The organism is Pedobacter terrae (assembly GCF_036946585.1).
GTDB lineage: Bacteria > Bacteroidota > Bacteroidia > Sphingobacteriales > Sphingobacteriaceae > Pedobacter > Pedobacter terrae_C.
Map to the genome: position 1 here is coordinate 57,672 of NZ_JAQIIV010000014.1, position 57,671 is coordinate 115,342.

The following is a 57,671-nucleotide window of genomic DNA, read 5'->3' on the forward strand; positions in this document are numbered from 1 at the left end:
TGAAGCGACCTGATCGAGCGTAGCTTGATCCAATAAATTGCTTACTGGTAAACTTTGGTAAGTGGCTAAACGGGTTAGTGGAATCATGGTGGTATCGCCATGGCCGCCAATTACAAATCCTTGTAAATCATTTGGGTTACAATTTAATGCTTGTGATAAATAGAATTTGAAACGTGAGCTGTCTAAAGTTCCACCCATACCAATAATACGGTTTTTAGGTAAGCCCAACAATTTTAAAGCCAGGTAGGTCATCGTATCCATCGGATTACTGATCACAATGAAAATGGCATCAGGAGAGAATTTTAAAATATTTTCGGCAACACCTCTAACAATACCCGCATTAATGCCAATTAATTCTTCGCGGGTCATTCCGGGTTTACGTGGGAGCCCAGATGTGATCACCACTACATCCGAACCAGCAGTTTTACTATAGTCGTTCGTTACCCCAGTAATTTTGGTGTCGAAGCCTAAAAGGGTTGCAGTCTGCATCATGTCGATTGCCTTACCTTCGGCAAAACCTTCTTTAATATCCAATAATACAAGTTCGCTCGCCAATTCTTTGCGGGCAATGTGATCTGCACAAGTGGCACCAACTGCGCCTGCGCCAACAACCGTTACTTTCATATAATTATATTTTAGTGGTTTGCTTTCGTTAAATACCTACCGAAGGTATAAATAAATATAAGTTTAAAAAATGCATTTTAAAACTTTATAATTTAATCGGGGTTTACTTAGTAAGTACTAAACAGCAATTTTTGTGTTCAGAAATTATGGAAAACAAACCCATTTCAAATATCGATTATAAAGCCTTTGAGGGTAAATGGTATTCTTTATATTCAATCCCGACTTTATTGGATAAACATTGGAAACAGACGACCGAAACCTACACTTTGGTTGATGATGATCATTTCGATGTATATACTACTTATCACAAGGATGGGAAACCTGAAGAAAAATCGATCACCTCAAAACTATTTTTTGACGGGGAAAAAGCTGATGGTGATATGAAAGCCCAGTTTCTATGGCCTTTTAAAATAGGCTATTGGATTATAGAACTGGCTGATGATTATAGTTATGTGGTTGTAGGGCATCCCGATGAAAAATACCTTTTTATTATGGCCCGTGAGCCAAAGATGGAAGCAGATTTACTAGTGCATATTATAGAAAGATGCAGGCAAAAGGGATACGAGGTAAGTGAGTTGGTGAGCCAGGAGCATTTTTAACAGTTTACAATTTGCAGTTTGCACGCTAAGAGCATATTTAAAGTTAAATTAAATTTATTCCGTATGTCAGTCTGAGCGGAGCCGAATACTATTTAATGGTATTAGGAAGAAATTCGACTACACTACCATTGACATAATCCATTAGTCCGTTCCGTCATTCTCGCGCACGCGGGAATCTTAATGCAAGCGCTTTAAGATTCCCAATCAACTTGAGAATGACGATTCCTCGATGGAATATTTCCTGTCAAAATCGGCTAATAAAATGTTTGTGATGCTGAGCGCAGCGAAGAATCTTATCATTGTTCTAAGTGCTAAAGATTTATTAATGTGTTATGGAAAGGAAGTGCAGAAGCGTTTGGGTTTATGCAGTCCCACCATTCGCTATAGGCCCGATGAAGAATCGGGCGCTGCCGCTGCTGTCGGGTTTAGGTGGCGCCGACTGTGCTACTATCTTTGGTAATTAAACCCCTGCCCGTTGCAGCTACTATTAGGACACATCTTAAGTTTTAAATGCCGCAAGTTTCCAGCCTTGATAGATATCTTCAAATTTATCCAATCCTCTTTTTATTATAATGGGTCCTGCTGGTTGGGATCTAACATTTCCTTTCCATCCCCCAAGTCTTGCGATAATCCAACTTGCCCAGGAGAGTTTGTCTTTTCGGTATGGATTAATCGTTTTCGGTGTTTTTGGCAGATGATTTTTCTCAATAGCTTCCAGACAATCAATTTCCTGTTGATCAAACACTTCCTTAAGCTCTTGACAGTCCTCTTTGCCATAGGCCAGATAAAGCTGCATCACCCTCAGTGCTGCATTTAATACCATCAAAAATAGTTTTCTAATTGCCCATCCTGTTTCCAACTGGCTCTCTTCTATCTGAAAACCTTGTTTTTTTAGTATGCGGAACAGTTGCTCGATATACCATCGCTGTGTATACCGATAAACTATCTTCAGGGCTTCCTCTAAGCTTAAGGTGGGCTGGTCTGTGAGCAGCCTCCAGCACACGCCATCTTTGGTGTCATTATTCTTTTCCCTTGCTTCTATAGCATATAGTTCTTTTTCTTCAGCTATCTCTTTGCCAACTCCGTTCCTTGGCTTTTTGATACTTACCTTTTGACACCTTACCTCCATTTCCACGACTCTTTTGGTTTTATCTTTGCGCAGGTCGGCCGGTAAGGTTAGTAGGTATCCGCCCAGAACTGGGGCGTTCCTCAATACCGAATGTAATTTGGAACCATCAGCCAGTCTTCGGTTATCCCTGCTCCGGATGATCAAACTGGTACGGGAATCTGGAACTAAACAGAACTGCTCATAGATATCGCCCTCTCTATCCTGGATAATGGTAACATGGGCTGCCTGTGATAAAACATCTTTGGTTTTCTTGCCCGCTTTAATCCATTTATAAGATTCCTTTTCTTCAATCGCTTCTGTTTTGTAAACCTTGGTGGTATTATTCGACTTGTCCCTGGTTCTGTGCCATAACTGGAGGTCGCAATAGCCCAATATGTCTTCACTACCGGCATCAAGTACCAAACTCACATGGGAAAGAAATCCTAACCTGTTTTATTCCCAACCAAACCGAGTCCACTTCCAGGTTTAATGTTATTGGCATTTTTGCTTAGACCGAAGGAACTGGTATCCTGAATTACCAATACATCTTTACCCATCGTGTTTTTAACACACCGCTGTATCATCTCTTTAATCAAAACGGACTCATTAACAGCCTCATTGCCCAGAAAACGATAAAAACCTCTCTGTTCTGCTTCATTTTTTGTAGCTGAATGAATGCTGGAGCTCCTGCTTTGAAGTAGGGATGAAGATATCAGCTCTGCTCGACGCTCTAATCGTTTATCTCCCAAAAGCCCATCAAAATCTGGTTTATGTCCTATGCGATCCATTCTGCAAAGATATTTTTTATTTGTGTCCTAATAGTAGCCGTTGCAGGCGGGCGATTGCAGTGAACATTCCGATCCTTCATCGGAATAAAACGGAAAGCGGGACTGAAATCCTCCATGAAAAACCGAACCCTACATTTCCAGAAAAAATAAATATTTCATTGAATAATTGCCTTTAAAAACGATAGCATCGTTTCGATATGGATGTAATCGTTAGGAAACGATGATAATCATCTTTCTATTTTAAACCTTACAGGTTTTAGAAACCTGTAAGGTCTGTCGGCCGATTTTGTTGATAAAATACTGACAACTTCAACCCTCAAAATCCTTATTTTTGAAAAACCGTTATTGTTTGATAACGGTTAATTCTTTGCCGCACAATATGTACTTAATTTTTGATACTGAAACCACGGGTCTGCCCCGCAATTACAATGCACCCATTACCGATACGGATAACTGGCCGCGTTGTATACAGATCGCCTGGCAGCTGCATGATGAGATGGGGAGATTGGTTGAACATCAGGATTATCTGGTTAAACCAGAGGGATTTAATATACCTTACGATGCCGAACGGATTCATGGAATCTCAACTGAACTAGCAGCAGAACAAGGTATTGGTTTTGACGAAATGTTGGCTAAGTTTAACGAGGTTTTAAACAAAGCTAAATTTATTGTCGGGCAAAATGTTGGTTTTGACGTGAACATTATGGGTTGCGAGTTTCACCGTTTTGGTGTGGCTAACCGCCTGGCTGAAATGCCCGTTTTGGATACCTGTACCGAAGTTACCGCACAACTTTTACAACTGCCTGGAGGTAGGGGCGGTAAATTTAAATTGCCAACCTTAACCGAATTACATTCCTATTTGTTTGGTGAACCCTTTAATGAAGCCCACAATGCTACTGCCGATGTGGAGGCAACCACGCGTTGTTTCCTGGAGCTGATTAAAAGAGAGGTTTTCAAAAAAGAAGAACTGCTTGTTGATGTAGAATATTTCCCTCGTTTTAGAGAGGTAAACCCTGGCTTAATTCAAGGCGTAGGATTAAGACATATTAATTTAAAGGCTGCATCTGATGAAATCCGCAAGCGCCAGCAAAAAACCGAAGGCAGCGGAATTTCTAAACAAACATTAGCCGATAACAAACAGGAACTTGCAGCCGCAACCTTTGTGCATTTGCATAACCATACGCAGTTTTCAGTATTACAGAGTACCATTAGCATTCCTGATCTGGTCAAAGCCGCAGCTGCACAGAAAATGCCTGCCGTTGCCATGACTGACCATGCCAACATGATGGGTGCTTTCCACTTTGTTAATAACGTACTGAATCATAATAAAGCTGCTGAAGCCAAAAACGCTGCAGCAATAGAAGCTGGCGAACGCCCTACTGAGGTAGTGATGACACCCATAGTTGGCGTAGAGTTTTTTGTGTGTGCAAACCATTTGGACCGTACAGCGAAAGACAATGGCTACCAGATGGTATTGCTGGCCAAAAATAAAAATGGCTATCATAACCTCGCCAAAATGTCGTCGATAGCCTATACCAAAGGATTTTATTACGTGCCGCGTATTGATAGGGAGGTAATAGCGCAATACAAGGAAGATATTATTGTTTTATCGGGTAACATGGGTGGTGAGATTTCGAGTAAGATCTTAAACATGGGCGAAAGCCAGGCAGAAGAGGCGCTGATCTGGTGGAAGGAAATGTTTGGCGACGATTTTTATCTGGAAGTGATGCGCCACAACCAGGAAGATGAAGACCGTGTAAACGAAACATTGATTGCTTTTGCCCGCAAACATGCCGTTAAACTGGTGGCCACCAATAATACTTACTATGTAAGTAAAAAAGATGCCAACGCACATGATATTTTACTCTGTGTTAAAGATGGCGAAAAGCAGGCTACACCGATAGGTCGCGGTCGTGGTTATCGTTATGGTTTACCTAACCAGGAATACTATTTTAAATCAGCTGATGAAATGAAGGCACTTTTTGCTGATCTGCCCGAAGCGATTTTAAATATTCAGGATATTCTGAACAAAATTGAGACCTATAAACTGGCCCGTGAGGTACTGTTACCTAAATTTGATATTCCTGAAGAATTTTTGGTAGCCGAAGATGAAATGGACGGCGGTAAACGTGGCGAGAATAAGTTTTTAAGGCATTTAACTTACGAAGGTGCAAAACGTCGTTATGGAACATTAACCGATGACGTAATTGAACGTCTGGATTTCGAATTGGCCACTATCGAAAAAACAGGTTATCCGGGTTACTTTTTGATTGTACAGGATTTTATTGCTGAGGCGCGTAACCTTGATGTATCAGTAGGGCCAGGTAGGGGGTCAGCTGCAGGTTCAGCGGTGGCTTATTGCCTGGGGATTACCAATATCGATCCGATTAAATACGATCTCCTTTTTGAGCGTTTTCTCAATCCCGATCGTGTATCCATGCCCGATATCGATATCGACTTTGATGATGAGGGGCGTGGCCGTGTAATGGAGTATGTAATTAATAAGTATGGTGCCAATCAGGTAGCGCAGATTATTACTTATGGTACCATGGCCGCTAAATCGTCTATCCGCGATACGGCACGTGTATTGGATTTGCCATTATTTGAGGCCGATAAAATTGCCAAGCTGATTCCGAATATGAAGCTGGCTAAAATATTTAACCTCGACGAGAAAAGTTTAAAAGATGCTTTACGCCCTGATGAATATGAGAAAGTTGTAGAACTGAAAAACCTGGGCAGCCAGAAAGATTTAAGCGCAGAAACTATTCAGCAGGCACAGGTTTTAGAAGGATCGTTACGGAATACGGGTATTCACGCCTGCGGTGTGATTATTACGCCGAGCGATATTACCAATTTCGTTCCCGTATCAGTAGCCAAAGATTCTGATTTATATGTTACCCAGTTTGATAACTCGGTTGTGGAAAGCGCCGGTTTATTAAAAATGGACTTTCTGGGGTTAAAAACCTTAACCCTGATTAAGGATACGGTAAAACTGGTTAAGAAAAGGCATGGTATTGACCTCAATCCCGATAATTTCCCGATTGATGATGTGATGACTTATGAGCTTTTCCAACGCGGAGAAACTATTGGTATTTTCCAGTACGAGAGTCCGGGTATGCAGAAATACATGAAAGAGCTTAAACCAACGGTTTTTGATGACTTAATTGCCATGAACGCTTTGTACCGCCCGGGACCAATGGAATACATCCCAAGTTTCGTTCGCCGTAAAAATGGCGAGGAAGAAATTAAGTACGATTTGGATGCTTGCGAGGAATATTTGAAGGAAACTTACGGAATTACGGTTTACCAGGAACAGGTAATGCTTTTATCGCAAAAGCTGGCTGGCTTTACCAAGGGTGAGGCGGACGTTTTACGTAAGGCCATGGGTAAAAAACAAAAAGACGTTTTGGATAAAATGAAACCAAAGTTTGTGAAACAAGCTTCGGAAAAAGGCCATGATGCTACCGTTTTAGAAAAAATATGGAAGGATTGGGAGGCATTTGCATCCTATGCCTTTAACAAATCGCACTCTACCTGTTATGCATGGATTGCTTACCAAACGGCTTATTTGAAAGCACATTATCCGGCTGAATACATGGCTGCGGTACTATCCAATAACATGAGCGATATTAAGCAGGTGGCATTCTTTATGGAAGAGTGTCGCCAGATGAGTGTTACCGTATTAGGCCCGGATGTGAACGAATCTGACCTGAAATTCTCAGTTAATGCCAAAGGCGAAGTCCGTTTTGGGATGTCGGCAGTAAAAGGAGTGGGTGAGAAGGCGGTGGAGAGTATCATTGAAGAACGCTCAGCCAACGGACCTTATGCCAGCGTGTACGATTTTGCCAAGCGTTCTAATACACGTATTGTAAATAAAAAAGCTTACGAGAGTTTTGTATATAGTGGGGCTTTTGATGCATTTGGCGGACACAGGGCGCAGTATTTTTATATCGGCCCGAACGATAAAATGAATGGCATTGAAAAGATTATTAAATATGCTAATGATTTTCAAAACAATGAAAGCACTTCTCAGGCTTCGCTCTTCGGTGGATCAAAAGCTGATTTGATTTTAGAGCCTAGTTTGCCTGTTTCACCAGAATGGGCGTTAATGGACCGTTTGAAATATGAAAAAGATGCGATCGGGATTTTCCTTTCCGGTCACCCTTTGGATAACTATAAACTCGAACTCGATAAATTTTGTACCAACAGTGTCCGGCAGCTCAGTATCATCAATAAGGTGCGCATGGGCGATAGCAACGAAGAGGTTTTGGCCGAATTCGAAAAATTGAAAAACCGTGAGCTTTGTGTAGGTGGACTGGTGGTAACGGCATCGCAACGGATTACCAAAACGGGTAAACCTTTCGGAACTTTTGTTTTTGAAGATTATGATGATGCCTGTGAAATGGCTTTGTTTGGCGAAGATTTTTTAAAGTTTAAGTCGTTTTTAACCGAAGGGTATTTCTTGCAGATTAGGGGAAGGGTAGGCGAACGTTTCGGAAAAGCCGGCGATTGGGAATTTAAGATAACAGCTATTAACCTCATGTCAGAGCTGCGTGATAAGTTAGCAAAGAGTTTAACTATCCAGGTGCCTATTGAGCGGGTTAACGAGCAGTTAATGAGAGAAATTGAGGCTATATTAGCAGACAATAAGGCAAATTCCGAGCAGCAAAACTGTCAACTTAACTTTGCTGTTTTTGATAGCGAAAAGCAGATTATGCTCGATCTGCCTTCTAAAAATTTAAAGATAAACCCCAATAATAAGTTCTTAGAACAATTAATGGGGATGAATGTTGTAAACTATAAATTGAATTAGCGTCCTGCGTTTGGCGTTAAGCGTTTTGGATGATCTTTACGCTCCACGCTAGCCACTAAGCGCTCAACACATTTACTAAAATAATGTCAAATTGGCATTACAGAATTGGTGGCATTACAATTGAATACATATATTTGAACATAAAAAAAATTAATTATGGCATTAGAAATCACAGATGCAAACTTCGAGGAGCTTGTATTAAAATCAGATAAACCCGTATTAGTAGATTTTTGGGCAGAATGGTGTGGCCCTTGTCGCATGGTTGGTCCAGTTGTAGAAGAGATCGCTAAAGAATATGATGGGAAAGCGGTAGTTGGAAAAGTAAATGTTGATAACAACCCTCAAATTTCAATGCAGTTCGGTATCCGTAATATTCCTGCGTTATTATACTTTAAAGGTGGCGAAGTGGTTGACAAACAAGTTGGCGCTGTTCCAAAATCGGTATTAGCAGAGAAGTTAAACAAGCAATTGGCTTAGTTTAAGCTTAAAGCAAAAAGATCAAAGCTGAAAGGCTTGTAACATATTTAAAACCCAGGTTCATATTAAGAATTTGGGTTTTTTATTGCCGGCATAATTTCGTTTCTTTAATAAAAAAACTAACCATCATGTCTATTCACCTATTTAATAATAAAACTTTATCCATTTTATTGGCTGGACTGGCCATAAACTGTGCTAATATTGCTCGTGTATCGGCGCAAAATCCGGTTGAAACTAATCCTCCTTCCGCTGATTATAAGCCAGCTTTTGCCGGGCAGACCCGTATTGCAGGTGTGAAAACCAAAACCCCATTGGATATTACAGTCATCAATGAGAAGTTGGAAAACCCGTGGGCAATTTCGGTACTTCCTGATGGCCGGTTTTTAATTACCCAAAAACAGGGAACCATGGTGATTTTAAATGCTAATGGGGAACTAAGCAAAAAGATTACTGGTTTACCAAAAGTAGATCCATCTGGTCAGGGAGGTTTATTGGATGTAACTTTAGATCCCAACTTTTCTAAAAATCGGATGATTTATTGGGCTTACTCAGAGCCACAGGAAAAAGGCGTTTTATTAGCCATCGCCAAAGGTAAATTGGCCGCAAACGAAACTACGATCGAAAACCAGACCATTATTTACCGTGCCACGCCAGCTTATTCTGGTAAACTTCAGTACGGATCAAGAATTGTTTTCGATAAAAATGGAAACTTATTTGTGAGTACGGGCGAACGTTCTGGTAACGATATCAGAATACAGGCACAGTATTTAAATTCTTCATTAGGTAAAATTTTACACCTCACGCCAGAGGGAAAAGCAGTGGCAAACGGTCCATTTGCAGGTAAAGCAGATGCCCGACCTGAAATTTATGCTTACGGCCTCCGCAATCCTGACGGCTTAGCCATAAATCCATTAACGGGAGATTTATGGGAAGCAGAATTTGGGCCTAAAGGTGGCGATGAGGTAAACATCATTAAGCCAGGAAAAAATTATGGCTGGCCGATTATTACCTACGGAACAGAATACAGTGGTAAAAAAGTTGGCGAAGGCATTACACAGAAAGAAGGGATGGAACAACCGGTTTATTATTGGAACCCAAGTATATCACCTGGTTGTATCACTTTTTATAACAGCAACAGTATAGCCGAATGGAAAGGCAATTTATTTGTTGGCGGTTTAGGTGGTTCGCACATTATCCGTTTGGTGGTAAAAGATAATAAAATTGTTGGCGAAGAGCGTTTATTGGAAGGCAAAGGCGAACGTTTCCGCGATATGGCAGAAGGAAAAGATGGAGCACTTTATTCAGTAACCGATAATGGACATTTGTACAGAATAGCCAAGAAGTAATATTTATATACTGTTTGGTGAGCCACCAAACAAGGAATTTGATTATTAGACCTCGCAGGTTTCACAGGCCTGCGAGGTTTTTTTATATTTCGAAATAATTGCTTGGTTTTGATAATTACTAAATTGGTCGTTACCCTGAATTTATTTCAGGATCTTTTTTGTTAAATGAATGCTTAAATGATTTCAGTGTGAATAATAGACTCTACATTGGAGATTCTATGTTTTATACATTTTCCTGGTTAAGGAAATTTGGGGTTAAGTTTTTCATCGCATTTTCAGTCCCGCTGTTCGTTTTGTAGTACCCGCACGAGGCCGGTAGCTACCACTATCATCGGGTTTATTTACCAAGGATAGTAACACAATCTTTGCAACCTAAAACCCGACCGTAGCGAGATGCCGATTTTCAATCGGCAGACGCGGGGGCAGGGATGCATAAGCCTCTAAGTACTGCAATTGCTTTCCAAATCACAGGAAATATAATGTATATCAGAACTTTGCTCATTAATCAATATATTTTCGCCATCAAACCCTGATCAGTTTTTACAATTATTTTCTAAATCTTTTATTAGCTTTACGATATGCAGGCTGTAAACTATGAGATCGAAACAAGTTATGGTAATTTAGAATTGCTCGCCCAGCAAGTGGTAGAAGGTTTTATTACAGGCCTACATAAGAGTCCTTTCCATGGCTTTTCGGTTGAGTTTGCCGAACACCGTCAGTACAATAATGGCGATAACGTTAAAAATATAGATTGGAAACTATATGCCAAAACAGATAAACTTTACAGCAAACGTTTCGAAGAAGAAACCAATTTGCGTTGTCAGTTTGTGATTGATGTTTCCTCATCCATGTACTTTCCCGAGCCTAAAAACAATAAACTGAAATTCTCTATACAGGCTGCAGCGTCTTTAATGTACCTGTTAAAGAAACAACGCGATGCTTTTGGACTAAGCCTATTTACCGATGAGATCTTATTCAATTCTCCTGCAAAATCCACAACGGTACATCAGAAATATTTATTTACCCAATTGGAAGAACTGCTACAGAAACCTAAGATAAATGCACATACCAATTTAAGTGAGGCGCTGCACCAGGTGGCAGAACTGATCCATAAGCGTTCGTTGGTGATCATCTTTAGCGACTTGTTTAACACGCAGACCAATACCGATAAAACCGATCAGTTTTTTGACGCCTTGCAACACCTGAAATTTAATAAACATGAGGTGGTGGTTTTTAATGTGGTTGATAAAACAAAAGAATTAGATTTTAATTTTGAAAACCGTCCGTACCAGTTTATTGATATGGAAACCGGCGAAACCATTAAAGTACATACCAATCAGGTAAAGGAGAACTATGTAACCGCGGTTTCTACTTATCGACAAGAGATTGCGCTAAAATGTGCTCAATATAAAATAGACTTAATTGATGCTGATATGAATGAGGGTTTTTATCCAATCCTTCAGTCTTATTTAATCAAAAGGCAAAAATTGGGTTAAAATTTTGTTACAAAACAAGACGGTTTAGGTGCTGTTTTATTAATGATTTAAATTTTAAGCTTCCTGATATGTTACAAAAAGGCGATACTGCACCAGATTTCGAATTAAATGCTACCCCCGATCAGAAAATAAAACTTCAGGATTTTAAGGGTAAGAATGTTATACTGGCTTTTTACCCTGCAGATTGGAGCCCGGTATGCAGCGACCAGATGGCACTTTATAACGAAATGCTAAAATATTTTAATAAATATGATGCGCAGATTTTTGGTGTTTCTGTTGATAGCGTTTGGTGCCACCTGGCCTTTGAAGAAAATAGAAAATTACATTTCCCGCTACTGGCTGATTTTGAACCAAAGGGTGCAGTATCTAAGGCTTATGGAATATATGATGATGAAGTTGGCGAAAGCAAAAGGGCACTGTTTGTTATTGATAAAGAAGGTAAAATTGCATGGAGTTATTTGTCGCCTGTAGCCGTTAACCCTGGTGCAGATGGTATTTTGGATGCACTGGAAGAATTAAGCAAGAAATAAAGAGATGAGTACATTAAAACCTGAAATAAGCAGTGTTGATCATATTCAGGGCACTGATTCTGCAAGTATTACCATTGTTGAATTTGGCGATTATCAGTGTCCATATTGCGGAGATGCCTACCCGATTATGAAAGAAATTGAGGAAACATTTGGCCATCAGATCAGATTTGTTTTTCGTCATTTTCCTTTGGCAAATGCGCATGAATTTGCTTTTCCGGCTGCTATTGCTGCAGAAGCTGCGGGTTTACAAAGTAAATTCTGGGAAATGCACGATGCACTTTACGAAAATCAATACCGCTTAGATGGTGAGCTATTTAATGAATTGGCCGAAACTATTGGTTTGGATTTAGAGCGATTTCAACAAGATAGTGCTTCAGAAGAGATCAAACGAAAAATAGAAGATGATTTTGACAGCGGCGTAAGAAGTGGTGTAAATGGAACCCCTTCATTTTATATAAATGGAACTAAATTCGATGGTGGTGCAACAGATCTTTACCAAATGCTTAAAGAAAGCGCTGAATGATTTTAGAGAAGTCAAGTTTTCAAAACTTGACTTCTCTTTTTACAGAAAATCAACTTCTTTCTGTTTTGAAAAATAGCTGCGAACACTTGATTTTGATCTGGTAAAACCAAAATTTAATAATTATAAAAATTAAAGTTTGTGGCACCTTAATTGGCTTTTCATAAAAATTAGATTGTAGGATTTTACTTAGGCTCAATTAACATTTATGCGAATTAACTAACATTTGAACTTTTTGCCTTAATGAGATCGTCATGCTGAACTTATTTTACAAGTAAGGAGAGTGTTTTCAATTGTCTTGTAGCTACTACGTGGTCAGCATCTTTTTTGCTAGATAGACCCTGAAATAAATTACCTTCGGTGAGCTCGCTAAGGCTCAGTTCATGGTGATGATTATGGCTAAAATATCTATAGGAAACCTTCAAATATAAATCTAAATGGAGTATTATTGACTAATTTTAACAAAAAACCTCATGTATTTTGCAATACATGAGGTATCAGATAAGGGTAACCGGAAAACTAAAAAACTAATTATGAGTTTTTAGAATTTAACAAAATTGAAATCGCTTCGTGTTTTGTTATATCAAAGGTGCACTTCATTTATGAAGTTTTAGTGAAGAAACTTCATCCAGCTATTGCAGCTTTAATGATATTACTTTGATATAAAGTCTTTTCAAGGTCAGATTGGTTCTTTTTGTTTTTAGTGTAAAACAATACATCAGCTTCTATTATTTATTAGCTAGATAGAATCCATCATTTAAAAATATTTTCATGGGTAAAAATGTTGCAGAACAATTGGTTGAAATGCTGGTTGAGTTTGGCGTAAAAAGAATTTATGCCGTTACTGGAGACAGTTTAAATTATTTTAACGACGCAGTAAGAAGAAATGGCAAGATAAAGTGGATCCACGTACGCAATGAAGAGGTTGGTGCTTTTGCTGCTGCAGCCGAAGCAGAGCTTGACGGGATTGCCTGTTGTGCAGGTAGCTGCGGCCCGGGTCATGTGCACCTGATTAACGGTCTCTACGATGCGCACCGTAGCCATGTCCCGGTAATTGCCATTGCTTCAACCATTCCTACAGGCGAATTTGGAATGGACTTTTTTCAGGAAACAAACACCATAAAATTATTTGACGATTGTAGTTATTACAACCAGGTAGCCACTACGGCCGAGCAGGCACCCAGGATGTTTCAAACGGCTGTTCAACATGCCATTCATAAAAAAGGGGTTGCCGTTTTCGGTTTGCCTGGCGATGTAGCCCAACTGGATGCGGTGGAAAGTGTTACTTCTATGCAATTATTCACCAATAAGCCGATAATCCGTCCTTCTGATCAGGAGTTGAAAGATTTATCAGACCTGCTTGATGGCGAAAAGAAAATTATGATCTACTGTGGGATAGGTGCCGCAGAAGCGCATGATGAGGTGGTAGAATTAGCAGCTAAACTCAAAGCACCAGTGGGATTTTCTTTCAGAGGAAAAATGGGCATACAATATAATAATCCTTATGAGGTAGGGATGACAGGACTTTTAGGACAGCCATCTGGATATCATGCCATGCACGAGGCCGATGTGGTGCTTTTATTGGGGACCGATTTTCCTTATGTAAATTTTATGCCTGTTAAGAACAAAATTGTACAAATTGATGAAAAACCGGAGCGTTTGGGCAGAAGGGCTAAATTGACCATGGGTTTATGCGGAAACGTTAGCGATTCGATAAAGGCGTTATTACCGCTGCTGACAGAAGGAAAGGACGACGATTTCTTAAAATCTCAATTAGAATTTTATCAGAAAGTTAAGGAAAGGCAGCAGGTTTATGTTAAAGATCAGGGTGAGGAAAATAAAATCCAACCCGAATTTGTAGCTGAAACTATAAATCGTTTAGCGGCTGATGATGCTATTTTTACGGTAGACACTGGAATGTGCTGCGTTTGGGGAGCACGTTTTATAGATGGAACGGGTAAACGCAAAATGCTGGGTTCTTTTAACCATGGCTCTATGGCGAATGCGATGCCAATGGCCATTGGTGCAGCATTGGCACACCCTGAACAACAAGTAATTGCACTGTGTGGTGATGGTGGCTTATCCATGCTGTTGGGCGATTTGGCTACCATTAAACAATATAACCTGCCAATAAAACTGATTGTATTTAACAACAGGGCTTTAGGTATGGTGAAACTGGAAATGGAGGTTGATGGTTTGCCTGATAATGAAACAGATATGATCAATCCAGATTTTGCCCTGGTAGCACAGGCCATGGGATTTAAAGGAATGACGGTAACCAAACCTGAAGAAGTAGAAACAGCGATTAGTTATGCATTGAATGAAAATGGTCCTGTTTTGTTAAATATCATGACCAATCCGAATGCTTTGGCAATGCCACCAAAAATAGAATGGGAACAAATAAAAGGCATGACAGAATCGATGGCAAAACTGATGCTGGGTGGAAAAATGAGCGAGGTTCTGGATACGATAAAATCGAATTATAAACATTTGGGAGAGGTATTATAAACGAAGAAAACGTCATCTCGAGCGGAGTGCAACGTAGTCGAGAGATCTGCCTAGATAGATCTCTCCCCGCCTGTACGGGCAGGCATTCCACTGCGTTTCAGTCGAGAGGACGGATTCCTTTGAGTATTGAACTGCTATAAATTACCCCTTAATTCCTGTTCGCGTTCCAAAGATTCGAAAAGTGCTTTGAAGTTACCTGCGCCAAAGCTTTGTGCACCTTTACGTTGAATAATCTCGAAGAAAAGGGTAGGGCGGTCTTCAACTGGTTTGGTAAAAATCTGTAAAAGATAACCCTCCTCATCACAATCAACTAAAATGCCCAGGCTCTCCAATAAAGATATTTCTTCATCAATTTTACCTACGCGTTGTGGCATCATATCATAATACGCTTCTGGTGGAGCACTTAAAAATTCCACACCGCGTGATTTTAATTCTTTAACCGTTTTAACAATGTCTTTTGTGGCTACGGCAATATGCTGAACACCTTCGCCCTCATAATATTCCAGGTATTCTTCAATCTGCGATTTCTTTTTACCTTCTGCAGGCTCATTGATCGGAAATTTTGAATAGCCGTTTCCATTACTCATTACTTTACTCATCAAGGCAGAATATTCTGTATTAATCTGCTTGTCATCAAAAGATAGAATATTTACGAAACCCATTACATCCTCATACCATTGTACGGCTTCATTCATGCGGTTCCAACCCACATTTCCCACACAGTGATCAATGTATAGAAGACCGGCATCAGCAGGCTGATAATCGCTTTCCCACACACGGTAACCTGGCATAAAAGTTCCGTTATAATTTTTACGTTCAATGAACATGTGTACGGTTTCGCCATAAGTGTAAATACCACTCATTTTAACCTCGCCATATTCATCTGTTAAGGTTTTTGGCTCCATATATGGTTTCGCGCCACGTTTTGTAGTTTCTTCAAAGGCGCTGTATGCATCATCTACCCAAAGCGCTAATACTTTCACGCCATCGCCATGCTTTTTAACATGCTCTGCTATTGGATGATCAGATTTTAGCGCTGTAGTTAAGATCAGCCTGATTTTACCCTGTTGCAATACATAAGATGCACGATCGCGTACGCCAGTTTCTGGTCCGGCATAAGCCAAGCTTTGAAAACCAAATGCCGTTTTATAGTAATGAGCAGCTTGCTTGGCATTACCCACGTAAAATTCGACATAATCTGTTCCATTAATAGGCAGAAAATCTGGTGCTTTTGATATTTTTTCTGCGAATGTTTGTGTCTCCATTTGTTTGTTATTTAAGTCCGATGTCGGAGGTCCGAAGTCGGATATGATATGTTGTTGTTAAATGTTATAAAGTTGAATGTTGTAAAGTTTAAATGTTTGATAATTGCTCAAATCTATTCCTTTGCACTTTATCCTCGGTCTATGTTCCTACTGAATATTTCTAGGCCACCTTATCTTCTGACCCCAGTCTCCGGACTTCTGACTATTGCTATGCACTTTATCTTCTGACCTCTGTCTTCCTGGCTTCTGACTATTTAAATGCACTTTATCTTCGGGCCTCGGTCTCCGGACTTCTGACTCATTTATTCTACGTTAATTTGCCAGCTTTTATGATAGTTTTCGTCTTCAATATCGAGGGCATCCTGCGTAAGCATCAATGGCTTAAAAGGATCGATCATCACCGCCAGCTCATCCGTTTTTTCCTTACCGATTGACTTTTCTACCGTACCTGGATGTGGTCCGTGTGGGATACCCCCCGGGTGTAAAGTAATCTGTCCTTTTACTACACTTTTGCGGCTCATAAAGTCGCCATCTACATAATAAAGCACTTCGTCGCTATCTACGTTGCTATGATTGTAAGGCGCCGGAATCGAATCAGGATGGTAATCGTATTTACGGGGAACAAAAGAGCAAACCACGAAATTGTGTCCTTCGAAAGTTTGATGTACCGGAGGTGGCTGATGTAACCGGCCTGTTATCGGTTCAAAATCATGTATAGAGAAAGCATAGGGATAATGATAGCCATCCCAGCCTACATAATCAAAAGGGTGCGTGCCATAAGTGTATGGATAAATTAAGCCCTGTTTTTTAATGAGCACTTTAAAATCGCCATATTCATCGTGTGTTTGCAGGTTCTCCGGTAGCCTTAAGTCGCGCTCACAATAAGGCGCATGCTCCATTAACTGTCCATATTGATTTAAATATCTTTTTGGCGCTCTTAAAGGACTAAAACTTTCAACAATGAACAACCGGTTTTGTTCAGTATCAAAGTCCATCTGATAAATAGTGCCTCTTGGGATAATCAGATAATCGCCATATGCAAATTTGATTTCTCCAAATCCTGTTTTCAGCTTTCCAGAGCCTTCATGTACGAAGATCATCTCATCGGCCTGACTATTTTTGTAGAAATAATCGGTCATCGATTTTCGTGGTGCAGCCAAAACGATGTGCAGATCGCTATTGACTAGAACAGCTTTTCTACTTTCTAGAAAATCATCTTCTGGTTTAACGTTGAAACCAATTAAACTGGTATGCTTCAGGTGCTTTTCGCGCGCTATTTTTGGTTCAACGCTGTAAGGCTCACCTAAATGTTTTACGATGGTTGGCGGGTGGCAATGATAAACCAATGAATATAAACTGGAAAAACCCTCGGTTGATACCAATTCTTCGGCATAAAGATTTCCATCAGGTTTACGAAAAACCGTGTGACGTTTTGCCGGAATCTGCCCCAATTTATGATAAACAGGCATAATTAAATGGTGTTATGGTTAGAAAGAAAAATCCTAATGAATTAACAATTAAAACGGCGACGCGTTTCAATTTAAAAAGAAGAATGAATGAAAACTACAAAGAGTATTGAGCCATGATCAGCTTGGATAGCATATTATAACGACGGGCCGCAATGGCGTCGTTTACCAGATTAATATGTAATGCTTTTAAGATCATGCTTTTAATGGTACCAAGGTAAGTATTTTATTTAGAAGTTAAAATTTTAATTAGCTTTAATTACATCTGCAAATTATACTTTATCAAAATAATCATGCTTAAGTTTTATTTTGAATGGGCTAATTGCTTAGCTTTACCGCGTATTTAACCAAATCATATATGAAATTAGTATCTTATAAAACCGAAGAAAGGGAGCATCTTGGCATATTTATCGATGGACATATTTACAACTTAAATAGTTGCGATAAATTGCTTCCGGATAATATGAGTATGTTTCTCGAAGGTGGCGAAGTGTTAATGGAGCGGGCAAAAAGGATAGATGATCAAATAAAAGATGGAAGTTTAGCCGCTAAAGAGGAGATTTTTTACGAGATTCTGGCACCTGTTCCACATCCTACAAGTTGTCGTGATGGTTACGCTTTCAGGCAGCATGTTGCTGCGGCGCGTAGGAACAGAAAGGTAGATATGATTCCTCAGTTTGATGAATATCCGATCTTTTATTTTACTAATCATAATGCTATCCAGGGAACAGGGGAAATTGAATGTATGCCAGATCATTTTGATAAGCTGGATTTCGAACTGGAGCTTGCCATTGTTATTGGTAAAAAAGGTAGAAATATTAAAGCTGCCGAGGCTGATGAATACATTGCAGGTTATATGGTAATGAACGATATGAGTGCCCGTACTTTGCAGATGGAAGAGATGTTATTGAATTTAGGCCCTGCAAAAGGAAAAGATTTTTCGACTGTGATTGGTCCATGGCTGGTAACGCCTGATGAATTGTTGCCCTACAAAGTGGCTCCTAAGGAAGGACATGTTGGCAATGCTTACGACCTTAAAATGACCTGCCGGGTAAATGGGGTTGAAGTTTCTAAAGGAAATGCTGCCGATATGGACTGGACTTTTGCTGAAATTATAGAACGTTGTGCTTACGGTGTAGATATTCTTCCTGGAGATGTTATTGGTTCTGGAACAGTGGGAACAGGCTGCTTTCTGGAATTAAACGGTACAGGCTTACTTAATGATCCAAATTATAAAGTACAATGGCTGCAACCTGGTGATGTGGTGGAGATGGAGATAACGGGTTTAGGTGCATTAACCAATACGATTACGAAAGCTGATACGGATTTTTCGATCCTGGCGTTGAAGAAGTAGTAAGGTTAAAGTTGAAAGTTCAAAAGTTGTAAATTGCGGAAATTGACTGAAGTTATTTTGAGGTCAATTTATTTAATGGTGGATTATGATGCAGTCGTCATCCTGAATTCATTTCAGGACCTTGTTGATTAGATGCTGAAACAAGTTCAGCATGACGATCGTTACTAAAAACCTATAGCAATAATATAATCAAAGGAACTTAGACTACTTAGCTTAGCATTTCTATATAGCTGAAAGCCACGGTTATTATCCGATTTCATCTAGAATAATATCTTTTGCAGGGACAGCTATTTCCCAATAACTAATTGCATTTTCTTAAAACGAATATTAAATTAATCATTTAAAGTTTTGGTTTCAATTAAAATCGAAGATTTAACCCCGGTAGAACTGCAAAACTACCTGCAATACGCTATCGCTCCGCGACCGATCTGTTTTGCCTCAACTATTGATGCCGAAGGAAATATAAATTTAAGTCCCTTCAGTTTCTTTAATATGTTCAGCACCAATCCGCCTATTTGTATTTTTTCGCCATCGAGGAGAGTGCGCGATAATACCACTAAACATAGTTTGGAAAATGTACTGCAGGTTAAAGAATGTGTAATTAATATTGTAAACTACGATATGGTGCAGCAGATGAGTTTGGCCAGTACCGAATATGCTAAAGGTGTAAATGAGTTTGAGAAGGCAGGGTTTACGATGTTAAAATCTGATTTTGTACGGCCACCAAGAGTTGCAGAAGCGCCTGTACAGTTCGAGTGTGTGGTAAATGAAGTGATTGCTTTAGGTGATAGCCACGGTGCCGGAAACTTGGTACTGGCTGAAATAAAAGTGATTCATATTAACGAAGCGGTTTTAGATGAAAATGGCAGGATAGATCAGCATAAAATGGATCTTGTTGCACGTTTGGGTGGCGACTGGTATTGCAGGGTTACCAGCGATAACTTGTTTAAAGTAGCAAAACCATTGGCGAAACTGGGGATTGGGGTAGACCGTTTACCACAATCAGTTCGTTATTCTAAAGTATTAACAGGAAATGATTTGGGTATGCTCGGCAATGTTGAACAAATACCGGCAGATGAAGAAATCGATCTCATCAGCACAAATCCTGAAGTAAAAGAAATACTTGATGCCACCATTGGCGACAGCACTAACCGTGAAAGGGAATTGCACGAACTGGCGAAGAAGTTCCTGCATACAGGGGATGTTGATTTTGCTTTAAAGGTTGTTTTATTGTAAATTTATAAGCGAAATTTTCTGCTATGTATACCATTGTTCAAGTAGACCAATACATTATCAATTCGGCAGAATTTGCCATCCCGATTTTAGACCATTTAAGAAATCTGGTGCATAAAGCCGACGCAAGAATTGAAGAGAAAATTAAATGGGGGATGCCGTTCTTCGATTATAAAGGTACGGTTTGCCATATGGCTTCGTTCAAACATCATTGCGCTTTCGGTTTTTGGAAAGGTGCTTTAATTAACGATGAATATGGTATTTTCAAAGAACGGTCTGAATCCATGGGCTTATTGGGCAAAATAAAATCTTTTGACGATCTGCCTGCGGATGAAATCCTTATCGCTTACATTCAACAGGCTATTCAATTAAATGAGGATAATGTAAAGCTGCCCTCAAAACCAAAATCTACAGAGAAAAAGGAAATTATGGTGCCGGAATATTTTATGGAGGCTTTACAGGAAGATCCCGCAGCATTAGCGGTATTCCAGAATTTTAGTCCTTCCAATAAAAAAGATTATATTTTGTGGTTGGAAGAGGCTAAAACAGAAGCTACCAGATTAAAAAGATTGGAAACCACACTAACATGGCTGGCTGAAGGCAAAACAAGGATGTGGAAGTATAAAAAGTAATTAAAGGATACTCACAATTTTCATAAAACGGTCTTTATAGTGGCCGTTAAGATCGGTAATGGTTACCTGGTGGGCTTTCCCCGATGAAGCATGAATAAATTTGATGCCGTTTTCATCAATCGAATAAACAATCCCAACGTGACCGATCCTTCTTACTCTTGAATTGGTGCCTGTAAAAATCAACACATCACCCACTTTTGCATTTTCCAAACTGGTTTCTTTACCCGCATAGCTAAACTCTCTCGAAGAACGCGGAACCTTGAATCCGAAATTACTGAATACATAACTCACAAAGCCAGAGCAATCGAAACCAACTTTTGGGTTGCTTGTAGCGTAACGATAAGGGATGCCTAACATACTTTTAGCAAAATCGATAAGGGTTGTCGAATTTGTGGAAGAACTGTTTTCCGTAACTGTAGTATTTTTAGGAAGATTGGCCACTAATTTCTTAACCAGTTCCTGGTATTGTGCAGGTAAAATTGTTTGGGCTTTTCCTGCCGAGGCAGACAAAATGAAAAACAAAATTGGGACTATTATTTTCTTCATATGTTGGGGCCAAAGATATGAAAAATATATAAAGTGTATTAAAATGTTGAAAACCAGTTAAAACAAAAAAGTCCGGATGGCTACCCGGACTTAAATTAAGATATTTAGCTTCTATTAAATGCTTGGAAACATCGTTTGAGCTTTGTCGCCAATTAACGGAAGCGGTTTTAGTTCGCCATTATTTGCGCTTATCGCACCTATAATAATTAAAATCAGGTAGCCGATGTAAACTACATAACTTAAGTAGCCGAATATTGCAGTTGGTATGATCATAACTAACACGGTTACTGCTACATTAAGTACGATTATAGCCAGATGAAGCAATAGAGATTGCCTTAAGTGATAACTGGATAGCGCTGTTTTATTGTCTTTGTACATAGCAAAGTACGATATTAACCAACCAATTAGAAAGATGTAACTTACAACAACAGCATTTTTACCGCTGTCAACTGTTTTAAAGGGAGAATTTGTTTCCATAGATTTTTTTAGTTTTTCGATGCCGCAAATTACTAAAAAATATCAAATTATGGCGTGGTAACGGCTACAGGTAAAATTTTTCCATTGAAAAACTTATGTCCGGTTTTAGCAAAATCAGCAACATATTTTCCCATTTCAAATGCCATCACCGGACTTTGATATCCCGGGAAAGCTGCTTCCAGCATTTCGGTCTGGGCTGATCCTAAAGCAAGGCAATTAATTTTTATTCCTATTTCTGCCAGTTCAAAAGCCAAACATTCTGTTAGGGTATGCAGGGCCGCTTTACTTGCTGCGTAAGCAGAAAGTCCTGAAAATTTTACGCTTCCCTGAAAGCCGCCCATGCTACCAATATTGACAATGTGGCTTCCGCTTTGCATTAAAGGTAAAAGGTTCTGGATCATTCTGAAATGTGAAATCACATTACTCTGTAACATCTCGCCAAGATCAATTTCTGTAGTTTCTAAAAATGGTTTGTTAATTAAAGCACCTGCATTATTGATCAAGATGTCGATCGTACCTAAACGTTCTTTCAAAAAAGGAATCAGCGCTGCGTAATCATCGTTTACAATGTCAAATTCTACCGGTAAAAGTGTACAATCAGGATTAATGCCACGGGCAATCTCCAGCAGTTTACGTAATTTATCTGCCGAACGGGCAATGGCGACAATTTTATTCTCTTTATGTAAGCAAAACTCTAAAGCGGTTTCGAAACCGATTCCGCTACTGGCACCTGTAATTATAATGTTCATTAAAAAATGTTAAAAATTGTTTGTAAAGTTAAAAGGTTGAAGATATAGGAATTAAATATTTTTACGAATTGAGCGGATTAACAAGTATAACAGTGCTATTTAATTTTTAAAAATCAGCAATATTATTTGTTAAGAGTTTTCCATTCATTACTTGTGCTGTAGCGTAGATAATAGCATCCGGCAGTTTGATTTTGTTAGTTTTTCTTAGAGCTATAGTCATATTTACTATAGCATCATTTAAAGGTATGACATTTAAAGAACCAATTAGCTTGCTGATGTATTTTTCTTCCAATCTGTCTTTAAATTTATACCCAAGCAATTCCATTTTTGATATGATGGAAATTGAATAAATGATATTTTCTGCAAATACTTTTTCGGGAGCTAAAAGTTTTTTAGATAAATAGATAACAATGTTCGTATCAAATATTACGTTCCCATTCATCTCTTAAATCACTTTGCCATTTAGATGGATCTTCAATATCCTTAAACATTAAGTTCCCTTCTGTATTATCAATTGCTTTTTTTAATTTCTGATAAGATCCCCTGGGCTCCTCAACCATATTGGGCTGATGGGTTTTGATATCAACATCTTCTACAAAAGATAATGCCTTAAGCATCTTTTCAAGAAGCGCAGCATTTTGTTCATTATCTACTTGTACTGTGATAGTTGTCATAAAGTAAAGTTAACGAATTTAAAGTGATAAATCAATCTTCCACCAGTAGCTGACTTACCGGGTTTTTAATTACATGTAAACCATCATTGATCAATTTGGTGTGGTCTGATTCTTTGCCGGCCTTAATTTCAAGATAGACCTGAATTTCCTTTTCCAGTTGATGATAAGCATCTTTATGGTAAATAATCTCCAAAATTTCTAAGGCACAAAGCCAGTCTTGCCTGTGGTTTGCTTTTAGTTGTAAGAAGATTTCGCTAAGCTGATCCATGTTTTCACCGCTTTCCCTAATCGCTCTAACTGTTTGATATAAACCGTGCAGTTTTAATGTTTTATCGTCATAAGTAATTTGATGCGTTTTCTCCTTGCTAACTAATGTGATCTCTTCATAAGCATCTTTGTCAGCGGCTCCGTTAAAAACCGAAAATATGGTTTCGCCTATAGCCATATCGTAAATACCCCATTCAGGTTTAAACAATATATTTCCGTTACTTTCGCTAACTGTACAATCATTAAAGGCAATTAAGAGAAGCTTATTGTTTTCTATAACCATATCTTTAACTGTACCTGTTACGCTGATACCGCTTTCAAAAGTTAGTGCGCTTTTTACACCTTTGATGATGTTCAGCGATTGTAGTTCTGATAGGCTGTAATCCTCAAATGGTTTACCCGCTCCCTTTAAGCGTCCCACAGGTGAGGAAAAGCCATCAGCGTGGTAATCTTTACCATGTTCAGCCAGTTGTGTATTGTTAAAAGCTAGGGCAGACGGTCCTGTAGTTTTAATAAACGTGACTTCATCATTAGGGTTAATGCCCATATCGGTAAAAATACCGCTAACCTGCACGCCAGAGCTGTAAACAGCGGTAGCTACATTTTTACAGGCAATTGCTTTCATTATACTTTCAGCTCCACCCTTTCTAAAGGCCATGGTATTGGCAAAGGTTTCCAAAACATCAATCAGGTTTTGAAAAGTTTCGGTTACAAAAAGCTGCGGTTGCGGCTTGGTAATATCGTAAGCATAGTTAACGGTATCCATGTTGTACCAAAGTTTCGCTACATCTTTTTGCATGCAGGTTGCACTTTCCCCAATAGAAGAAAGTAAGCCGGCACCATAAATTTTCGGATTTTCTAAAGTGCCGATCAGGCCATACTCTACTGTCCACCAATGTAAACGACCAAGTAATGCCATTTCAGATGGCTCGCCCATGTTTTCACTAATGTATCGCAGTTCCTTTTCTGCCTGGGCAATCTGCAATTCGTCAGCATCTATGGCTTCTTTCAGAATGGATAATTTTCTAATGGCCTCGTAAAGCTCAAAATCTTTTGCCGAAAACATGGCTTTTGCACCAATTGAGCCAAAATAACTTAAATAATTATTGTAATCGGTATCGGCAATAATAGGTGCATGCCCGGCACTTTCATGTATAATATCAGGCGCAGGAGTATATTCGATGTGGTTAATCTGGCGGATATCGGCAGCAATTACCAATACGCGATAGGCCTGATATTCCATAAAGGCTGCAGGTGGAATAAAACCATCAACTGTTACGGCGCCCCAACCAATCTTGCCGAGATTATCATTCATCGTTTGCAAATCGGGGATGTATTCTATACTCAAACCAGCCCGCTGTAAACCTTTTATATAAGGATAGTAGGCAACATTTTTAAGATAGCTATAATTCTGGCGCATTACATACCGCCATACCGCCTGGTCTATAGGCGTGTATTTCTCATAATTTTGTGCAACAATAAACTGCTTTAAATGATTGGGCAATTTAGCTACCTGCGCATTATTAAAATCATTAAAATGGCTCATGGTTATTTATGAAATAAGTTGGTCGGCAGCTAAGTTAGGCGGTTGCTTTTATCTTAACAAGAAAGCCGTTGCATAAATTAACAGGTTAACGTAATAAAGGTTTCAGTTAGCTAAAAATGATGGATTAATAATTTGGAAAGGCACTGCAGCATTTTATCGGGAGGCTCCGGTCGGGCTGTTCGCTATATCTCCGATGAAATCTGTGAAACAAGCAATCACTCCAAAAAAAAAACAAAAAATAGTGCTTAAATCGGAGGATGCCGCTTCCATCCCGTTTAGGTATAAAGGTTTGTGGTGATGGGCCTGGTTTTAGTAGTCGCTAAAATTATCCGTGTAAATCTGTGTCTCCGTGGCAAACAACTACAAATCCTTTTTTTCTTTTTTATCTCCAATTTTCTTTACACTGAATGTAAAATAGTGCTGGTATAAATAACTGAAAAGTGCCATTGAAACAGAGACCAGTATTCTAGATAGTATAGATAAAGTTGGATAATCTCTCAAAAGTTCCAGCAAAAACTTCAGGAAAACATAAGTGGCGAGAATAGTGATAAATTGAAGGTTTAAAAACCTGAACAGCTGTACCCTTCCCTTTAATTCGCTATGCGTAAATATAACGTATTTGTTGAGCAAAAAACTGGTTGGGATAGCAACCGAATAGTCAACCAACAAAGAAGCGGTTTCTCTTTGAAGCACAATGGCACCAAAACTGACTTCCTCTGTTTTAAAAATAACAAAATAAGCGAAATAATAGACCAGGATACCCAGTAACAATGTGCTGCCACCAGTAACCATGTACCTGAAATTATGAAGGGAAATAAACTTTTTAAAAGGGGGGTGAAAAAAATCTATTATAGCTAAAATTGCTTTGCGCATTACTTAAACTGTTCGTTGTTATTTTAGGCGCAATTTACAATAAATTTCTATTGTCCGGTAAGAGATCGTTTGGTGTTTATTTTTCATCATGCTGGGTAGGGGCTAAAGCTACAAAATCAATCACCGCACACCAGGCGTAAGATGGATGGGGCTGAATGCTTACGCCAACGGTATTCAGTTTGTATTTCTGATCGATCAGGGTAAACCGGTGACCAAGGGAGGGAACGCCACAATCTAACAATAAATGGCATACAATGTCCAAACTATTCGAAAAACCAAAGTTAATATTTTCGCTCATGACTTTATTCGGAAAATATTTGGATAAACGCTTTGAAAACTGATCTCCGTTGCTGCTTTCGTGTGTGTTGAGATTGTTTCGGTTAAGGTCCTGGGCATGGCTACGGCTTAAAGCGGTTAGTTTATCATTAGGGTAAAATACCGGTAGATTTTTTATGCTCCTCAGATGCTTTAATAAAGAAGTATAATAGCTGTTATTACGGGTAATGCGCAGTTCATTGTAATTTCTATATTGCTTAACCTTTGTGTTATAGTTATTGATGTAATCTTCTAAAAAAGTATAATAAAACTTCTCACCATCAATGCGGATCAGGTTCATATACATCACCACATTTTTCTCTTCGTTGGTTAAATAATTAGCATTTGCTGCGGTATTTGCCCTCTGGAACTCGGCACCAGTCCACTTTTGAGCATTTACGCTAGAAACAAAAAAGAATAAAAAAATAGGTGGAAATATTTTATACATCGGGTGGTTTTCATGGATAAACGCCGTTTGATGCAGATTATTTCTTGATTGTGGGAATTTAGATATTGTTTAGTTCGAAACTATAGCCAAAATAACCACGAAGCCACCAAGGCACAAGGGATAATTTCTTTGTGTCCTTCGTGCCTTAGTAGTTAAATTGCAATAATTTATAAAAACATACCACCCGATGCTTCAATCCGTTGTGCATTTATCCATTTTGCATCTTCGGTGCATAGAAATGCGACTACGCCACCAATATCATCAGGCAATCCTACACGGCCTAAGGCGGTGTTAGCGGCAATCGCGGCATTGATCTGATCATTGTCCCGAACCATCCCACCACCAAAATCGGTTTCTATTGCTCCTGGAGCAATAATATTAGATCTGATTCCTCTTGAACCCAATTCCTTAGCCTGGTATTTGGTAAGGGTTTCCATTGCGCCCTTCATAGAAGCATAAGCGGCATAACCTGGTGTTGCAAAACGGGCCAGCCCCGATGAGAGATTAACAATTCCGCTACCATCATTTAATAAGGGCAAGGCTTTCTGGGTTAAAAAGAAAGCGCCTTTGTAATGGATGTTTACCAAATCATCAAATTGTTCCTCAGTAGTATCCACGAACGAAGCGTGGATGCCAATCCCTGCATTATTAATTAGGAAGTCAAATTTTTCTGCATTAAAAACAGATTTTAGCACACTTTTAACCTCGCCGAAAAAAGCATCAAAAGTTTTAGCATCACCAACATTTAATTGTATTGCTGCTGCTGGTACACCTAAATTTTTTATTTCATTTACTGTAGCAGCCGCCTCCTCTTTTTTCGATTGATAGGTGACCATTACCCCAATTCCTTTTGCGGCAATTTTTAACGCTGCGTTTTTTCCTAGTCCGCGACTACCACCGGTTACCAGGGCGATTTTATTCTGTGTTTCCATTTTCTTTTTATTTATTAAACAAAATTAGATGGAAATTGGCTGTTAAAATGGTGACAGTTTAAGTAAAAATGGTGATTGTTTAAGTTTTATGTGGTGATAACTTCCTTATTGGTAGCCAGCGATTGTAAATAAGCTTCGCGATACTGTTTTGGCGTTTGGCCGGCAAAGTGTTTGAAAAACTTGGTGAAATTAGATGGATCGTAGGTTAAAATTCTGGCTATTTCGGCAATAGGCATGCTCACACGCTGTAGCATCGATTTTGAAATATCCATTAAACGCTCCTCGAAGAAATAACAAGGCGAATGCCCGGTAGCGGCCTTAATGGTATTGCTTAGATGTGTAGGATGTACGTGAATAAGCTCGGCAAAATCTCTCACTTCAAACATCTCGGTTGCCCGGCCTGATACCACATCATCCAGGTGTTTGTCTAATTCCCTTAAAAAATCAGCTGCAATTTCATGTCGGCGGGCAAAAAACTTTTGTGGAATTTTCATATCAAGGTGATTGCTGTTTAAACAAATATAAATGAATAAAAATACTTCTTCATGCCATTTTCGTTCATGACTAAAAGGTTACTTACACTGAATTTGCCCAACCGATAACAAATTTAAATTTCGTCCTATCAACCGTTTGATCAATTGATAGTATTATTTTAGTTTAAACAAATGTAGTTTTTAAAAATCTTTCCTTTAGTCTAATTGTTGTAAATGAAAAAGTCGCAGGCTTTAGACCTGCGACTAAATATGATTTAGTTGTATGCTGAATAAATCCGATAGCTTCGGATCAGCATAAAGTTTCTCGTCTTAAGCTAAAAGTGTTTTCCAACTTACCGCCGAGTTGATCATGTTTTTTAAATCGTTGATGGATACACGTTCCTGCTCCATACTGTCGCGGTGACGGATTGTAACCGTATGGTCCTCCAAACTTTGATGGTCAACCGTGATACAGAATGGCGTTCCTATTGCATCCTGACGGCGGTAACGTTTGCCAATGGCATCTTTCTCTTCATAAATACAGTTGAAATCGAATTTCAATTCATCCATAATTTCGCGCGCTTTTTCCGGTAAACCATCTTTTTTGGTCAATGGGAAGATAGCTACTTTATATGGCGCTAAAGCAGGATGCAAACGCAATAAAGTACGGCTGTCCTGTTTATCGTCGGTGCTTAAATCCTGCTCTTCAAAAGCATTGATCATGGTTAATAAAAACATACGGTCTAAACCGATAGAAGTTTCGATTACATATGGGACGTAATTGCCATAAGGTTTACCTTCTTCGTTCAAATCGTTGTCGAAATACTGCATTTTTTTACCAGAATATTCCTGATGCTGTGTTAAATCGAAATCGGTACGGCTGTGGATTCCCTCTACCTCTTTAAACCCGAATGGGAATTCGAATTCGATATCAGTTGCTGCATTGGCATAGTGTGCCAGCTTAACGTGATCGTGGTAACGGTATTTTTCAGGATTGGTACCTAATGCTTTATGCCATTTTAAACGTGCTTCTTTCCAATATTCAAACCATCTTTTGTCTTCACCCGGGCGCACAAAAAACTGCATTTCCATTTGCTCAAACTCACGCATACGCATAATAAACTGGCGGGCAATTACCTCATTTCTGAAAGCTTTACCAATTTGCGCAATACCAAAGGGAATTTTCATCCTGCCCGATTTTTGTACGTTCAAAAAGTTAACAAAAATACCCTGAGCAGTTTCCGGACGCAGGTAAACCTCATCACTGCCCTCGGCCATGGCCCCAAACTGGGTGCTAAACATTAGGTTAAACTGGCGTACATCTGTCCAGTTAGATGTTTTAGAAATCGGGCAGATTACTTTATAATTTACGATTAAATCTTTAAGCTGCGCTAAGTTTTCAGATTTAAGTGCAAGATTCATCTCTACCTCAAGGGCTAAACCTTTTCTTACAAATCTCCAGCCGGCCTCATCTACAAATGGATATTTTGCGTTGTCTAAAATCGTCTCTTCATCTTTAAAACCCGGGATCCAGGCTGCTTGTCCTTCGTCGCTTAAACCTAATATCTCTTGCTGGAATTCTTCAAATTTGGCTTTGTTTTCTGCACTAAAATTCGCCAGTTCCGAATACAGCTCATCAATTTTATTTTCCAGTAACTGATCGGCGCGGTAACGTTTTTTCGAATCCTTGTTGTCGATCATCGGGTCGTTAAAACCGTCTACGTGTCCGCTGGCTTTCCAAACCTTTGGGTGCATAAAAATTGCAGAGTCAATCCCTACAATATTTTCGTGCATTTGTACCATGGCTTTCCACCAATAGGTTTTAATGTTATTTTTTAACTCGGCACCCAATTGGCCATAATCGTAAACAGCACTTAAGCCATCATATATTTCGCTGCTCTGAAATACGAAACCGTATTCTTTAGCGTGTGATATTACATTTTTAAATTGTTCGTCGTTATTCTTTTGAGCCATAATGCAGCAAATATAATAAAAAGGCGGAGGGTTTAAAGGTATAAGGTTGAAGGTTTTTGATCAACGCAAAAGGCAATGCTGCCGCCAGGCTGATGCATAACTTTCAAATTTGTTCCAGCATCTTTTAAGGAGTTATGTGCTTGACCAGCCAGCTTATATTTTCTTAAAATCACTTATATAATTTAATATTTAGGAAAGCAAGGTCAGCGTTAATCGGTTTCAAACTTCCTGCTTTCCTACTTCTCCCGACGAAAAATCGGATCGCGCCCGCTGCAATCAGGTTTAGGTGGCCAATTTGGAGCAATGATCTCTAGATATCAACTACAAAAAGATCATTACAATTAGATGCAATACTAATTTTATCAATGGCCTAAAGGGTAATCCAATTAACCGATTTCACCAATTAACCCTTCAATAGTTATCCATTTAACCCGACAGATATTTAGATTCCATTTTGCCGCTTCCATTTCCATTTTTTTCTACTTTTGATGTATGAAATTCCATCATTTGTTATTCATGTTTGTTATTATCGTTTTTAGCTCATGCAAGCCAAAAGAGAAAAAACATCACTATATTAAATTTAATACCGTTGAGGAGTTATATCAATTTCTAAAATGGAGGCCAGAAAACCGCTTTCCACTAATCAGTGCCCATCGCGGAGGGCCAATGCCTGGTTATCCCGAAAACTGTATCGAAACCTTCGATAATGCCACCACTTATAATCCGGTCGTAATCGAATTTGATATCGCTTACAGTAAAGATTCCGTTATGATGATTATGCATGATGATCAGCTCGACCGTACTTCTACAGGGAATGGACCCATAGGCAATTATACCTATGATGAGTTGAAAACCTTTAACCTTAAAGATAATGAAGGAAAAGAAACAAAGTTTAAAATCCCCACGCTGGATAGTGTATTGAGCTGGAGCAAGGGAAAAGTTTTATTGACCATCGATTTGAAAAAAGGTGTTTCGTATGCAAAAGTGGTCGAGAAAGTGAGGCAATATCAGGTAGAAAGTAACTCCATTATCATAACCTATACTGCAGATCAGGCAAAAGAGGTGCATCAGTTGGCACCTGATCTAGTGATTTCTGCATCTGTTCAAAAGAAAGCAGAATTGAAACGTCTAAACAATATGGGCATTCCAAATAACCGTATTGTAGCTTTTGTTGGTGTTTCTCCTCCAAATAAAGAATTATATCAATACTTACATGATAAAGGTATTACCACTATTTTAGGCACGATGGGTAATATCGATAAAAGTGCAATAGCCAGTCCGGTGAAGAATGTTTATTATCGTTTGGTTAATAATGGTGCAGACATTTTATCTGGAGATAATTTGCCACAGGCAGCAGAAGAACTGGATAAGTTTAGGTACAATAAAAAAATAAGTTCAGCGCATATCAATTAACCACAGATAAAAAAGATAAACACATATGTTATAGACAGCTTAAAGAGATTTTATCTGTACAAATCTGTAGTGAAAAAGACATAAAAATGAGTATTTCAGTTAAAAATCTTTCTAAACATTACGACACGCAAAAAGCAGTCGATTCTATTAGTTTTGAAGCCAGACCGGGGCGTATTCTGGGCTTTTTGGGGCCAAACGGAGCTGGCAAATCCACTACCATGCGTATGCTTACCGGTTATCTGGTGCCAACGTCGGGTGAGGCGGAAATTTCTGGCAAGAGCATTCTTTCTGATGCGATCGAAGCAAAAAAGCATATTGGCTACCTCCCCGAAAATACGCCTTTGTATGCAGATATGTACGTAAAGGAATTTTTAAATTTCGTTGGGCAAACCTATCAAATTGTCAATTTACCTGTGCGGATTGATGAAGTGGTGAAAATGGTAGGCTTAACCCCAGAGCAGCATAAGAAAATTGGTATGTTATCTAAAGGCTATCGGCAAAGGGTAGGTTTAGCGCAGGCCATCATTCATAATCCCGAGGTTTTGATTTTGGATGAGCCCACTTCCGGACTTGATCCGAACCAACTAGTTGATATTAGGCAACTCATTAAAACACTTGGTGCAGCTAAAACGGTTGTGATTTCTACTCACATTATGCAGGAGGTTGAAGCCATTTGTGATGACATCATTATTATTAATAAAGGTAAAATTGTGGCAAATGACTCACTTGAGGGACTTAAAAAAGTACATCAGCAACAATCATTAGAAGATATTTTTAGAAAACTTACCGCTTAAAATCATGCGCAGCATAAACATCAAAGTATTATTTGTAAGCCTTTTATTTTTAATTCCAAGACTTTTAAAAGCTCAAAATCATCCAGGCATTGGTGTTGCCGCAGAAATTGGGTTACCTTCAGGCAATTTTTCTAACCTATCTGGCATTGGCCTGGGTGCTTCAGTAAAAGCTGATCTTCCGGTTGCCGAAAATTTCGCAATTACTTTGAATGCAGGTTTTATGAATTTTTTTGGCAAAAGAAATCAATTGTTTAATGTGCAGGATTTAACCTATATCCCTGCAAAAGCCGGATTAAAATATCAGTTAGGCGAGAGCTTTTATGCTGAAGCTCAACTGGGAACTGCATTGCCTTTAAATAAAGGCCAAAAAACATTATTTGCTTGGTCGCCCGGTATTGGAAACCAGTTTAAATTATCTGGTGAAAACAAACTTGATTTTGGAATCAGATACGAAGGCTGGACAGGTAGAAGCGATATCTTTGGACTTAACAAAACAAACACCAAAGGATTTGTTGGCGTTAGGTTTGCTTATGTATTCGGGCTGTAAGTTACACTCAGCGATGCTAACACAGGTAAGCTAACGAAAAAATAATGCTTAACTTCGGCATTTAAATTTAACTATGTACGCAGTTTTTAAACGCGAGTTATTCAGTTTCTTAAGTTCGATGGTAGCTTACATTACCATAGGCATCTTTTTATTGGTTTCCGGCCTATTGCTTTGGTTTTTTCCAGATACATCGGTACTTGATTATGGTTATGCCGAACTTGATGGCTTTTTTAGCCTAGTGCCTTATCTTTTTATGTTTCTTATTCCAGCTGTTACGATGCGCTCTTTTGCCGAGGAGAGGAGAGAAGGCACTTTCGAACTTTTAATTACACGGCCCATCCAGATCTGGCAGATCATTTTGGCAAAATATTTAGCGAGCCTGGTTTTGGTGTTATTTGCATTGATCCCAACATTAGTTTATTACTACAGCATCTCAAAATTGGGTTTACCAGAGGGAAATGTCGATCCGGGAGCAGTTATTGGCTCTTATATTGGTTTATTTTTGTTGGGAGCTGCCTTTACATCCATTGGTATCTTCTGCTCTGCGTTAACCAAAAATCAGGTTATTGCCTTTGTCATCAGCGCGGCCCTGTCTGCTTTTGCTTTTTTAGGATTCGATTATAGTAGTCAGCTAGCTGCATTTCAAAGTATCGAAAATATCATCCGTAACCTAGGGATTAATCAACATTACACTTCCATCAGTCGCGGAGTGCTAGATACAAGAGATCTGGTTTACTTTATTTCCTTTTCAGCGTTTTTTTTATTGCTCACCAAATTAACCATAGGAGGGAAACGATAATGAAGCTGAAACACAAATGGATTAATTTTATCATCTTCATATCAGTACTGGTTAGTATAAATATTTTAAGTCAGTACGTTTTCCATCGTTTTGATTTTACTGCTGATAAACGATTTACGCTGAGCGAAAAAACAAAAAACTTGCTGAAGCAAAATGAAAAACCGGTAACTGTTACTGTATTTTTAGCAGGAGAGTTACCCCCCGCATTTAAGCGCCTGCAGGCTGCAGTATCTGATATTTTATCAGATTATAAAGCTTATGCTAAAAAGGAGGTCAAGGTGGTTTTTGTCGACCCCTTAGCGGGACTTAACCAGGCCGATCAGGATACAGTAATCAATAATTTGTACGAAAGGGGGATAGAGGCAACCAATTTGAGTGTGAAAACGGAAAGTGGGTTAACGCAGAAACTCGTATTTCCGATGGCGATGATGGAAAGCGGTGGCAAGGAATTTCCCATTAAACTTTTTCAGAATTTAGACACCCGCGGAAATTACGAAGACAATATCAATCGCGCGATTGAAAATCTGGAGTATATTTTTACTTCTGGTTTAAAGAAGGTAATTTCGGGTGATAACCCACGGATCGGTTTTTCTGAATCAAATGGCGAACTTTCTGATCTGCAACTGGCTGACGCTATTCATACCCTGTCAAACAGTTATTTGGTCGGCCGTATTGATTTAAATAGTATTGATAAAGCAGGACTTGATAAATTGAAAATGCTCATCGTAGCTAAGCCTGAAAAACCTTTTACCGAAGCGGAGAAATACAAAATCAACTATTTTGTAATGAATGGTGGTAGAGTAATATGGAGCATTGATCAGGTAAATGCCGAATTGGATAGTTTGCGTGGTAAAAGCGGACAAATGGCCATTAATAATAATTTGAATCTGGATGATATGCTATTTATGTATGGCGCAAGGGTTAATTATAATATTATCGCTGATCCGGCAAACAGTGCCGAAATTCCGGTGTCAACCGGAGTTGTAGGTGGACAAAACCAGATGCAGCTGGTTCCATGGATTTATTATCCGATCTTATTGCCCGATACGGCCGAAAGTGTGGTGAAAAAGCTGGATGGTGTAAAATCTGAATTTCCAAGTACAGTAGATACGATCGGAGTTAAAGGCGTGAGGAAATCGTACATTTTAAATACTTCTCCGTATAATAAAGTGTATAGTGTGCCGAAGTTATTTAGCTTACAAATGCTAAGCGAACCATTGGAGCCACGTTCTTTCCAAAGTAAACCGCAGCATGTTGGTTTGATGTTGGAGGGTAACTTCCCATCAGTTTTTACAGGACGACCCTTACCGGCTACGATTACGCAGCCCTATACTTTAGCAAGCACCAGCAAGCCGGCTAAAATGATCGTGATAGGTGATGGTGATATCTTTAAAAATCAGGTATCCGAGCAAAACGGAACACCCTTTCCGCTGGGCTTTGACCGTTATTCGCAACGTACCTTTGGCAATAAAGCCCTGCTGCTTAATATTGTTGATTATTTTACAGATAATGACAACTTAATTGCACTGCGAAATAAGGAAGTAAAAATTAGGTTACTGGATAAAGCCAAAATTAAGCTCGAAAAAACGAAGTGGCAATTTATAAATGTGGTGGCACCCTTGCTATTGTTAATATTCTTTGCGATTTTTCAACATTATTATCGCAAATACAAGTACGCTAAATAATTTTTATATTTTTGAAGAAGACTAAATAATATCATGAGATTTATTGTATCCACATCAACGCTGTTAAAACACTTACAAACCGTAAATGGTGCATCAAGCAGCAGTACGGTTTTGCCTATATTAGAAAATTTTCTCTTCGAAATTAAAGATGGAAACTTAACGATCTCTGCTACCGATCTGCAAACCAGCATGACAACAGCTTTGGCTGTAGAATCAAAGGAAGAAGGTAAAGTGGCCGTCCCGTCTAAAATTTTATTAGATACGCTAAAAACATTACCAGATCAACCGATTGCATTTAATATCGACGATAGTACTTTTGCCATTGAGATCAGTGCTGGTGATGGTAAATATAAACTGAGTGGTGAAAATGGTGACGATTTTCCAAAGATCCCGATAGTAGAAAATGCCTCTTCTGTAAATTTGCCTGCATCAGTTCTAACGGAAGCCATTACAAAAACTATTTTCGCGGTAAGTAATGATGAGTTACGCCCGGCGATGACAGGCGTATTTTGTCAACTATCTCCTCAGCACATTACTTTTGTAGCTACTGATGCGCATAAATTGGTAAGATATCGCCGTATGGATAGCAAGGCGGATAAAGCCACTTCTTTTATTCTTCCAAAAAAAGCTTTAACACTTTTAAAAGCGGCCTTGCCTTCAACTGATATTAATGTATCTGTAGATTATAATGCAACCAGCGCCTTTTTCAAGTTCGAAAATATAAATTTAGTGTGTCGTTTAATAGACGAGCGCTATCCAGATTATGAGGCGGTGATTCCAACCAATAATCCTAACAAACTGGTTATTGACAGGGGTTTGTTTTTAAATACACTGCGTAGGGTTGTAATTTTTGCCAATAAAACAACGCATCAGGTAAGATTGAAAATCAGCGGTAGTGAATTAAATATTTCTTCGGAGGATTTGGATTTTGCTAATGAGGCTCATGAACGTTTGAGTTGCCAATATGATGGCGAAGACCTTGAAATAGGCTTTAATGCACGTTTTTTAATTGAAATGTTGAGTAATTTAAGCGGTGATGAAGTTACTTTAGAACTTTCTACACCGAACAGGGCGGGGCTTTTAATTCCGCAAACCAATGACGACAATGAAGACGTTTTAATGTTGGTGATGCCAGTGATGCTAAACAATAGTTACTAAAAAAAAACTAATTTATTAGTTTTGATAAGAATATGGCTTGGTTTTTGACCGAGCCATTTTTGTTTTATATCAATCAGCATCAACCAAATGAAAATCTATAGCCAACGCTCTACATTACTGATTTTGCTTATTGCAATATTTGGCATAAGTTTATCATCATGTAAGAAGAACAATCCAGCTGAAGTAGCAAAAGGGCAAGCCAAGTTAAAAATGGTTAATGCTTCGGCGTCCGATGTACATCAGAATTTTTATCTGGATAATGAAAAACTAACCACTTCTGCTTTGGCTTTTGGCGAAACCAGTGATTATGTAAAAATTCCCTCAGGTAATAGAAGCGTTTCTTATACAGGAACAAATAATACTAGTATTGATACTTTGCTAAACTTTACACCGTCTATTACCTATACTGCTTTTTCGGTTGCCAATAGAAAAGGCGAACTGGAAATTGCGAATTATGAGGATAACCTGAGCAATACAGAAACGAACAAGGCAAAAATCAAATTGATTAATCTTACTCCTATTTTTTCTACAGGTATAAATGTTATGGTGCAGGGGGGGACACAATTTGTCAATGGCCTGGCTTTTAAAGAAGCATCGAATTATTTTACGGTTGATCCTGAAATTAACTTAAGGTATTCCGTAGTTGGTTCAGGTAGTATAAAAACCATTGATGCTAAAAGCCTGGAGGGAGGAAAAATTTATACCATTTGGTTTAGTGGTACCACCGCTGCAACTTTGATGGCACATATCATTACCGATAATTAAATTTCACAGTTTAGTGCGCTTTCTGCTATCTTTACGTTTTATTAGCATTGGTAATTTATATGAAAAATACAGTATTGTTTTCCAGAATATTCTTTCTTATTGCATGTGCCTTATCAGTCAGTTCCTGTATCAAAAACAATAATTTCATTAAAGGTGATGCTAAAATCCGTTTTTTTCAGGTGGCCTCTACCGATACGACTCAAAATTTCTATTTGAACGGGAGACAGATTGGAGCTTCGGTAGCTTATAATACCAATACAAGTTATGTGGTTATACCTGGCGATTCTGTGGTGAACATCACCAGCAAAAATATTGGCACAGGAGTAGATGTTGCTTCTCTTGCAGGTCAGAAATTTGAAATCGGTAAAAATTATTCTATTTTTTATCTAAAAGAAGCCATTAATCAGCCTGCTAAGTTGAGGGTTTATCAGGATGATGTAAGACCCGATCTGGATTCTGCCAGGCTAACTTTTTTAAATCTGGGGTATACACTAGGATCCAAAGTTATTATTACAGATAGTACAAATACCGCTAAACCAACTGAATCATTGCTGGGTTATGGTGAGATTAAAAGTTTTAAAGTAAAGGTTAGCGGGATCACCAAGTATGCGTTTAAATTGTCTAGTCCGACGGCAACAAATCCACCACCTGTGGTAACGCGCCTAGACTCGACACTTAATAATGGAAGGGTTTATCTGATATTATTTGATGGTGATAAAAAGGGGGAACTTAAAAATCGGATCATCCCTGCAAACTAATTATTTATTAAAATATAAAGCACATAATTCTTTTACTATGCTTACTTTTGCCCAAAATCAGATAAATTGGAATTACTACAGCAACTTTTAGATTTTATTCTCCACATCGATGTTCATTTAGCGCAAATTGTTAACGAATATCGTACCTGGACTTACCTTATTTTATTCCTGATCATTTTTGCCGAAACAGGTTTTGTGGTAACACCATTCCTCCCTGGCGATTCTTTACTTTTTGCAATGGGTGCTTTGATTGCCGGCGAACATGAGACAGGCTTAAATATTTGGATTATGCTTCTGATATTAATTGTAGCAGCAATTTTAGGAAATACGGTTAATTACAAATTAGGAAGTGTGTTAGGCGCCGGGGTATTCAAGGAGAATAACAAAATCTTAAAACTCAAATATTACCATCAATCTCACGAATTTTTTGAAAAACATGGCGGTAAAGCCATTATGCTAAGCCGTTTTTTACCAATTTTCAGAACAATTGCCCCTTTTGTTGCCGGTATAGCTAAAATGCCTTTCGGCCGTTTTACCTATTATAATATCATTGGTGGTGTAACCTGGATTTTTGCGTTATTAGTTGGTGGTTATTTGTTAGGACAGATTCCGGTAATTAAGAACAATTTTGAAATTGTAATCATCTTTATTGCAGTGGTAACATTTGTTCCTGCCATTTGGGCCGCCGTCAAAAGCCGTTTACAGCCTAAAAAGGTTGAAAAAATTATTGAAGGAGAGGATCCAAACGCATAGCTAAAGTTCCCTACCGATAAGTTTTCCTTTTTGGTATTTTATTTCAATTTCTTTTTCTTCTTTCTGTTCGTTTGCTAGTACTTCGGTTTTAACCAGGTTTTTTAGTACTGGCTGTCCGGCGTCTACCCAGGCAGAATACCAAAATGAACCTGTGGTTAATATGGCAGCACGCATCTGTTTTTCAACCATATTGTTCATCTTATCGTGATAGGCTTTTGCATATTCTCTGGAGTATTGTTTAAGAACTGTGTGGTTCCTTTCTGAAAAACTATACTTTTCGCTAGCTGGAAATGAGGCATTTAATGCTGCTTCAAAGCTTAAAACCGTATCAACCAAACTATGGGTATGTTTAAGTGTTTTCCAGATTTCTTGCAAAGGGTTTTCAATATAATGTGCTTTCCCTACAACAAAATTGTATTGAGTTGAAAACAGCTCAGGCAAACGGCTTTCCCAAAAAGCATGTATGCCCACCTGATTGGTGAGTTGCCCGTTATGATTGGCAGTCGTATGCAATGGGACATGAGCATCGCCAATGTAATGACCCAGATCTGCAGAATATTTTAAAATTTTTATCGAATCACGCATTTTAAAGGCTTTTACTAAACTATAATAGCTACGCTGTATTTGCCATGGAACGATGCCATCAGAATTTAGCTTTTTCAGGCCATATTTAGCCAGAGCGTCGTCCCATTTTTCTGGAATGCTATCAATATTTTGCTCATAGTTTTCTACATCAAGGTAGTGCCTTGGTGCCTCAAGCGTATCCGCATATCTACGTTTATCTGCATCAACGGCATGTTGGGTAATGTATTTGATATTTCTTTTATAAAAACCGATCATGTCTGCCGGCAAAGTGAAGACAGCAAGATTGTTTATTCTTTGATGTGCAAAGAAACCCCAAGAGGTACAAAGAAATATAGGGATGATTAACGCGGCTAAAATCGTTAATCTTTTCATATAACCTAATATAAATAATTTTTTTAAACTTTATAGGGAATAACAATAAAATTATACGTTAAGGTTGTAATTTTAGTCTTTTACCCCTTACACCTCATAAAACAGGAGAAGATTAGGATGTGCTAAAGCAAAATCGGTTAGGACTACTACCATGTGTGGTTAAGACCCACTGACAATATTTATAAGATGAGTTGCTGCATGTTAATTAATAGATAAATTGGCTGGGGGGGGGTTATTTGTTTTTAAAATGGTTTCTAATGGCTTCACAAACCAATTCTTCAGATTCAAAAACTTCAAGATTATCAAATCTGATTACTGTTATTCCTTTGCTGTTTAAAAAATCAGTTCGTTCTTTGTCATATACTTCTGCTGAATAATCATCGTGACTACTTCCATCAACTTCAATGGCTAATTTTTCAGATGGGCAATAAAAATCTAAAATATAATTTCCAACACTATGCTGTCGTCTGAATTTTTTGCCATCAAGTTTCGAGTTTTGTAGATACATCCACATAGTAGTCTCAGCAGGGGTGAGGTTGTTCCTCAACTCCTATCTTTTATCTTTCAGGTATTTAAGGTTATGGATTGCCATGTTTCAATATAATTATTTTTAAATTAATTTTTGTTCAGTTTACCACCCCTTTACCCCTCCTAAAATAGGAGGGGAGTAGGATGTGCTGAGGCAAAATCTATTCGGATTATAATAGTTTGTAGTTCGAACTTCTTGGTCATGAATTGAATAACTTTACTCTTTATTACATAGACGTTTGGGCTCATTATTGATATGTATCTTTTGTTGTATATAATTTTCTGGATGAATTAGCTCCCCTCCTTATCGAGGAGGGGCTGGGGGTGGTTACTTGTTTTTAAAATGGTTTCTAATGGCTTCACAAACCAATTCTTCAGATTCAAAAACTTCAAGATTATCAAATCTGATTACTGTTATTCCTTTGCTGTTTAAAAAATCAGTTCGTTCTTTGTCATATACTTCTGCTGAATAATCATCGTGACTACTTCCATCAACTTCAATGGCTAATTTTTCAGATGGGCAATAAAAATCTAAAATATAATTTCCAACACTATGCTGTCGTCTGAATTTTTTGCCATCAAGTTTTGAGTTTTGTAGATACATCCACATGGTAGCCTCAGCAGGGGTGAGGTTGTTCCTCAACTCCTTTCTTTTATCTTTCAGGTATTTAAGGTTATGGATTGCCATGTTTCAATATAATTATTTTTAAATTAATTTTTGTTCAGTTTACCACCCCCTTACCCCTCCTAAAATAGGAGGGGAGTAGGAATTGCGGAGGTATAATCAGTTTTCAATATTGAAGCTTGCAGTTTGAACCCCTTTGGCTAGACGGTTTTATAAGATGAAATACTTCTACTATCTACTCAAAAAATGTATTTGAGTTGTTGGTATGAATCTTTTACTGCAATAATTCAATAGAGGAATTAGCTCCTTTCTTTATCAAGGAAGGGCTGGGGATGGTTGTTTGTTGAATTGTATGCTCATTTAAATTAATTCACTAATTTTACTGAAAATTTATCCAATGGAATTATCTTGCCCAGTATCAGCGGAAAGAATAAATGAAAATGTAGTAAGAATTATTGCCTTTATGGTGGCGGTAATCGCTATTTCTTGTGTAGTGTTTTCAAATTATTGGGCAATTGTCTTCCTGTTAATTGATTTCGCTTTAAGGGCATTTACTACAGGTAAATTTAGTATATTGAAGTTTGTTGCCATTAAAATAGCTGACGTTCTTTCGATTAAGCCAAAAATGAAGGATTTGGCCCCAAAAAAGTTCGCGGCAGCCATGGGCTTCGGATTTTGCCTTTTGATTACCTTGGTATTTATGCTTAACTTTCTTCCTGCTGTGCTGATCTTGACTTTGGTCTTGACAGTATTTGCACTATTAGAAAGTTTATTTAGCGTTTGTGTTGGTTGTTATGTGTATACGTTTATTAATTTGATCACTAAAAATAAAGCCTGATTGTTTTACTTTTCTAAGCAGCATGTAATTTCCGCTTTTGCAAAATTGCCAGTAGCTCGGCCTTTTTGATGTCTAGCACATCCACATCTATCCATAATAAATATCGTTTTGAACTAAACATATCATTAAGGTAGGCAATTGAGGAAACATAATCTTTAATTTTTGGTTTGTATTGAGCAGGGTTACTCACATTTACTAAAATTGAACTGGTTCTGTAAAGTCCTGTTTGGAAACCTTCAATCTTATTCCACGGAATGTACACAGTTTTTATGGGCGTAAAATTTATTAATCCTTCCTCACTTAGTTTTAAAGCTACATTTCTTTTTAATGCCTTATTTAGCTGTACAATTCGTTCGGTAAGAAAAATTAGCATCAGAATAATCCATATTACGCATATTATTTTAACAGCCAAGTAGGAGCGAAAGAGAAAAAATACAGAAAGCACTAAACCTAAAAGAGTTAAAACAATAATGAAAATAATATTACCTTTTTTAAATCTAATTTCAACAGTATCGTTCATTTTAATCTATTAAGTTTAGTGAGGGCAGTCTGGTTCTAATTAATCAGTTTTATTTATTTAGCGCTTTTCTAACCTCCGGAGCAATTTTCGTCCCAAAAATCTCTATTGATTTCATCATTGCAGCGTGAGATGGTCCGCCGACATCCATATGAGCGGAAAAGCGCGTCAATCCGAAGGTTTCTTGCATGGCCAAAATTTTATCTACCGATTCGTTTGCATCGCCAATAATTAAAGCACCATTACTGCTTCTGCCACCATCAAACTGTTTGCGTTGGTAAGGTGCCCATCCACGCGATCGGCCAATGCGGTTCATCTGCGCAGAATAAAGGGGGTAGTAATAGTCGGCAATTTCTTTACTGTTTTCGCCAAATAAGGAATGCATGTGAACACCGACTTCGAACTTATTCATATCGTGTCCATATGCTTGGTAAACTTTTTTGTAATAGTCAAACAGCGGCTTAAATTGTATAGGCTGACCTCCAATAATGGCAAACATTACGGGTAATCCTAATCTGCCGGCACGTTCTACTGACTCTGGTGTTCCACCAACGGCTACCCAAATTTTTAAATTATCATTTACTGCTCTTGGCAAAATTTCCTGGTTATCCAGTTCCGGCCTGAATTTACCATTCCAGCTGATTTTGGGTTCCTTATTTATTTTAAGGAGTAATTCCAACTTTTCTTCATAAAGTTCATCATAATCTTGCAGGTTATAACCGAACAGCGGAAAAGACTCGATAAAACTTCCCCGACCAGCCATTAATTCGGCTCTTCCATTCGAAATCAGATCAATGGTTGCAAAATTTTGATATAGTTTAACAGGGTCAGATGAACTTAAAACCGAAACAGCACTGCTTAATTTAATATTTTGGGTTACCGTGGCAGCAGCGGCAAGTATAATTTCAGGACTTGATACGGCATAATCAGGACGATGATGTTCACCAATGCCGTAGAAATCTAGACCAACTTCATCCATTAGTTGTATTTCTGCTATAATTTCCTGAAGTCTTTGCTGCGCAGGTTGAATTTCTCCTTTTGCATTAATCTGCAAATCGCCAAACATACCGATACCTAATTCCATATTGATAAATATTTTTAACAAAGTTAATCCTAAATTTGGAAGCAGTTTTTGATGTATGGTAAGAAAAGGGACAGATTTATATAGAAAGTTCATCATCTCTGTAGCAAAGTCCCGAACGTTTAAAGAGCGTTTACCATGATAGGCTTCTTAGCTACATTTCAATCCGATAGAGATGACCGCCTCACAAAGAATATTATTTACATTTAACTTTATTTCAAGGAAATTAACCCATTATATACCCCATCAATTACTTTGGCCATTCTCTGTATATCGAGAGTCTCCATCGTGTCGGTTTTCTGGTGATAATTTTGTTGCGGTAAAAGGATGTATCAGTAATCATCATGGCATCGTAACCAAATTTCCAATAGTTTAAGTGATCAGAGAAATCAATTCCTGGTAATGATGGCGGACTGGCAAAGGTTTTGGTCTGGATACTTTTGGCAGCCCGAAAACTTTTAGAAAACCGACTCCTTTGTTCCCATACTTAACAGATAAGATACCTAACGGATAGGCCTGTGAGTTCGGTTCATCTTTGAAATAACCGATCATTTCGAGTGAAATCATGCCGAAGACATCAGCCTTAGCTTCATTTAACGATTTGGCATGAATGTAACTACCCATATACTGCGTACGAAAATACGGCGGTTCTTCTAAAGTATAAGCGACTAAATCGACACGATAATTTAACTTTTTGCCCTTAAGCAATCTGGAAAGTTCCAATAAACCGATTACACCACTGGCATTATCATCTGCACCTTCCTGATCGCCGCAGACATCGTAATGGGCTCCAACGATAATCCTTTTCTTATTTTCGGTGCCAAATGAGCAGATGATGTTTTGATAATTTTTTTGATCAACGTTATATTCTTGTACCGAAGTACTGTCTGCGGACTTTTTAAATATCGCTTTAATATAATTAGCTGTTGAATCGAGTTGATCAATATTGCTATGGTTTCGGTATTTTGCGGTTTTCGTGATTGCTTTGAGGTAAGTTTGGATCAGTGTCGTATCTGATTGTGCAAAGGCATTATCCTGAAGAATCAGAATGAAGAGAAAGCTAATTAAGATTTTAAAATTATGGTGCATAACCGAAGATAACAATTACAATTTAGTTTGTAAATACTGCAGTTGAGTTTTAAGGTTGCCAAGCCAGCTAAACTTGATTATAGCTAACACGCAGATTCTTCAGTCGCGATAAAATGGTAGGAGCTATTAGAATTGCATTGCTTTCCAAATATCGGAGTAAAGATTTAAAGCAGATTTGAAAGATGTGAGAAACATAAAGTCAATATCAACTTATACCTGAAAAGATTCTGAAACGAGTTCAGAATGACATCTCGAAATTGAGACTTCTAACAGAAAACTGCAAATTGAAAACTGAACACTGCCAATTGCCAACTGAAAACTTACTCTATCTTCTTGCCTTTCATGGCTGTAGAAATAGCAGCATCCATTACGCGCTCGGCAAAAGGGCGGGTAAATTCGTTTAGTTCATCTGCTTTTTTAAGGATTGTATCTTTATCCTGACTGCCCAAAGCTGTTTTAAGCGCTTCGATATGTGTTTTAGTTTCTGTTATTTCTGCCTCAGTCAAATGTTCAGCATGTTTTTCGATGAAGCGTTCTGCTGTGTATTGCAATTGCTCGCCCTCGCTTCTGGCTTCTATCAGCATTCTTTGGCGTACATCACTTTGTGCGTGCTCGATACTGTCTAAAAGCATTTTCTCAACGGTATCGTCACTTAAGCCATAGCTTGGCGTAATTTCAATCTCTTGTTTTACGCCAGAACGTAATTCAATGGCCTGTACCGTTAAAATACCATCTGCGTTCAGCAGAAAATTGATATCTACTTTAGGTAAACCTGCAGGCATAGCCGGTATTCCCTTTAAATCGAACTCGGCAAGTTTACGGTTTTCTTTAACCAGATCACGTTCCCCCTGGTAAACAGAAATTTTCATGTTAACCTGGCCATCAACTGAAGTGGTGTACTGCCTACCTGCTTTAGTTGGCACTTTGCTATTACGTGCAATAATTACATCCATTAAGCCACCCATGGTTTCAATACCCAAAGATAGCGGGGTTACGTCCAGCAGTAAAATATCAGAGCGGTTTCCGGCCAATACATCAGCCTGGATGGCTGCGCCTAAAGCCACTACTTCATCAGGATTAATATTGTCTTGAGGTTTTTTGCCAAAGAAATTCTCTACTGCCTGCTTTACATAGGGTGTACGGGTAGAACCTCCCACTAAAATAACCTCATCTATATTATTAGCAGATAATTCTGCATCTTTTAGTGCGTTTCTACAGGCGGTAATGGTTTCTTCTACCTTTGCTGCAATCAATTGCTCAAAAGTTTGCTTATCAAGTGTACACCAGATTTCGCCAACTTTTTCATTATATAAATTTTGACTTGATAAGGCTTTTTTTGCTGCCTCGGCTTGTAGCCTTAGCGTTTGCATCAATATATTATTTTGGGCCAGGGCAGTTACGTCAAGTTTGTTTTGCTCGATCCAGTAATTTAAAATGGCCCGGTCAAAATCATCACCACCTAAGTAGGTATTTCCGTTGGTTGCCAATACTTCAAAAATCCCATTTTGGATCTGTAGGATAGAAACATCAAAAGTACCGCCACCCAAATCGTAAACGGCAATGGTTTTTTGTTGCGTAGGATCTAAACCAATTCCATAAGCCAAACTGGCTGCGGTAGGTTCATTAACAATACGCATCACATCTAAACCTGCCAGTTTTCCGGCATCGCGTGTGGCCTGGCGCTGACTATCGTTAAAATAAGCCGGCACAGTGATTACAGCCCTGTTAACAGGAGTTTTTAAGGCATGTTCGGCTCTGGCTTTTAGCTCTCTTAATATTTCTGCAGATAATTCGATTGGCGTATAAAAACGGTTTCCAGCCTGGATTTTTACCAATGCATCGGTATCGTCATCAATAATTTTATAAGAAAAAGTAGCAGCATGATCGGCTACATCTTTATACGAACGACCCAATAATCTTTTAACCGAAAATATGGTGTTCGAGGGATCAGTGGTTAAAAATTCTTTAGCTTCGTTACCTACAAGAGCTTCGTTCTGGTTGTTGAAATAAACTACAGATGGTACCAATACACCCTTGCCCGAATCGTTAATTACTTGTGGATTTTTATCAGGGTTAATAAATGCAACCAAACTGTTGGTGGTACCTAAATCTATTCCGACGATAATTTCTTCCTTTTGAAACGAACCTGTAGCAAGGTTAATTGATATTTTTGCCATAGGCGCAAATTTACAATATTGTTCCTAGCTTTCAGAACCTGAATGTTTTTTAAAAGTCAATTAGTATTGTTGGAGGTCGTGTGTCCGGAGACCGAAGTCGGATGATAGGGTGTGCTATAGCTGGAATTCGGAAGAGGGTATGGACTATTGCTATAAAATTTTGTGCTTTTATCTTCCGACCTCTGACTTCCGACTTCCGGACTCTTTACCATATAAGACATTTAAGAACATGGTAGAGCATAAAATTGCTCCGATTCTTTAGCTCTTATATCACCGGACCTCTGACTTCCGACTTTCCGACTCATTTATTCTTCTCTTCAATCCAAAGGCTCATATACTTTGTACTCTGAACGGTGTGGTGATTTAGAATTTGACCAATGAAATTAGCCTGGCGGTGTGCAGTTAAACCAGACAACAACTCATTTACCTTCAGCATAAAAGGATCAGCAAAAGAGGAAGCGGCGTAACGTTGGTTGATAATCTGAATACCCTGTTGCTGTGCGGCAAGCCATTCGGATTCACGCTGGTATAGTTGAGCAGCCTGCTCGGCAAAAGCAGTTAAATCATCTTCAATAATACCATTCCAGGGTAGATCACCTTTCATGGCTTCGGCGCCAACAGTGGTGGTTACAGATGGCGTACCTGTTAACATCGAATCTATAAATTTGCCTTTAACACCTGCGCCAAACTGGATCGGTGCAAGTAAAATTTTGTGTTTGGCAATAGTTTCCTTTGCATTTACGGCTCTACCTTTAATAAAAAACCGTTCAGCTTTATTTTCGAGTTGTAATACCTTTTGCGAGGGATAGGCTCCATAAATATTTAAGTTGGCTTTGGGTAGTGCTTTACAAATTATCGGCCATACTTTTGTTTTTAGAATTTGCACCGTGTGCCAGTTGGGCTCGTGAAGAAAATTGCCGATGAAAACAAAGTCCGACCTGTCTTCAAACGAAATCCAATTTTGAACGGTATCTGGCGTAATTTCCTGTTCTAAAAAGGGCAGGTAATGTAATAAGCTATGATCAATTTTAAATAGCTCCTTAAGAAGCTTTACTTCTGCTTCAGAAATAATCAAAGACAAGTCACAACGAAGGATTGCTGCAATTTCTCGTTTAGCGGTATCAGAAAACAGATCCAGTGCTTCCTGCTTTTTATTGCTCTGCTGGCGGGCCTGTCTTAAAAAATGTAGGTCTTCGGTATCTAAGATCCGTAAGGCACCTGGACATTCCTGCTGCACCCGCCAACCGTATTGTTCTTCGATCATAAAACGATCAAACAGCACGATATCGGGATTTAAAGTTTTTAAAAAAGTATTGAAGCTTTCGTCATTTAACTTAATCTCCTGTTCTGCAACTGGTGTAGAGCTAAAATCATAACTGAAATCGCTTTTCGACGCTGCTGAAGCAAAAGTAATGTGATAACCGCTGGCCAGAAACAAATCAACCAATTGGATCATTCTTGTACCTGCCGCTGATGAACAGGGTTCGGGCCAAACCAATCCAATAATTAATAATTTCTGAGGGGTCATGATTTAATTTTCTACAAAATAAGCTCTTTTTTTTTGCTCCCGCAGATAAATGTGATAATCGCAGATTAAAATCCAGATCTGCGATTGTCTACTAAATCTGCGGGATATATAAACGTATCTTAAATATTCTTAATTTTGCAGCTCAATTCACCATTACATGTTAGGATTAAAATTATTGACAGACCCGCGTTGGGCAAATATTGCGGAATCGAATTTAGAAGAAATTTTAGCTGACCATGCCTGGTGCGAACAAAAAGCAGCCAGTAATGCCATTACCTTAATTACACAAAATTCTGAACACCAGGATCTTGTTGATGAATTAACAGCTATTGCCATTGAAGAAATGCAGCACTTTCAGATGGTCATCAATATCATTAAAGAACGTGGTTATACTTTGAGCCGCGAACGAAAGGATGATTATGTAGGTCGACTGGTAAAATTCAGCAAAAAAGATGGCAGCCGTAACCAGGCTTTTATAGACAGGCTTTTGTTTGCCGCAATGATTGAAGCCCGCAGCTGCGAACGTTTCCGTGTGCTATCTTTAAACATCCAGGATAAAGAACTGGCCAAATTTTACCATGAATTAATGGTTTCGGAGGCCGGCCATTATACTACTTTCTTAAACTTTGCCCGCAAATACAGTACTGATGTGGATGTAGATAAACGTTGGAAAGAATGGTTGGATTTTGAAGGAGAATTGATCCAGAGTTTTGGGACAAAGGAGGCGATACATGGTTAGCCAGAAGTCGGATGTCCGAAAGTCGGAAGTTTTAATGCACAAATTCTACTTACTGTCTTCGGACTTCGGTCTTTCTGACCTCCGACTTATAAATATTCCATAACCAAATTACAATATCCTGATAACTATCAATTCCTTTTTTCTGGTTGTTGAGTTTTAAAAAACTATCGAAAGCGGCATCCATGTAACCGAACATATCGCCATTATATTTTCGCCAAAATTCCTTTTCTGTTTTAAAATCGGCTAATACCTGTGGCAAAAGCTTGTTGTGCAATAATTTATAATCATCCGGCGATTTCATCCTGATCTCAAACAATATATACCGGAGCATTTCGTAATTGGCCGAATACTGGTAATTTAAATCGGGGCTGTTGCTTGCTGTAAGGTAGCCTAGAAGATTAGCTTCATCCTCATAGGCAATACCTAATTGGTGTCCAATTTCATGGCAGCTAACATAAGGTTTTACAAAATCCGGCAGATTCATGTTCATATTGGCTTCTCCGGTAAGCGGAGAATAATAGCCTTCAATACCAATTTTACTGACTATCCATGAATTTAAAACGGCCTTTAAACAGGGATTATCATAACTGAATACCTTGTTTCTTTTAGCCATGAGTGAATATGCTGCTGCAGATTTAGATTCTAGCTCCTTAATGGTGTAGGCAGGCACTTTAACTTGCTTCAATTTTAAGCTGTTGGTTTTATCAACAAAATAATTGCCCAGAACAACCAGTTCTTTAACATTATATTTTTCGTTGCCGATTCCCAATTCTTCACTTATGCTTGGCCGGCTGTAGTTTAAACCCCAAACTATTTTGAAAACGATATAGAGTATTAAAAAGAAGTTTAAAACCTTTACAGGAACAAGCAACCTATCTGTCTTTTTTAGTGATTTTCGTTGCCTATAAAATCTAATCATCTTGTATAGTACAAAGCCAATTAGCAAAGCATAAATGATATCGCCGATAGCAAAAGGGAAAATACCGGATATAAACCTTAAAGCTGAAGAAATATAAGGATAAAAACCTGTCGAGTAATATTTTTGGACAAGGGTAGGAAAGAAGCCGAAAAGAAAGATAAGGTTTGCAAGCCCAATAAAAATAAATGATTTATAAAATAATGGACGTGATATCATTAATTATTTATAATGACCCTCTTAATGAATAGATGTTTAAAATATCGTCTATTACATCGTAAATAATTCTGTGCTCTGCATTTATCCTTCTAGAGCATTGGCCAGATAAATCATGTTTTAGTTGTTCTGGCTTACCAATACCCATGAATGGATTTTGTTGAATTGATAGGATTAATTGCTGTATTTTTTTCTGAACTGCCTTATTACCTGATTTCTTCCAAAATTCTAAATCAGTAATTGCTTGCTCATGTAATTCTATGTGCATACAATTACTAGGTTAAATGAAATGACTTATATTATTTCCACATCGTGTCAACATCAATTTTATGTCCAGGTTTTCCAGCTTTTCTAGCATTTACTCCTCTTAGAACTTTCTCAACAAATTCCGGATTATAAGTACTTTTTTCAGTAGTGAAATCAATCTTTAAGGCTTTTATAAATGCCTTAAAAGCAGATAGTTGTTCTTTATTTTTTGGATGTACTATTAATGTTTCCATGTCGTTTCATTGTGAAATACAAATATAACAAATCTATCTCGCAAAAGTTAAACGTTTTCCGATCTGATCAGTCGTAAATTTGCCATTTTGATAAGCCAAATTACCTGATACGAAAGTATGTGTGATGCTGGCCTGGAAGGTATCACCATCAAAAGGGCTCCAGCCACATTTGTAAAAATTGTTCAATTTGGTTACTTTCCAGGGATCGTTTAAATCAACCAGCACCAAATCCGCCCAGTAACCCTCGCGGATGAAACCGCGTTTTTTGATATCAAAACAGATAGCTAGGTTGTGCGCCGTTTTTTCAGCAATTTTTTCTAAAGAGATTTTACCCTGTAAATGCATTTCCAATAAAGCTGGCAAGGCATGTTGTACCAAGGGGCCACCCGAAGGGGCTGTCGCGTAGGCTTGTTGTTTTTCGGCTAAAGTATGCGGAGCGTGGTCTGTCGCAATAACGTCGATGTGATCGTTTAAAACGCCAGCTAAAACGCCTTTCTGATCATCTTCAGTTTTTACCGCAGGATTCCATTTGATAAAATTGCCTTTTTGGGCGTAATCTTTATCATTAAACCAAAGGTGATGCACACATGCCTCGGCTGTAATTTTTTTATCCTTTAGCGGAGTAATATTATCAAATAGGGCAATTTCTTTTGCGGTAGAAATGTGCAGGATATGCAAACGTGTTTGGTAAGTTTTTGCCAATTCTACCGCTAGTGATGATGATTTATAACAAGCCTCGGCGCTGCGGATCAATGGGTGCATCTGAATGCTTAGGTCATCACCATATTTAGCCTTATATTCAGCCAGATTATGGCGGATAGTAGCCTCATCTTCACAATGTGTAGCCACTAATATCGGTGCTTTGCTGAAGATATTTTCTAAAGTTTTTTCGTTATCAACCAGCATGTTTCCGGTGGATGAACCCATGAAAACCTTAATACCGCAAACATTTTTTGGATCGGTTTTTAATACCTCTTCAATATTATCATTACTGGCACCCATGTAAAACGAATAATTGGCCAGCGAGGTTTGTGCCGCAATATCGTATTTATCTGCAAGCAATTCCTGCGTTAACGTGTTGGGTACCGTGTTGGGCATTTCCATAAAGGAGGTAATCCCTCCGGCAACCGCAGCCATACTTTCGGTAAAAATATCGGCCTTATGGGTTAATCCAGGCTCGCGGAAATGGACCTGATCATCAATCATTCCTGGTAAAAGGTATTGCCCTTCTGCATTAATTTCTTGTGCTTCGGGTGCAGACAGGTTTTGACCGATTTTGGTTATTAATCCATCTTTTATCAATACATCTGCAACAATTTTTTGTCCTTCATTTACAATTGTGGCGGCTTTTATCAGGTAAGTATTCATGGTTTCAAAGGTAGTAATTTAGTGTTAAGTAGCGAATGTCAGGTATTAAGATTTTGATGCTGCAGTAATGGGAAATTATGTTTTAATGCTACTGTTTTAGGTTAAATAAACCTGATAGTAGCGGGCACGTAGTGTAACGGAGTAAAACGGATAGCAGGGCTGCTGCGACCGAAAACTTACTGAAATTGCTTTACTCCTGATTTTGAAAAAAAGAAGATTGGATTCCACATCGGATTGAAACCTTATGCCTTACACCTTCAAACCCTCAACCTTAATCACTATCTTTGTGCGCTATGGCAAAATCGTTCGAAGACTTTAAGTTAAACAGGCAAATTTTAAATGCTGTGGCCGATGCGGGTTACACCGTTGCAACGCCGATACAGGAAAAAGCAATTGCACCCATATTATCCGGACAGGATATTTTTGGTATTGCCGAAACCGGAACCGGAAAAACGGCTGCTTTTGTATTACCGATTTTAATGCAGTTGAAATATGCCCAGGGCGATAATATACGTGCTTTGATCTTATCACCAACCCGCGAACTGGCCATGCAGATTGAAGAACAGGTAAAACTATTTTCTACTTATACCGACTTGCGTTCGCTGGTAATTTTTGGTGGTATCGGACCTAAAACACAGAAAGAACAGTTGGCAAAAGGCGTTGATATTCTGATTGCTACGCCGGGCCGTTTCCTTGAACTATATCTAACCGGCGATATCAACACCCAAAGTTTAAAGTTCTTGGTACTGGATGAAGCCGATAAAATGATGGACATGGGCTTTATAGGCTCTATCCATAGGATATTGGAAATTGTTCCCCGTAAACGACAAAATCTATTGTTTTCTGCAACTATGAGCGATCTGGTACAGAAAATTGCAGGCGATTTCCTGAAAAATCCAACCATTATCGAAACGGCACAACAGGCAACACCTGCAGCAAATGTAACTCAAGCCTTGTATTTTGTTCCGAATTTTAAAACGAAACTGAATTTGCTTCAACATCTGCTGAAAAATGATGAAGCCTTTACACGTTTAATCATTTTCTGTAAAACCAAAACAGTTGCCGATAACATTTTTAGTTTTATTGAACGTAAATATGGTGCTGATCATGTTCGTGTAATCCACGCCAATAAAGGTCAGAATACCAGGATCAATTCCATCAACAGTTTTAAAGAAGGGAATGTAAGGTTTCTTGTCGCTACAGATGTTGCCAGTAGGGGGATTGATGTAAGCGATGTAAGCCATGTCATCAATTTTGATGTGCCTATCATTATTGAGGATTATGTACACCGTATTGGCCGTACGGGTAGGGCTTTTGCCAAGGGCGATGCCATCACGTTTGCTACTGAAGGCGAAAAATACTATATCCGTAAAATAGAAAAGCTAATCCGCCAATCCATTCCGGTTGAAACCATTCCACAGGGCGTTTTTATTGAGGAAACTTCTTATGAAGAGCGCCAGCAGATAGCAAAAGAGATTGATCTGCAGAAACGTAAGGAAGATCCTGATTTTAAAGGCGCTTTCCACGAAAAGAAAAATGCAAAAGTTATAGAACAGAAAGCTAGGGATAAGGCTAAAGCAAAGGCAGGTAAGGCGGTTAAAAGTTTTAAAAAAGGTAAACGTTTTGATAAGAAAAAGTGATGATTAAACTTCGCGTTACGCCATTAAACATTGTGGGTGCCATTGGCTTAGGCTTAATGGTTGCTGGTCTTTTTACTGAAAAAAGTACAGCACCAAGGCAGATCAACTTCGGTGGTTTCTATCTGCTTATCTTGGGCTGTCTTGTTGGGGTCACCTTCGTAACAGACCTTATTTTTCGTTTTACATTAAAAGATCTTAAGCGGATCTGGATGGTAGAATTGTTATTTATCATTATAGCCGCAATATTGATGTTAATATTACAAAAACTGGTATAATACCAAAGCAAAGTATTTGGTAAAATCATCATCTTTGCCCCCGAATAAAATAATAATAAATTGATGTAATCATCATTAGTGAAACCCATTTTAGAGATATGAAAAAAGCAGAAATAAAACTAACTGTTGAGTTAGATGAAGGCAACAACCCGGATAATATCCTTTGGGAGAGTACAGATTCTGGAAATGCCGATAAAGTGCCTGCAAAGGCCCTATTTTTATCAGTTTGGGATCATAATTACAAAAATACTTTAAAGATAGATCTTTGGACAAAAGATATGCCTGTAGATGAAATGAAACGTTTTTTCTATGAAACCCTGCAAACCATGGGCGATAGCTTTTTAAAAGCAACAGGCGAAACGCTGATTGTAGAGGATTTGCGCGATTATTGTGCACATTTCGCTGATAAGATGGGGATTATTGAAGGACAATAGTTTGGTAATTTGTCATTAGTCATTAAAAAAAGCCAGACAAGTTAGTGATAAATCATTGCCTTATTTCGCAAACCATCCAATTATTAAAATCAAATTAATCATCTTAAACTATGTTAGTATTAAACAAATTCAGGGCGTGGTTAGGCATTTTGTTATGCGTTATTGCGGGATTTTGCCCAATGTTGAAAGTCCCGATCAAGGGTAACTGGAACTTATATCAATCTGATGCACGTTTGTTTCTAATCACATATGCCATTATCGCTGTTTCGGTATTGTTCCTGTTTATCAGAAAGGTTGGGGCATTCAGGTTCATGAGTTTCATCATGGCTATCTGGTATATTTTAGCCGTTATTGCTGTATATTTTACCGCAAATAATTACACCAAATATGGTTTTGCGAATAAACTGATTGGCAAAGTGGTTCATTTTCAATGGGGATGGATTGTACTTTTGGTAGGTGTTATATTTATGCTTTTCAGTATTAAACGTGGCGAAAAAATAGCAGTTTAAGCTTTTTCATGCAACTGTGAGGTTAATTTTGCCACATCGTATCCTTTAGCTTTGCATCTGGCCACAATTTCATCATGGGTTTTCTTCGGCATTGTCTGGTTGCGGCTCATGATGAATAAAAACTTATGATCAGGATGCCCTACCACTACATAGGAATAATCATCCGCGAGTTCAATAATCCAGTAGTCAACCTTTATCGGCCAGATAAATTGTGCCTGTAATTCGCCTTTATCTCCATTTTCTGATGGGAACATTTTCGAATTCCTGGAATAAACCTTATCCTCTCCAGGCTTTTTATAAGTGGTAACAACATTGTAATAACCATCCTTATTTAAGGTGTACCTTGTCGTGGTTTCTCTGCTGCCTTTATCAAAAATGGTAGGGATAGAATATAATGAGTACCAGGTTCCAGCATATTTTTTTAAATCTAATTTAGCAACGGGAACATTTTTTTCCACTGGCAAATGGGTAAAAAGAATAAAAAGGAGGGAGCAGATCGTTTTCATCATATCATCGGTTTTGAATATGATTTACGAAACAGACCCCGTCTTGGTTTTGAGCTTAATCAGCTATAAAGTAATCATCGCTACCTTCATCCAGCGGAATGTAAATTCTCTCCCATTCAGTTCCGTCTACAATTTCCCAGGTATGGCCTACTCCGGCAGTATCATTGGCAATAAGTAAAATCCCTGGTTCGATGATAAAAGTTTCGCCATTGCTTACGGTAAAACGGAGTTTTCCTTTTAATGTAACTACATATTGACGTCGCGGGGCAGGATGTGGAATGCGCTCTAAGGTAGACACATCTGTCTGGGCGAAAAAGTAATTGGCATTGATATGCTGACGAATAGGGATTTTGCCAGTTTCAAAGGTACATTGATCTTCTTCGATGTTAATTAAACGGATTGCTTTAAGATAATTATTGTGTGTGCCGGCTTGATCTATATTCATCTTCAAAAATATGGTTTTAAAATTTTAATTCAGTTTGCCCCTTTTGGACAACTTCCCGTTCATGTTGCAACAACCATTGTTTACGCCATAAACCACCGGCATAGCCTACCAGTTTGCCATTACTGCCAATAACCCTATGACAAGGCACTACAATAGCGATATTGTTTTTCCCGTTAGCGGCCGCAATAGCCCGTATTGCTAATGGATGGTGCGCAGAGAATTTAGCATAAGAAATGGTTTCGCCAAAAGGTATAGTGAGTAAATTCTGCCAAACCTCTTGCTGAAATTCAGTACCGTTTTGTTTTATTGGAAGATTGAATTGCTGTAACTTACCATTGAAATAATCACCTAATTGTTGGCCAAGTTTTAGCGTAAGCGGATTTTCGGTAAGTCCTGTAGTGTCTATTTCAGCAAAAGTTACGGCATGCACAAATTCATCATCGGCAAGGATGGTAATCTTGCCAATAGGCGATGCAATAACTGATGCGTAATTCATATTTAGCTTTTTTAACAGATTGTACAGGTAAATATATCATAAATTAGTTTTTTTCAAACTTATCTGCGCTTTCTGTTATTTATCACATATAACTACAATTAAATGCTACGCTTCGTTAATTTATAACCCTGGCTTTTAACCTTTGGATACTTTTCTGGTGGAACAGGTTATTGATGAACAAAATTTTCTGGAGTATGAGTATGGTTTGACACTGATTTTAAGCTGCCATCCCTGATAAAATCTTTTATTTCCCTGATGGTTTCATCAGGAGCACTAACATGAGGAAAATGTCCGGTAGCTTTCATCACTACCAAAAAATTGTCAGGCACGTTTTTGTGAATAAATTCTCCAACCGATATTGGAACCATTGCATCGTTTGTACACTGTAGCGTTAGGCTCGGTACTTCGAGTAGTTTCAATTTATCTCTGTAATCGGCTTTAAAGGTAGCCATAGCAAAAGCAAGGGCCACACTTGGTTCTGTAGCCTCAAAACATTCCTGTAAAAAATCAGATAGTTCGGGTTTCCAAGCGCTGTCCATCAGTACTGGCGCTAACTGTTTGCTCCAGGCTACATAATCTTGGGCAATATGCGTAAAAACGGTTTCAATGTCATCAGCACTAAATCCGCCGATATAATCGCCATCGTTTAAATAGCTAGGCGAAGGCCCAATAAATATCAATTTTTTAAACACATCTGGTAGCTGCTGGGCGGCAATCATGCCGATCATACTGCTAACCGAATGTCCAATAAATATGATATCCTTTAAGTCGAGTGCCTGTATAATATCAATTACATCACAGGCATACCCTTCCAGTGTAGCATACTTTTTTTGGTCGTATTGACTGAGATCTGAATCACCAGAGCCAACGTAATCAAATAAGATCACTTTGTAATCTTCAAGGAATGCATCTGTAACATATTTCCATGAAGTTTGTGCACAGCCGAAGCCATGAGCAAATATCAGTACCTGGCTACCTTCGCCAAGTATTTTTACATTATTTCTGATGAGTGTTGGGTGCAAAGTGTCTGATTTTAAAATTCTTTATCAAGTTAAGAAATGTAACGGTTTTTTTATAAAAAAATAAAAAATGAACAAAATGCACCAGGATAATCTGTGAATAGGCTTTTTTAATTTTCTTTTAATGCTGTAATTCCTTAACGGTCAAATGCTTGTTGGTTTTTCTTATTACGAAATTTACGCACATAGGGTTTTTACAATTGGAAATTAAATGTTTGTGAGAATTGAAGTCTATGTTTTAGAATCACATATTTTGCTCATAATCATTATCTTGCCTATCCTACACTAACCAGAAAACAAGTATTCCTGATGAAAAAAATCTTTCCACTTTTTATTATTATCTGCATATTTTCTCTAATTGCGTCTGCCCAGGTTAATTTAAAAGCTTTTAAACCTAATGGAGCGACTGTTTCTGTCAGGCAAAAAGGGTTGGTTTTAAGCTGGCCCGTTGGCAATAGTGCAATTGGCAAAATGGTTCTTGATCTGGAGAAAGGGAAACCACTTTTTAGCAGTTTGGAGATGGGTAAAAGAGGTGCGTTAAAAGTAGTCGCAGCAAATCTTGA

59 protein-coding genes (2 of these 59 cut by a window edge) are annotated in these 57,671 nt (G+C 38.4%); 27 read left to right on the forward strand and 32 right to left on the reverse strand.

Annotation, left to right across the window (positions count from 1 at the left end; translation table 11 throughout):
• Positions 1–624: the 5' portion of a malate dehydrogenase gene (gene mdh / locus PGN18_RS16685; RefSeq protein ID WP_335320739.1), read on the reverse strand. 315 nt of this gene lie to the left of the window's left edge; only the first 624 of its 939 coding nucleotides appear in the window; it begins with the start codon at positions 622–624; its stop codon lies off the left edge, out of view.
• Between the two features lie 146 nt (positions 625–770).
• Here mdh and PGN18_RS16690 point away from each other — a divergent pair, with 146 nt between their 5' ends.
• Positions 771–1,223: a lipocalin family protein gene (locus tag PGN18_RS16690; protein WP_335320740.1), complete on the forward strand. Its 453-nt coding sequence runs from the start codon at positions 771–773 to the stop codon at positions 1,221–1,223.
• A gap of 499 nt (positions 1,224–1,722) precedes the next feature.
• Here PGN18_RS16690 and PGN18_RS16695 read toward each other — a convergent pair whose 3' ends face one another.
• Together PGN18_RS16695 and PGN18_RS16700 are read right to left on the reverse strand one after the other, a co-directional pair.
• Positions 1,723–2,760, reverse strand: coding sequence for an IS4 family transposase (locus PGN18_RS16695; RefSeq protein WP_335320741.1), 1,038 nt, complete (start codon positions 2,758–2,760; stop codon positions 1,723–1,725).
• A 14-nt stretch (positions 2,761–2,774) separates the two neighbouring features.
• Positions 2,775–3,119 (reverse strand): transposase DNA-binding-containing protein, encoded by a 345-nt coding sequence (locus PGN18_RS16700; protein ID WP_335320742.1) that lies wholly within the window; start codon positions 3,117–3,119, stop codon positions 2,775–2,777.
• A 379-nt stretch (positions 3,120–3,498) separates the two neighbouring features.
• Here PGN18_RS16700 and dnaE point away from each other — a divergent pair, with 379 nt between their 5' ends.
• The 7 genes from dnaE (at position 3,499) to PGN18_RS16735 (ending at position 14,809) form a co-directional block, all read left to right on the forward strand.
• Positions 3,499–7,932, forward strand: a complete 4,434-nt coding sequence (gene dnaE / locus PGN18_RS16705; RefSeq protein WP_335320743.1) for a DNA polymerase III subunit alpha — start codon at positions 3,499–3,501, stop codon at positions 7,930–7,932.
• Positions 7,933–8,088: 156 nt separating this feature from the next.
• The gene (gene trxA / locus PGN18_RS16710; protein ID WP_039482143.1) at positions 8,089–8,409 is read left to right on the forward strand and encodes a thioredoxin; all 321 of its coding nucleotides are present in this window, start codon (positions 8,089–8,091) and stop codon (positions 8,407–8,409) included.
• Between the two features lie 128 nt (positions 8,410–8,537).
• On the forward strand, positions 8,538–9,755 hold the full coding sequence (locus PGN18_RS16715) for a PQQ-dependent sugar dehydrogenase (protein WP_335320744.1): 1,218 nt from the start codon (positions 8,538–8,540) through the stop codon (positions 9,753–9,755).
• A 578-nt stretch (positions 9,756–10,333) separates the two neighbouring features.
• Positions 10,334–11,251 (forward strand): DUF58 domain-containing protein, encoded by a 918-nt coding sequence (locus PGN18_RS16720; protein WP_335320745.1) that lies wholly within the window; start codon positions 10,334–10,336, stop codon positions 11,249–11,251.
• 68 nt (positions 11,252–11,319) lie between these two features.
• Positions 11,320–11,781: a redoxin domain-containing protein gene (locus tag PGN18_RS16725; RefSeq protein WP_335320746.1), complete on the forward strand. Its 462-nt coding sequence runs from the start codon at positions 11,320–11,322 to the stop codon at positions 11,779–11,781.
• A gap of 4 nt (positions 11,782–11,785) precedes the next feature.
• Positions 11,786–12,304, forward strand: a complete 519-nt coding sequence (locus tag PGN18_RS16730) for a DsbA family protein (protein WP_335320747.1) — start codon at positions 11,786–11,788, stop codon at positions 12,302–12,304.
• 768 nt (positions 12,305–13,072) lie between these two features.
• On the forward strand, positions 13,073–14,809 hold the full coding sequence (locus PGN18_RS16735) for a thiamine pyrophosphate-dependent enzyme (protein ID WP_335320748.1): 1,737 nt from the start codon (positions 13,073–13,075) through the stop codon (positions 14,807–14,809).
• A gap of 134 nt (positions 14,810–14,943) precedes the next feature.
• On the opposite strand, the gene hppD is transcribed toward PGN18_RS16735, so the two are convergent.
• Entirely contained in the window at positions 14,944–16,074 is a 1,131-nt protein-coding gene (gene hppD / locus PGN18_RS16740) for a 4-hydroxyphenylpyruvate dioxygenase (RefSeq protein ID WP_335320749.1), read from the reverse strand.
• Between the two features lie 302 nt (positions 16,075–16,376).
• Positions 16,377–17,543 carry a homogentisate 1,2-dioxygenase gene (locus PGN18_RS16745; RefSeq protein ID WP_335320750.1) on the reverse strand — a complete coding sequence of 389 codons (1,167 nt, stop codon included), beginning with the start codon at positions 17,541–17,543 and terminating at the stop codon, positions 16,377–16,379.
• Positions 17,544–17,898: 355 nt separating this feature from the next.
• Here PGN18_RS16745 and PGN18_RS16750 point away from each other — a divergent pair, with 355 nt between their 5' ends.
• The 3 genes from PGN18_RS16750 to PGN18_RS16760 all read left to right on the forward strand — a co-directional run bounded on the left by PGN18_RS16750 (position 17,899) and on the right by PGN18_RS16760 (position 20,759).
• Complete coding sequence (locus PGN18_RS16750; RefSeq protein ID WP_335320751.1) at positions 17,899–18,894, forward strand: fumarylacetoacetate hydrolase family protein; 996 nt, start codon at positions 17,899–17,901, stop codon at positions 18,892–18,894.
• Between the two features lie 348 nt (positions 18,895–19,242).
• Positions 19,243–20,130: a flavin reductase family protein gene (locus PGN18_RS16755; protein WP_335320752.1), complete on the forward strand. Its 888-nt coding sequence runs from the start codon at positions 19,243–19,245 to the stop codon at positions 20,128–20,130.
• A 23-nt stretch (positions 20,131–20,153) separates the two neighbouring features.
• On the forward strand, positions 20,154–20,759 hold the full coding sequence (locus PGN18_RS16760) for a YdeI/OmpD-associated family protein (RefSeq protein ID WP_335320753.1): 606 nt from the start codon (positions 20,154–20,156) through the stop codon (positions 20,757–20,759).
• Here the strand turns inward: PGN18_RS16760 and PGN18_RS16765 are convergent, their stop codons facing one another.
• From PGN18_RS16765 to PGN18_RS16815, 11 genes are all read right to left on the reverse strand, one after another.
• On the reverse strand, positions 20,760–21,305 hold the full coding sequence (locus tag PGN18_RS16765; RefSeq protein WP_335320754.1) for a C40 family peptidase: 546 nt from the start codon (positions 21,303–21,305) through the stop codon (positions 20,760–20,762). It abuts the gene before it with no gap.
• Positions 21,306–21,419: 114 nt separating this feature from the next.
• The gene (locus PGN18_RS16770; protein WP_335320755.1) at positions 21,420–21,782 is read right to left on the reverse strand and encodes a DUF4870 domain-containing protein; all 363 of its coding nucleotides are present in this window, start codon (positions 21,780–21,782) and stop codon (positions 21,420–21,422) included.
• Positions 21,783–21,829: 47 nt separating this feature from the next.
• Entirely contained in the window at positions 21,830–22,531 is a 702-nt protein-coding gene (locus tag PGN18_RS16775; protein ID WP_335320756.1) for an SDR family oxidoreductase, read from the reverse strand.
• Between the two features lie 106 nt (positions 22,532–22,637).
• Positions 22,638–22,973, reverse strand: a complete 336-nt coding sequence (locus PGN18_RS16780) for a type II toxin-antitoxin system VapC family toxin (protein ID WP_335320757.1) — start codon at positions 22,971–22,973, stop codon at positions 22,638–22,640.
• Positions 22,951–23,205: a hypothetical protein gene (locus PGN18_RS16785; RefSeq protein ID WP_335320758.1), complete on the reverse strand. Its 255-nt coding sequence runs from the start codon at positions 23,203–23,205 to the stop codon at positions 22,951–22,953. Before PGN18_RS16785 ends, PGN18_RS16780 begins: the two co-directional genes overlap by 23 nt.
• Before the next feature lie 31 nt (positions 23,206–23,236).
• Positions 23,237–25,018 carry an aromatic amino acid hydroxylase gene (locus tag PGN18_RS16790; protein WP_335320759.1) on the reverse strand — a complete coding sequence of 594 codons (1,782 nt, stop codon included), beginning with the start codon at positions 25,016–25,018 and terminating at the stop codon, positions 23,237–23,239.
• Between the two features lie 360 nt (positions 25,019–25,378).
• The gene (locus tag PGN18_RS16795; protein WP_335320760.1) at positions 25,379–25,891 is read right to left on the reverse strand and encodes a GtrA family protein; all 513 of its coding nucleotides are present in this window, start codon (positions 25,889–25,891) and stop codon (positions 25,379–25,381) included.
• A 76-nt stretch (positions 25,892–25,967) separates the two neighbouring features.
• A complete protein-coding gene (locus PGN18_RS16800; protein ID WP_335320761.1) occupies positions 25,968–26,654 on the reverse strand; it encodes a CAP domain-containing protein in 687 nt (228 codons plus the stop codon).
• 167 nt (positions 26,655–26,821) lie between these two features.
• Entirely contained in the window at positions 26,822–27,586 is a 765-nt protein-coding gene (locus PGN18_RS16805; RefSeq protein WP_335320762.1) for an SDR family NAD(P)-dependent oxidoreductase, read from the reverse strand.
• 86 nt (positions 27,587–27,672) lie between these two features.
• The gene (locus PGN18_RS16810) at positions 27,673–28,080 is read right to left on the reverse strand and encodes a helix-turn-helix domain-containing protein (RefSeq protein ID WP_335320763.1); all 408 of its coding nucleotides are present in this window, start codon (positions 28,078–28,080) and stop codon (positions 27,673–27,675) included.
• Positions 28,081–28,389: 309 nt separating this feature from the next.
• Complete coding sequence (locus tag PGN18_RS16815) at positions 28,390–30,033, reverse strand: glycine--tRNA ligase (RefSeq protein ID WP_335320764.1); 1,644 nt, start codon at positions 30,031–30,033, stop codon at positions 28,390–28,392.
• A gap of 492 nt (positions 30,034–30,525) precedes the next feature.
• Between PGN18_RS16815 and PGN18_RS16820 the strand changes: the two genes are divergently transcribed.
• The 9 genes from PGN18_RS16820 (at position 30,526) to PGN18_RS16860 (ending at position 38,705) form a co-directional block, all read left to right on the forward strand.
• Entirely contained in the window at positions 30,526–31,446 is a 921-nt protein-coding gene (locus PGN18_RS16820) for a glycerophosphodiester phosphodiesterase family protein (RefSeq protein ID WP_335320765.1), read from the forward strand.
• Positions 31,447–31,532: 86 nt separating this feature from the next.
• Positions 31,533–32,240 (forward strand): ATP-binding cassette domain-containing protein, encoded by a 708-nt coding sequence (locus PGN18_RS16825; RefSeq protein WP_335320766.1) that lies wholly within the window; start codon positions 31,533–31,535, stop codon positions 32,238–32,240.
• A gap of 4 nt (positions 32,241–32,244) precedes the next feature.
• A complete protein-coding gene (locus PGN18_RS16830) occupies positions 32,245–32,787 on the forward strand; it encodes a hypothetical protein (protein WP_335320767.1) in 543 nt (180 codons plus the stop codon).
• A gap of 73 nt (positions 32,788–32,860) precedes the next feature.
• Positions 32,861–33,586 carry a gliding motility-associated ABC transporter permease subunit GldF gene (gldF, locus tag PGN18_RS16835; protein ID WP_335320768.1) on the forward strand — a complete coding sequence of 242 codons (726 nt, stop codon included), beginning with the start codon at positions 32,861–32,863 and terminating at the stop codon, positions 33,584–33,586.
• Complete coding sequence (gene gldG / locus PGN18_RS16840) at positions 33,586–35,271, forward strand: gliding motility-associated ABC transporter substrate-binding protein GldG (RefSeq protein WP_335320769.1); 1,686 nt, start codon at positions 33,586–33,588, stop codon at positions 35,269–35,271. The genes gldF and gldG overlap by 1 nt, the downstream gene beginning before the upstream one ends.
• A 33-nt stretch (positions 35,272–35,304) precedes the next feature.
• Positions 35,305–36,429: a DNA polymerase III subunit beta gene (gene dnaN, locus PGN18_RS16845; protein ID WP_335320770.1), complete on the forward strand. Its 1,125-nt coding sequence runs from the start codon at positions 35,305–35,307 to the stop codon at positions 36,427–36,429.
• 87 nt (positions 36,430–36,516) lie between these two features.
• Positions 36,517–37,194 carry a DUF4397 domain-containing protein gene (locus tag PGN18_RS16850; protein WP_335320771.1) on the forward strand — a complete coding sequence of 226 codons (678 nt, stop codon included), beginning with the start codon at positions 36,517–36,519 and terminating at the stop codon, positions 37,192–37,194.
• Between the two features lie 59 nt (positions 37,195–37,253).
• Complete coding sequence (locus PGN18_RS16855; RefSeq protein ID WP_335320772.1) at positions 37,254–37,952, forward strand: DUF4397 domain-containing protein; 699 nt, start codon at positions 37,254–37,256, stop codon at positions 37,950–37,952.
• A 66-nt stretch (positions 37,953–38,018) separates the two neighbouring features.
• Complete coding sequence (locus PGN18_RS16860; RefSeq protein ID WP_335320773.1) at positions 38,019–38,705, forward strand: DedA family protein; 687 nt, start codon at positions 38,019–38,021, stop codon at positions 38,703–38,705.
• Here PGN18_RS16860 and PGN18_RS16865 read toward each other — a convergent pair whose 3' ends face one another.
• From PGN18_RS16865 to PGN18_RS16875, 3 genes are all read right to left on the reverse strand, one after another.
• Positions 38,706–39,662 carry a zinc dependent phospholipase C family protein gene (locus tag PGN18_RS16865; RefSeq protein WP_335320774.1) on the reverse strand — a complete coding sequence of 319 codons (957 nt, stop codon included), beginning with the start codon at positions 39,660–39,662 and terminating at the stop codon, positions 38,706–38,708.
• A gap of 232 nt (positions 39,663–39,894) precedes the next feature.
• A complete protein-coding gene (locus PGN18_RS16870; protein WP_335320775.1) occupies positions 39,895–40,209 on the reverse strand; it encodes an endonuclease domain-containing protein in 315 nt (104 codons plus the stop codon).
• A gap of 309 nt (positions 40,210–40,518) precedes the next feature.
• Positions 40,519–40,878 carry an endonuclease domain-containing protein gene (locus PGN18_RS16875; protein WP_335320776.1) on the reverse strand — a complete coding sequence of 120 codons (360 nt, stop codon included), beginning with the start codon at positions 40,876–40,878 and terminating at the stop codon, positions 40,519–40,521.
• A gap of 334 nt (positions 40,879–41,212) precedes the next feature.
• Between PGN18_RS16875 and PGN18_RS16880 the strand changes: the two genes are divergently transcribed.
• A complete protein-coding gene (locus tag PGN18_RS16880; RefSeq protein ID WP_335320777.1) occupies positions 41,213–41,653 on the forward strand; it encodes a DUF4395 domain-containing protein in 441 nt (146 codons plus the stop codon).
• A 13-nt stretch (positions 41,654–41,666) separates the two neighbouring features.
• Here PGN18_RS16880 and PGN18_RS16885 read toward each other — a convergent pair whose 3' ends face one another.
• The 5 genes from PGN18_RS16885 to PGN18_RS16905 all read right to left on the reverse strand — a co-directional run bounded on the left by PGN18_RS16885 (position 41,667) and on the right by PGN18_RS16905 (position 48,045).
• Positions 41,667–42,173, reverse strand: coding sequence for an STM3941 family protein (locus PGN18_RS16885; RefSeq protein WP_335320778.1), 507 nt, complete (start codon positions 42,171–42,173; stop codon positions 41,667–41,669).
• A 49-nt stretch (positions 42,174–42,222) separates the two neighbouring features.
• A complete protein-coding gene (locus PGN18_RS16890) occupies positions 42,223–43,254 on the reverse strand; it encodes an Atu2307/SP_0267 family LLM class monooxygenase (protein ID WP_335320779.1) in 1,032 nt (343 codons plus the stop codon).
• 369 nt (positions 43,255–43,623) lie between these two features.
• Positions 43,624–44,340 carry a M28 family peptidase gene (locus PGN18_RS16895; RefSeq protein WP_335320780.1) on the reverse strand — a complete coding sequence of 239 codons (717 nt, stop codon included), beginning with the start codon at positions 44,338–44,340 and terminating at the stop codon, positions 43,624–43,626.
• A 320-nt stretch (positions 44,341–44,660) separates the two neighbouring features.
• Positions 44,661–46,517 carry a Fe-S protein assembly chaperone HscA gene (gene hscA, locus PGN18_RS16900; RefSeq protein WP_335320781.1) on the reverse strand — a complete coding sequence of 619 codons (1,857 nt, stop codon included), beginning with the start codon at positions 46,515–46,517 and terminating at the stop codon, positions 44,661–44,663.
• Positions 46,518–46,818: 301 nt separating this feature from the next.
• Positions 46,819–48,045 carry a glycosyltransferase gene (locus tag PGN18_RS16905; RefSeq protein ID WP_335320782.1) on the reverse strand — a complete coding sequence of 409 codons (1,227 nt, stop codon included), beginning with the start codon at positions 48,043–48,045 and terminating at the stop codon, positions 46,819–46,821.
• 157 nt (positions 48,046–48,202) lie between these two features.
• Here PGN18_RS16905 and PGN18_RS16910 point away from each other — a divergent pair, with 157 nt between their 5' ends.
• The gene (locus PGN18_RS16910) at positions 48,203–48,784 is read left to right on the forward strand and encodes a tRNA-(ms[2]io[6]A)-hydroxylase (RefSeq protein ID WP_335320783.1); all 582 of its coding nucleotides are present in this window, start codon (positions 48,203–48,205) and stop codon (positions 48,782–48,784) included.
• A 49-nt stretch (positions 48,785–48,833) separates the two neighbouring features.
• On the opposite strand, the gene PGN18_RS16915 is transcribed toward PGN18_RS16910, so the two are convergent.
• The 4 genes from PGN18_RS16915 to PGN18_RS16930 are packed head-to-tail and all read right to left on the reverse strand — an operon-like array spanning position 48,834 to position 51,784.
• The gene (locus PGN18_RS16915) at positions 48,834–49,919 is read right to left on the reverse strand and encodes a DUF3810 domain-containing protein (protein ID WP_335320784.1); all 1,086 of its coding nucleotides are present in this window, start codon (positions 49,917–49,919) and stop codon (positions 48,834–48,836) included.
• Positions 49,920–49,926: 7 nt separating this feature from the next.
• Positions 49,927–50,184, reverse strand: a complete 258-nt coding sequence (locus PGN18_RS16920; RefSeq protein WP_335320785.1) for a Txe/YoeB family addiction module toxin — start codon at positions 50,182–50,184, stop codon at positions 49,927–49,929.
• 31 nt (positions 50,185–50,215) lie between these two features.
• Positions 50,216–50,416 (reverse strand): DUF2683 family protein, encoded by a 201-nt coding sequence (locus PGN18_RS16925; protein WP_335320786.1) that lies wholly within the window; start codon positions 50,414–50,416, stop codon positions 50,216–50,218.
• Between the two features lie 33 nt (positions 50,417–50,449).
• The gene (locus PGN18_RS16930; protein ID WP_335320787.1) at positions 50,450–51,784 is read right to left on the reverse strand and encodes a dihydroorotase; all 1,335 of its coding nucleotides are present in this window, start codon (positions 51,782–51,784) and stop codon (positions 50,450–50,452) included.
• A 293-nt stretch (positions 51,785–52,077) separates the two neighbouring features.
• Here PGN18_RS16930 and PGN18_RS16935 point away from each other — a divergent pair, with 293 nt between their 5' ends.
• The 4 genes from PGN18_RS16935 to PGN18_RS16950 all read left to right on the forward strand — a co-directional run bounded on the left by PGN18_RS16935 (position 52,078) and on the right by PGN18_RS16950 (position 54,642).
• Complete coding sequence (locus PGN18_RS16935) at positions 52,078–53,424, forward strand: DEAD/DEAH box helicase (protein ID WP_335320788.1); 1,347 nt, start codon at positions 52,078–52,080, stop codon at positions 53,422–53,424.
• Positions 53,424–53,699 carry a hypothetical protein gene (locus PGN18_RS16940; RefSeq protein WP_335320789.1) on the forward strand — a complete coding sequence of 92 codons (276 nt, stop codon included), beginning with the start codon at positions 53,424–53,426 and terminating at the stop codon, positions 53,697–53,699. The genes PGN18_RS16935 and PGN18_RS16940 overlap by 1 nt, the downstream gene beginning before the upstream one ends.
• Before the next feature lie 98 nt (positions 53,700–53,797).
• Complete coding sequence (gene gldC / locus PGN18_RS16945; RefSeq protein WP_090499491.1) at positions 53,798–54,133, forward strand: gliding motility protein GldC; 336 nt, start codon at positions 53,798–53,800, stop codon at positions 54,131–54,133.
• Positions 54,134–54,243: 110 nt separating this feature from the next.
• On the forward strand, positions 54,244–54,642 hold the full coding sequence (locus PGN18_RS16950) for a hypothetical protein (protein WP_335320790.1): 399 nt from the start codon (positions 54,244–54,246) through the stop codon (positions 54,640–54,642).
• Here the strand turns inward: PGN18_RS16950 and PGN18_RS16955 are convergent.
• From PGN18_RS16955 to PGN18_RS16970, 4 genes are all read right to left on the reverse strand, one after another.
• Positions 54,639–55,151: a lipocalin family protein gene (locus PGN18_RS16955; protein WP_335320791.1), complete on the reverse strand. Its 513-nt coding sequence runs from the start codon at positions 55,149–55,151 to the stop codon at positions 54,639–54,641. The two genes, PGN18_RS16950 and PGN18_RS16955, sit on opposite strands and share 4 nt — an antisense overlap.
• Positions 55,152–55,203: 52 nt before the next feature.
• Positions 55,204–55,593, reverse strand: coding sequence for a hypothetical protein (locus PGN18_RS16960; protein ID WP_335320792.1), 390 nt, complete (start codon positions 55,591–55,593; stop codon positions 55,204–55,206).
• 16 nt (positions 55,594–55,609) lie between these two features.
• Positions 55,610–56,089: a methylated-DNA--[protein]-cysteine S-methyltransferase gene (locus PGN18_RS16965; protein ID WP_335320793.1), complete on the reverse strand. Its 480-nt coding sequence runs from the start codon at positions 56,087–56,089 to the stop codon at positions 55,610–55,612.
• Positions 56,090–56,256: 167 nt separating this feature from the next.
• Entirely contained in the window at positions 56,257–57,111 is an 855-nt protein-coding gene (locus tag PGN18_RS16970) for an alpha/beta fold hydrolase (protein WP_335320794.1), read from the reverse strand.
• 306 nt (positions 57,112–57,417) lie between these two features.
• Between PGN18_RS16970 and PGN18_RS16975 the strand changes: the two genes are divergently transcribed.
• Positions 57,418–57,671: the beginning of a hypothetical protein gene (locus PGN18_RS16975; protein ID WP_335320795.1), read on the forward strand. It continues 1,825 nt past the right edge of the window; only the first 254 of its 2,079 coding nucleotides appear in the window; its start codon is at positions 57,418–57,420; its stop codon lies off the right edge, out of view.

What these genes read in the sequence shown, in the direction of transcription:
- PGN18_RS16690 (WP_335320740.1), top strand. Translation starts at nt 771, where the DNA reads ATGGAAAACAAACCCATTTCAAATATCGATTATAAAGCCTTTGAGGGT.
- PGN18_RS16700 (WP_335320742.1), bottom strand. Translation starts at nt 3,119, where the DNA reads ATGGATCGCATAGGACATAAACCAGATTTTGATGGGCTTTTGGGAGAT.
- dnaE (WP_335320743.1), top strand. Translation starts at nt 3,499, where the DNA reads ATGTACTTAATTTTTGATACTGAAACCACGGGTCTGCCCCGCAATTAC.
- trxA (WP_039482143.1), top strand. Translation starts at nt 8,089, where the DNA reads ATGGCATTAGAAATCACAGATGCAAACTTCGAGGAGCTTGTATTAAAA.
- PGN18_RS16715 (WP_335320744.1), top strand. Translation starts at nt 8,538, where the DNA reads ATGTCTATTCACCTATTTAATAATAAAACTTTATCCATTTTATTGGCT.
- PGN18_RS16720 (WP_335320745.1), top strand. Translation starts at nt 10,334, where the DNA reads ATGCAGGCTGTAAACTATGAGATCGAAACAAGTTATGGTAATTTAGAA.
- PGN18_RS16725 (WP_335320746.1), top strand. Translation starts at nt 11,320, where the DNA reads ATGTTACAAAAAGGCGATACTGCACCAGATTTCGAATTAAATGCTACC.
- PGN18_RS16730 (WP_335320747.1), top strand. Translation starts at nt 11,786, where the DNA reads ATGAGTACATTAAAACCTGAAATAAGCAGTGTTGATCATATTCAGGGC.
- PGN18_RS16735 (WP_335320748.1), top strand. Translation starts at nt 13,073, where the DNA reads ATGGGTAAAAATGTTGCAGAACAATTGGTTGAAATGCTGGTTGAGTTT.
- hppD (WP_335320749.1), bottom strand. Translation starts at nt 16,074, where the DNA reads ATGGAGACACAAACATTCGCAGAAAAAATATCAAAAGCACCAGATTTT.
- PGN18_RS16745 (WP_335320750.1), bottom strand. Translation starts at nt 17,543, where the DNA reads ATGCCTGTTTATCATAAATTGGGGCAGATTCCGGCAAAACGTCACACG.
- PGN18_RS16750 (WP_335320751.1), top strand. Translation starts at nt 17,899, where the DNA reads ATGAAATTAGTATCTTATAAAACCGAAGAAAGGGAGCATCTTGGCATA.
- PGN18_RS16760 (WP_335320753.1), top strand. Translation starts at nt 20,154, where the DNA reads ATGTATACCATTGTTCAAGTAGACCAATACATTATCAATTCGGCAGAA.
- PGN18_RS16765 (WP_335320754.1), bottom strand. Translation starts at nt 21,305, where the DNA reads ATGAAGAAAATAATAGTCCCAATTTTGTTTTTCATTTTGTCTGCCTCG.
- PGN18_RS16770 (WP_335320755.1), bottom strand. Translation starts at nt 21,782, where the DNA reads ATGGAAACAAATTCTCCCTTTAAAACAGTTGACAGCGGTAAAAATGCT.
- PGN18_RS16775 (WP_335320756.1), bottom strand. Translation starts at nt 22,531, where the DNA reads ATGAACATTATAATTACAGGTGCCAGTAGCGGAATCGGTTTCGAAACC.
- PGN18_RS16780 (WP_335320757.1), bottom strand. Translation starts at nt 22,973, where the DNA reads ATGAATGGGAACGTAATATTTGATACGAACATTGTTATCTATTTATCT.
- PGN18_RS16785 (WP_335320758.1), bottom strand. Translation starts at nt 23,205, where the DNA reads ATGACAACTATCACAGTACAAGTAGATAATGAACAAAATGCTGCGCTT.
- PGN18_RS16790 (WP_335320759.1), bottom strand. Translation starts at nt 25,018, where the DNA reads ATGAGCCATTTTAATGATTTTAATAATGCGCAGGTAGCTAAATTGCCC.
- PGN18_RS16795 (WP_335320760.1), bottom strand. Translation starts at nt 25,891, where the DNA reads ATGCGCAAAGCAATTTTAGCTATAATAGATTTTTTTCACCCCCCTTTT.
- PGN18_RS16800 (WP_335320761.1), bottom strand. Translation starts at nt 26,654, where the DNA reads ATGTATAAAATATTTCCACCTATTTTTTTATTCTTTTTTGTTTCTAGC.
- PGN18_RS16805 (WP_335320762.1), bottom strand. Translation starts at nt 27,586, where the DNA reads ATGGAAACACAGAATAAAATCGCCCTGGTAACCGGTGGTAGTCGCGGA.
- PGN18_RS16810 (WP_335320763.1), bottom strand. Translation starts at nt 28,080, where the DNA reads ATGAAAATTCCACAAAAGTTTTTTGCCCGCCGACATGAAATTGCAGCT.
- PGN18_RS16815 (WP_335320764.1), bottom strand. Translation starts at nt 30,033, where the DNA reads ATGGCTCAAAAGAATAACGACGAACAATTTAAAAATGTAATATCACAC.
- PGN18_RS16820 (WP_335320765.1), top strand. Translation starts at nt 30,526, where the DNA reads ATGAAATTCCATCATTTGTTATTCATGTTTGTTATTATCGTTTTTAGC.
- PGN18_RS16825 (WP_335320766.1), top strand. Translation starts at nt 31,533, where the DNA reads ATGAGTATTTCAGTTAAAAATCTTTCTAAACATTACGACACGCAAAAA.
- PGN18_RS16830 (WP_335320767.1), top strand. Translation starts at nt 32,245, where the DNA reads ATGCGCAGCATAAACATCAAAGTATTATTTGTAAGCCTTTTATTTTTA.
- gldF (WP_335320768.1), top strand. Translation starts at nt 32,861, where the DNA reads ATGTACGCAGTTTTTAAACGCGAGTTATTCAGTTTCTTAAGTTCGATG.
- gldG (WP_335320769.1), top strand. Translation starts at nt 33,586, where the DNA reads ATGAAGCTGAAACACAAATGGATTAATTTTATCATCTTCATATCAGTA.
- dnaN (WP_335320770.1), top strand. Translation starts at nt 35,305, where the DNA reads ATGAGATTTATTGTATCCACATCAACGCTGTTAAAACACTTACAAACC.
- PGN18_RS16850 (WP_335320771.1), top strand. Translation starts at nt 36,517, where the DNA reads ATGAAAATCTATAGCCAACGCTCTACATTACTGATTTTGCTTATTGCA.
- PGN18_RS16855 (WP_335320772.1), top strand. Translation starts at nt 37,254, where the DNA reads ATGAAAAATACAGTATTGTTTTCCAGAATATTCTTTCTTATTGCATGT.
- PGN18_RS16865 (WP_335320774.1), bottom strand. Translation starts at nt 39,662, where the DNA reads ATGAAAAGATTAACGATTTTAGCCGCGTTAATCATCCCTATATTTCTT.
- PGN18_RS16875 (WP_335320776.1), bottom strand. Translation starts at nt 40,878, where the DNA reads ATGGCAATCCATAACCTTAAATACCTGAAAGATAAAAGAAAGGAGTTG.
- PGN18_RS16880 (WP_335320777.1), top strand. Translation starts at nt 41,213, where the DNA reads ATGGAATTATCTTGCCCAGTATCAGCGGAAAGAATAAATGAAAATGTA.
- PGN18_RS16885 (WP_335320778.1), bottom strand. Translation starts at nt 42,173, where the DNA reads ATGAACGATACTGTTGAAATTAGATTTAAAAAAGGTAATATTATTTTC.
- PGN18_RS16890 (WP_335320779.1), bottom strand. Translation starts at nt 43,254, where the DNA reads ATGGAATTAGGTATCGGTATGTTTGGCGATTTGCAGATTAATGCAAAA.
- PGN18_RS16895 (WP_335320780.1), bottom strand. Translation starts at nt 44,340, where the DNA reads ATGCACCATAATTTTAAAATCTTAATTAGCTTTCTCTTCATTCTGATT.
- hscA (WP_335320781.1), bottom strand. Translation starts at nt 46,517, where the DNA reads ATGGCAAAAATATCAATTAACCTTGCTACAGGTTCGTTTCAAAAGGAA.
- PGN18_RS16905 (WP_335320782.1), bottom strand. Translation starts at nt 48,045, where the DNA reads ATGACCCCTCAGAAATTATTAATTATTGGATTGGTTTGGCCCGAACCC.
- PGN18_RS16910 (WP_335320783.1), top strand. Translation starts at nt 48,203, where the DNA reads ATGTTAGGATTAAAATTATTGACAGACCCGCGTTGGGCAAATATTGCG.
- PGN18_RS16915 (WP_335320784.1), bottom strand. Translation starts at nt 49,919, where the DNA reads ATGATATCACGTCCATTATTTTATAAATCATTTATTTTTATTGGGCTT.
- PGN18_RS16920 (WP_335320785.1), bottom strand. Translation starts at nt 50,184, where the DNA reads ATGCACATAGAATTACATGAGCAAGCAATTACTGATTTAGAATTTTGG.
- PGN18_RS16925 (WP_335320786.1), bottom strand. Translation starts at nt 50,416, where the DNA reads ATGGAAACATTAATAGTACATCCAAAAAATAAAGAACAACTATCTGCT.
- PGN18_RS16930 (WP_335320787.1), bottom strand. Translation starts at nt 51,784, where the DNA reads ATGAATACTTACCTGATAAAAGCCGCCACAATTGTAAATGAAGGACAA.
- PGN18_RS16935 (WP_335320788.1), top strand. Translation starts at nt 52,078, where the DNA reads ATGGCAAAATCGTTCGAAGACTTTAAGTTAAACAGGCAAATTTTAAAT.
- PGN18_RS16940 (WP_335320789.1), top strand. Translation starts at nt 53,424, where the DNA reads ATGATTAAACTTCGCGTTACGCCATTAAACATTGTGGGTGCCATTGGC.
- gldC (WP_090499491.1), top strand. Translation starts at nt 53,798, where the DNA reads ATGAAAAAAGCAGAAATAAAACTAACTGTTGAGTTAGATGAAGGCAAC.
- PGN18_RS16950 (WP_335320790.1), top strand. Translation starts at nt 54,244, where the DNA reads ATGTTAGTATTAAACAAATTCAGGGCGTGGTTAGGCATTTTGTTATGC.
- PGN18_RS16955 (WP_335320791.1), bottom strand. Translation starts at nt 55,151, where the DNA reads ATGATGAAAACGATCTGCTCCCTCCTTTTTATTCTTTTTACCCATTTG.
- PGN18_RS16960 (WP_335320792.1), bottom strand. Translation starts at nt 55,593, where the DNA reads ATGAATATAGATCAAGCCGGCACACACAATAATTATCTTAAAGCAATC.
- PGN18_RS16965 (WP_335320793.1), bottom strand. Translation starts at nt 56,089, where the DNA reads ATGAATTACGCATCAGTTATTGCATCGCCTATTGGCAAGATTACCATC.